Raw genomic sequence first — 57057 nt, forward strand, 5'->3', positions numbered from 1 at the left:
GGCCGCCGTTCAACCCCCCTCTGCCGCTCCGGCCGCCGGGGTCACTTCGTGCGGTAGGCGTCGAGGACCGTCTGGGCGAACGCGTTGCCCTGACGGTCCTGCACCTCGGCGCGCAGCGAGACCGAACCGCCCGCGGGCGGGTTGTCCACGGTGACCGCGCCGTGCCGGACGCCCACCGGCCGCCAGGTCCGGCCGCCGTCGTAGGACACGGACACCTTCAGCGACGCCAGGTTCCGGTCGGCCGCCGAACCCTGCACGGTGACCGGTACCGACTGCCGGACGCCGGCCGGGCCGGTGGAGTCCAGGTCGAGGCGCGGCGCGTAGCGGACCACACTGGCCGGGACGGAGGCGGCCGACGAGGTGTGGGCCGAGGTGAACTCGGCCTGCCAGGTCACCTCGGAGGTGACCGAGGAGACCCCGGCCGCGGCCCGGCCGACCGTGGTCACCAGCCGGTAGCGGGCCTTGCCCGGCGGTAGTTCGAACCGCGCGGCGTCGAGCACACCGCTCGCGGTGGCGTAGCTCCTGCCGTTGCGGTACAGCGTGGTGGAGGCCGACGCCGCGTCGTACAGGCTGCCGCCGGGATGTCCCGCACCGTCCGTGAACGGGGCGATCGTCCCGGTGAGCGTGTCGCCGTCCCGGACGAGTCCGCCGCCGTCGCCGAGGGCCGGTCCGAACACGCCGGTGCCGACCGTCTCGGTGCGGCTCGTACCGGCGGGGTAGGTGCGGGCCGGGACCTCGTACTCGGTCTGGACGTCGCCGTTGCCCGGGTCGACCTGCTGGGAGAGCGCCGCCCAGGCGTAGTCGCCCTGCACGTACACCGTCCGGGTGTTCGGCAGGTCGTCGTAGAAGCCGACGGCCGAGCCCCCGGCACCCGGAAGGATGGTCCAGTTCACCCCCAGCGCGTTCGGGACCGACGCCCCCTGACGGAGGGTCAGCTCTGCCAGGTCGTCGGCGGTGACGTGCTGGACGTGACCGGTGTAGAAGCCGTCCTGGAGGGTGTCGGCGATGTGGTACTCGCTCGCGCCGTCGGACCAGTGCGAGGCGAAGTACGACGTGACCTCGCCCGGCGCCGGCGCCTCGCCGATCATTGCGGTGCGGGCGCCCTTCAGGCCGGCGCTCAGGCCGATGCCGATGGACGCCTCGGCGCCGCCGGAGCGCACCACCGTCGAGATGAGCGTGGCGTAGCCGGTGGCCTGCGGGTCCGGCAGGGTCACCTCGACGGGCCGGGCGTCGCGCGCGTCGAAGGCGATGGTCATGTCGTGGTCGACCGTCACCTTCGGGGCGACGAGATTGTCGATGCCGTCGGCGGCGAAGTTGCGCCCGACGAAGGCGTAGTCGCCGGCCGGCAACTCCACGGTGGCGGTCCCGTCCTCACCCCTGACCAGCTCGAACACACCGTTGCCGATGCCGGTGAACCAGGCGGCCCAGTTGAAGTAGCCGGGCGGCAGGCCGTCGCGTCCGGTGGCCTTGACGGTGACCTGGTAGGTGTTCGCCGCGCGGTCGAGTCCGCCCACGCTGCGGACGGTCCGGCCGCCGCCGGTGGCGACGAGCGTCACGCTGTACGCGCCGTCGGCCTCGCCACCGACCCGGGTGTCCGCGGTCACCTCGACACCGGCGGTGCCGCCGGCCGGGACGGTGACCCGGTCGGCGCCGAGAGTGAAGAGGCCCTCGGGAGCGGCCCCGCCGCCGGGACCGGTGGTGGTCGCGGTCAGGTCCAGGGTGACCGGCTGGTCCCCGAGGTTGCGGTAGGTGACCGTACGGGTCTGCGGCTCGTCGTCGGTGTGCGGCCACTCGGCGCGGCCGAAGTTCAGCGAGCCCGGCTCGGCCACGACGGTCTGCGCGCCGGCCCGGGTCAGGTCGATCCGTCCGGTGCCCTCCTGGTAGGCGCTGTAGCCGCCGGGCTTCGCGGATCCGGTCAGCAGCGCCTTGATCTGCGCGCCGCTGAAGTCCGGATGCTGCTGCATCAGCAGGGCCGCCGCGCCGGTCACGTGCGGGGTGGCCATGGAGGTGCCGCTGAGGGTGACGTACCCGGGCGCGGGGTGCGGGTCGCCCGGCCGGGTGCCCTCGGCCGCGGCCGCGGTGATGCCGACGCCGGGCGCGGTCACGTCGGGCTTGACGCCGCCGTCCATGCGCGGGCCGCGTGAGGAGAAGTCGGCGAGCTTGTCGAGCTTGTCCACGGCGCCCACGGTCAGGGCGTCCTCGGCCACGCCGGGGGAGCCGACCGTGCCCGCGGCGGACCCGGAGTTGCCCGCGGCGATCACGAACAGCGCCTGGTCGGAGAGGGCGTCGACGGCTTCTTCGAGGGGGTCGGAGCCCGGTTCGTCGGGGGCGCCGAGGGACATGTTGACGACGTCGGCGCCCTGCGCGACGGCCCACTCCATGCCCGCGACGATCTCGGACGTCAGACCGGAGCCGGCGGTGTTGAGGACCTTGCCGTTGATCAGCCGGGCGCCGGGCGCCACACCCTTGTACCTGCTGTCCGAGGCCGCCCCGGTGCCGGCGGCCGTCGAGGCGACGTGTGTGCCGTGCCCGTTGTGGTCCAGGACGTCGGTGTCGGACGAGAAGTTCTGCTCGGCGACGATCCGGCCGGCCAGGTCCTGGTGCCCCGGGTCGATGCCGGTGTCCAGCACGGCGATCTTCACGCCGGTCCCGTCGAAGCCGGCCTTCCACAACTCGGGCGCGCCGATCTGCGGCACGCTCACGTCAAGGGCGGCGGTCACCACCCGGTCGAGCTCGACGGAGGCCACGCCCGGGGCCAGTTCGCTCACGCCGTTCTCGGTGTCGGTGAGCGCGGACCAGGCCGCGGTGGCCTCCTCGGGGGACACCACCAGGGCCTCGGCGTCCACGGAGGTGAGTTCCCGTACCGGTGTGTCCGTGTCCGCGCGCAGCCGGCCGCGGGCCGCCGGGTCCGCCGCCGTGTACTCCACGAGCACCGGGGCGCCGCCGCGGGCCAGGTCCTGGTACTCGGGGCGGGCCAGCTCGGCCACGTCGAACAGCGCCCGGTCGACCTTGCCCTCGGCGATCAGCGCGTCGGCGTCGGCCGGGACGACATAGGTGTGGTCACCGGTGTGGCTGATCTGAAGGGGTATGCCGGCCCGGCCCTTGGCCGGCGTCACGCCGACGGCGTCACCGCCGCGGTCCAGCAGGACCCGGTCGCCGGTGATCAGCGTGACCGTGCGGTAGGAGGGCGCGGCGGGTGACGGCGCCGCCGCGGCCGGGGAACCCGCCGCGGCGGCCGGGGCGGTGGTGAGCCCCGTCGTCATGGCCACCGTCAGCAGCAGTGCGCCGGAGCAGGCGGAGGCATACGTGAGCCGTCTCGTTCTTCTTCGTGATCCCAGCACTGTCGTCCTGTCTGTTGGTGGGGCAGGCAGAGAAACGTGTGACGTGAGCGCAGTTCGGAAAGCAGCTCATTCTGTCAGGGACGCGCCAGGTTCACCATGGTCGAGATGCCGGGGGAGATGTAGGTGAGGACGGTCAACTACCTTGGAAAATAAGAGAGTTGGCGTTCGACGATGTCCGTCGTGCCGGATGCCTTTCCGGGTCGCCTTTAACCTTCATTTAGTGATCAAGGGGGGTGTCGATGTTCAGGCGTCGATGCGCGAGGGGCGTTGGGGCGTCGCCCGGTTCCGCCGGCCCCGACGGCGTGATCGGTGCCGAGGGGTGTGACTACGGACGGTGCTCCGGGCTCACCGTCCGTGTGGCGCGCGGGACGCCCGGGACGGCCCTGTTCCAGCGGCGGCGGGCGGACCTGTTGCCACCTTCGCCGTCTGTTTTACATATATTTGCCTTCTATGAGGAGATTGACCGGTGGGAGAAGGACACGCTGGCTGAGCCGAGTGCGCCGGGATCCGGTGCTGGTCTCGCCGGCGCTCCTCGCGGTGCTCCTCGCCATCCTTGAGGTGCTGATGCCGCCCGAGAAACCGGTCTACCGGCTCCTGCCGGCCGTGCCCGCGCTGGCGGCGGTGCTGTGGCCGGTCGTCCCCACGCTGCTCCTCGGGGTGGCCTGTCTGCTGGGGGTCGCGGTCTATGCCGTGCTGGCGTCGGACCACTCCGCCCTGTTCACCGTAGGGGCGATCGCCGCGGTCACCGTGGCGGCGGCCTACGCCAGTCATCTGCGGTTGCAGCGGGAGGACACGATCACCGAGGTCCGTACCGTGGCGGACGCCACGCAGAAGGTGCTGCTGCGGCCCATCCCGCGCCGGGTGGGACCCCTGGAGATCGGCAGTCTCTACCTGACCGCCACCCCGCACGCACGGGTCGGCGGCGACTTCTACGCCCTGGCCGACACCCCCGACGCGATCCGCCTGATCATCGGCGACGTCCGGGGCAAAGGACTGCCCGCCCTCGCCGCGGCCTCGGCGGTGCTCGGCTCGTTCCGGGAAGCGGCCTACGAGGCCACCGACCTCACCCAGATCGCCGGCTGCCTGGAGACCACCCTGTGCCGTGACGACGCGGCCGCGCTCGCCCAGGGCGACCCCGCCGAACTCTTCGCCACCGCCGTCCTCGCCGAGATCCCCCGCCACGCCACCCACGCCACCATCCTCAGCTGCGGACACCCCCCACCTCTGCTCGGCCGCCACGGCGAGGTCCACGTCCTCGACTCCGACGACCCCGGCGCCCCCCTCAACCTCGGCGGCCTGCTCACCCCCACCTTCCGCCCCCGCCGCTTCGCCTTCACCACCGGCGACCAACTGCTCCTCTACACCGACGGCGTCACCGAGACCCGCGACGCCCACGGAACCTTCTTCCCCCTCACCACCTGGGCCCGCGACCAACTGGACAAACCACCCTCGCAGGTCCTGAGAAGCCTGCATGACGCCCTGCTGGAACACAGCGGGGACAACCTGAGCGACGACATCGCCGCCGTCGCGGTCCGCAGGATCTGACCGGTACGGAGGCGGGCCGGGCCGCGGAGCACCGGCCGTGGGCCCGCGCGCGGAGGGCGGACGGAAACGGACGGACGGTGGGGGGAGGGGGGAAGGGGCGCGGCCCATGGAAAGGGGGGCGCTGCGGGCCGCTCGTGGTGGCTCGCAGCGCCCCCCTGGCTCGACCTGAGGGGCGCTCAGGAGTACTCGGCCGGGAGCGAGTGTCCGGCCCGGCTACGACCCGACCTGTGCGGCCACCAGGTTCGAGAAGGTGGTCAGCCGGGTGTAGACACCCGGGTAACCGGCCCGGGCGCAGCCCTCGCCCCAGGAAGTGATCCCTGCCAGGGCGCCCCCGATGAGCAGGGGACCGCCGCTGTCGCCCTGGCAGGTGTCCACGCCGCCGGAGGTGTATCCGGCGCACACCATGTCGGTCTGGACGAAGTCCGAACCGTAGGAAGTACGGCAGCTGGAGTCGGACACGATCGGCACGGTCGCGGTCCGCAGCTGGTTGGAGGAGCCCCCGTTCTCCGAGGTGGTGCCCCAGCCGAGGACGCGGGCCGTGGCACCGGCGGCGTACACACCCGTCTGGGAGGAGGAGACGTACGGCGCCGTGGTGTACGGCATCGACGTCGACAGGGTCAGCACGGCCACGTCGTCGCCGTTGGTGGCGTCCGTGTAGTCCGGGTTGATCCAGATCTTGCTGACCCGGCTGACCGTGCCGTTCGTCCCGTTGAGGTAGGTCCGGCCGCCGACCACGCGGATGCTGCCGGTGCTCTCGCCGACCATGCAGTGCGCGGCCGTGATCACCTTGGTGGCGGACACCAGGGTGCCGCCGCAGAACTGGTTCTGCGCGGCGTCCGTGATCTGCATGATGAACGGGTACGCCGTCGTCGTGGTCGTCGTCCCGCCGACGATGGGCTGCGGAGCGGCGAGCGCCGAGGGGGCTGCGATCAGCGCGGTGGCGGCGGCAGCGGTGGCCACGAAGGCGGCGGCGGTCTTTCTGGCACGGGTGAGCCCGAACATGAGTCTCCTCAGTGGGGGTGGCCGGTGGGGGACGCGCGGGGTGGGGGGCATGAGGGTCGCGGGACCGACCCCCATGTGCCCGGGCGAGCGGCACGCCCTTACGCTAGGACCCGGAACCCTCGACTCCCAATGAGGGAACCCCCTAAGGGAGTAGGGCAGGGAAAACCCTCGGTCGCGCCCAGTTAACCGGCAGCTCCCTCACTTCGCGCGGCGGCCCGCCGCCAAACGGACGATATCCACCCGCGAGCGGATCCCGAGCTTGCGGTAGACCCGGGTCAGGGTCGCCTCGACCGTCTTCACACTGATGAACAGGCGTGCGGCGATCTCCCGGTTGGTCGCCCCCTCCATGACCAGCGCGGCCACCTGACGCTCCGTCGGGGCGAGTCCCTCAAGGCCGTCGAGCGTGGCCGGGGCGGCTGCGGGCCGCGGTTCCGGCGCGCTCGCGGCCTCGTCCACCCGGCGCAGCCAGGGCAGCGCACGGCACCGCCGGAAGAGGCGGGTGGCCTCCTCGTACGACGCCGTCGGGCCGCGGCCGGCCCCCGGCGCGTCGGTGCCCGCCCGCCGGGCGTGCAGCGCGGCCAGGGAGAAGGCGGCCCGCGCCTCCTCCAGGCCGTAGCCCAGTTTGGTGAGGCGGTCCTGAGCGGCGGTCAGCTGGGCGACGGCGGCCTCCTGGTCGCCGTGGGCGGCGCGCACCAGCGCCTCGGACCGGTCCAGGACGGCGAGGACGCTCTCCCGGCCGAGCCGCAGCGCGTGCTCCCGGCTGACGTCGATGACGTCCTGCGCCTCGTCCGGTTCACCGACACGGACGAGCGCCTCGGCGAGATCGCCCTGCCAGCGGCCGCGCGCCGGGTCGGTGATGCCGAGCCCGTCCTCCAGTTCGCGCACCCGGCGCAGCGAGCGGACCGTGCCCGCCGGGTCCCCGGCCACCAGTTGGGCGTATCCGAGCGCGCCGAGCGCTCGCGACAGATACATCTGGTCGCCGTCCTCCTCGGCCTGGTCCGCCGCCTCCCGGGCGAGCACGAGCCCCCGGTCCACGTCGCCGCCAGAGGACTCGGCGAGCGAGGTGAGCATGGCGGAGGCGGTCTGTCCGATCCCGGAGTCCCGGGCCAGCCGGAGGCCCTCGCGGGCCAGGTCGAGGGCCCGGCCGCAGTGCCCGGAGCGCAATTCGGTCTCGGCCAGCCCGCGCAGGAAGTGCACCTCGCTCTCCACCGATCCGCGCCGGCGCACCTCGCGCAGCAGCGCGGTCACGGTCGCCCGCGCCTGGGCCAGTTGGTCGCCCATGACCAGCCAGCGGAACCGGGCGCTGCCCGCGCCGTTGTGGTGGCAGGCCACCGCGGGGTCCTGAGGCTCTTTCAGGGCGCGCTTGATGGTGGCGGGTGCGTCCGGGTGACCCATCAGGGTCTCGGTCTGGGCCTGGAAGGCCAGGGAGAGCAGCTCGGTGCGCCGGTCGCCGCCGCGGGCGGCCAGCTCCGCGGCGTGCGCGGCGGCCTCGCGGGCCTCGGTGAAGTCGCCCTGGAGGATCAGGCCCCGCCAGGCCAGCTGGTAGTGGACCAGGGCGAGCAGCCGTGGGTCGTCCCCGGCGTCGGCCAGGGCCTGCGGGAAGACCGAGTCGACCTCGGTCATGGTGTGGCCGGCCGTGTCGATCACGATGATCCAGGCCCGTACCCGGTCGGCGGGCACGGTGGCCCGGGTCAGCACCTCACGGGCGATGTCCCCGGCGAGATCCACCTCGCCCGCGGTGATGGCGTCCTCGGCGGCCTGCAACCGGTGCCCGTCCGGTCCCGGCGCGGTGCCGGCCGGGGTGTGCCGGCCGGCGAGCAGGCCGAGGTGCGCGGCCACCAAGGGGGCCCCGCGGTCCCGGGCCTGGGTGGCGGCCGCGGCGAGCCGGGCGGCGACCTCCGGGTCGGTGCCGGTGGTGGCCAGGGCGAGGTGGCGGGCCCGCTCGATCGGATCGCCGGCCGCGGTGGACAGCGCGGCGTGCGCGGCACGCCGCTCGTGCGCGGGCGCCTCCGCGTACAGCGCGGCCGAGATGAGCGGGTGCGCGAACCGGACCGCGGGGCCTGTAGGGCCGTCGAGGTCGGTGGCGAGCAGGCCGAGTTCGGCGGCCTGGGCGCACTCGGCCTCGGCGTTGTCGCGGCCGGCCGCGAGCAGCAGCGCGGGCGTCGGACGGGCGCCCGCGCTCGCCACCAGCAGGGTGCGGCGGGCCTCGACCGACAGCAGGTCGAGGCGGCTGAGCACGAGGGCGCGCAGCGAGGTGGGCACGGGCAGCGGTTCGCCGGGCCGGGGCGGGGTGGGGTTCTCGGCCAGGGCCCGGCCCAGTTCCAGGGCGAACAGCGGGTTGCCGCCGCTGGTGCGGTGGATCTCGCGGACCGTGGAGCGCGGCAGGCGGTGGCCGCGGTGGTCGAGCAGCGTGGCGACCTGGGCGCGGCTGAGCGGACCGAGCCGGATGGCCACGGTGTCCGGCGGGGACGCGCGTAGATGACGGTCGTACTCCTGTCCCTCCGTGCGTACCGCGCACAGGAGTTGCACCGGGGTGTCGCCCAGGCGGCGCGCGGCGAAGCCGAGGAGTTCGGCGCTGGCCGGATCCAGCCATTGCAGGTCGTCGGCGACGATCAGGACGGGGCCCTCGGCAGCGAGCGCGCGCAGCGCGGAGAGCACCGCGAGGCGCAGCGCCAGGCCGTCGCGTTGCAGGGTGGACTCGCCGCGGCCGGTGAGCGCCGACTCCAGAGCGGTGCGCTGGGCCGCGGGGAGATGGCCGGAGACCTCCTCCAGGACCAGGCCGAGGAGGTCGGCGAGGGCGAGGAAGGGCAGATGGGATTCGGACTCGGTGGCGGAGCAGCGCAACACCGTGCGGGCGGCTCCTGCGTATTCCGCTGCCAATGCCCGCAGGACGGTCGATTTCCCTATTCCGGCGGGGCCGTGCAGCAGCACGCTGCCGCCCGCGGCGAGCTGGTCACGCGCGGCGGCCACCGGTTCGTCCCGGCCGAAGACCAGGTCGGGGCGGTGTCTTGCAGGCTCCCGGAAGTCCCGTCGCACGGTCACCGCTCCCCTCGTGTGTCGTGTCCGGGCCAAATTCTAGGCAATGATTCCTGAAATTCGGATGGACCGCGTACCCGGGGAAATATCCGGGGGCGCGCAGCGAGAAATTCAAATCTTCGTCAAGTGAACGGACGGCCGGGCCGGGCCGGACGCGGCGCGGGCCCCCAGGCCGTCGGCACCACCACCTGAAGCCGCCGGGCCCGGGTCGGCCGCTGGACATGCTCTCAAGGCATTACATCGGATCTTGCAGCACAATGTTTTGATTCTGCAAAATTCTGTCTGATTGTTGCGCCTTGATATCGCGGATATTACGGTCCCCCATGCGTCGCTGCCACTCGTCCTCCCTCCGTCCTCACCCTCTGTGAACTGCTCTGCCGGCCACCGTTCATGAGGCCGGCGAGGTGTCCTGCCGTGCGCTGGAGTGCGTCGGTCGCCCGTGTTCTCCCTCCCTGCCCCTCCCTCTCTGCTGGTAACGACGGAATAAATCCGGCATTTCCCAATAAAAGGAGTGGTAAGTGTTCCCTTTCCTTCGATTCCTTCGATTCCTCCGAGATCCGAGACGAGCCCTGGCCTGGGCGGTCAGCACGGCGATGCTGGCCGCCGCAGGCGTCCTCACTCTGGTCGCCGCACCGGCTTCGGCGGCGACCGCCGCCACCGGCGGCAGCGGCGCGAGTCTGCCGTACGTCGAGGTCCAGGCGGAGAACTCCGCCACCAACGGCACGGTCATCGGCCCGAGTTACACCCAGGGCCAGTTGGCTGACGAGGCGTCGTACCGCAAGGCGACGACGCTGCAGGGCACCGGCAAGTACGTCACGTTCACCACGCCGGTGGCGACCAACTCGATCAACTTCCGCTACAGCATCCCCGACACCTCGGGCGGCTCGGTCTACACCGCCCCGCTGTCGCTCTACATCAACGGGGTCAAGCAGCCCGACTTCACTCTGACCAACGCCTACAGCTGGTACTACGGCAGCTACCCCTTCACGAACTCGCCGGGCAGCAACCCGCACCACTTCTACGACGAGGCCCACCGCCTGTTCCCCACGACCTATCCGGCGGGAACGACCTTCAAGCTACAGGTCGACGCGGCGGACACCGCCTCCTCGTACACGATCGACTTCGCCGACTTCGAGCAGGTCGGCGCCGCCCTGACCGCACCCTCGGGGTCGGTGTCGGTGACCAGCGAGGGCGCCGACGCGACCGGTGTGAACGATTCGACCAGCGCGTTCAACGCCGCGATCAGAGCGGCCGGTTCCGGCGGCACCGTGTGGATCCCGCCGGGCACCTACAACATCCCCGGCCACATCAGTGTCGACGACGTCACGATCGCCGGCGCCGGCATGTGGTACTCGACCGTCACCGGCACGGCCCCCGGCTTCTACGGCAACTCCGCGCCCTCGCCGAGCACCGGCGTTCACCTCCAGAACTTCGCGATATTCGGCAATGTGCAGGAACGCAACGACAGCGCCCAGGTCAACGGCATCGGCGGCGCCATGAGCAACTCGGCCGTCGCCAACCTGTGGATCGACCACATGAAGGTCGGCGCCTGGATGGACGGGCCGATGAACGGCCTGACCTTCAGCGGCATGCGCATCCGCGACACCACCGCGGACGGCATCAACTTCCACGGCGGCGTCACCAACTCGAAGGTGACCGACAGCGACATCCGCAACACCGGCGACGACGGCATCGCCACCTGGGCGGACTCCGGCATCGGCGCCGACGCGAACGACACGATCTCCGACAACACCGTGTCACTCCAGATCCTCGCCAACGGCATCGCGATCTACGGCGGCCACGACAACACCGTCAGCGGCAACCGGGTGGTGGACACCGGCCTCACCCAGGGCGGCGGCATCCACGTGGGGCAGCGCTTCTCGTCGACGCCCGTCGGCACCACCACGATTTCCGGCAACACCATGATCCGGGACGGCAGCCTCGACCCCAACTGGCAGTTCGGTGTGGGCGCCCTCTGGTTCGACGGCAGCCAGGGCGCGATCACCGGCCCGATCAACGTGACCGACGCGCTCATCCAGCAGAGCCCGTACGAGGCGGTCCAGTGGGTCGAGGGCACCATCAGCGGGGTCAACCTCGACAACGTGACCATCGCCGGAACCGGAACCTTCGCCCTCCAGGAACAGACGGGTGGCGCCGCCAAGTTCACCAACGTCACGGCCACCGGCGTCGGCTACTCCTCGCCGGTGTACAGCTGCTCGGTCGGGAGCTTCACGGTGACCGACGGCGGCGGCAACTCCGGCATCAGCGGGACGCCGTACTGCGGCGGGTGGCCGACTCCGGTCTACCCGCCCTACCCGTCCGAAGGCGTGACGGCCACCCCCGGCGCGCTCAACTTCGGTTCGGTCCCGACCGGTTCGACCAGCGACGCACAGACCGTGACCGTCTCCAACCCGACCAACGCCGCCGCGCCCGTCTCGTCGGTCTCCACCAGCGGCGACTACGCCCAGACCAACACCTGCGGCTCGTCGATCCCGGCGGGCGGCTCGTGCACCGTCAGCGTGAAGTTCGCGCCGACCGCGACCGGCAGCCGTGGCGGCGCCCTGACCGTCGGCGCGGGCGGGATCACCAACACCGTCACCCTCTCCGGGACCGGCACCGCGCCCGGCCCGGTCCTGAACACCGACCCGGCGAGCCTGACCTTCACCGGCACGGTGGTCGGCTCCTCCGCCACCGCGCAGACGGTGAAGGTGACGAACTCGGGCACCACGTCGGCGACCGTCTCGGGCGTCGCGGTGACCGGTGACTTCAGCCAGACCAACACCTGCTCCACCCTCGCGGTCGGCGCGTCCTGCACGGTGAACGTCGGCTTCAAACCCACCGCGGGCGGCGCACGCACCGGCAACCTGACCATCACCAGCAACGCCAACAACAGCCCGACCACCGTCTCCCTGGCCGGCAGCGGCATCGACAGCACCACGAACGTCGCCGCCGGGCGTCCGGCGTCGGCGAGTTCGAGCAGCAGCCCGTACGTCGCCTCGAACCTCACCGACGCGGACGCGTCGACGTACTGGGAAAGCGCGAACGGTTCGTTCCCGCAGTGGGCCCAGGTCGACCTCGGCCAGAACTTCAGCGTCGGCAAGGTCGTGCTCAAACTCCCGCCGGTGACGGCATGGTCGGCGCGCACCCAGACCCTGTCGGTGCAGGGATCAACGGACGGGTCGAACTTCTCCACGATCAAGGCATCGGCCGGGTACACCTTCGACCCGAACACCAACGCCAACACGGCGACCATCACGTTCAACGCCGCCACGGCGAGATACGTGCGGGTGGAGATCACCGCCAACACGGGGTGGAACGCCGCCCAGTTGTCGGACTTCCAGGTGTTCCCCAGCGGCGGCGGCTCCTCCGGGGCGACCCTGTCGGCCGGCCCGACGTCGCTGACGTTTCCCAGCCAGGCACTCGACACCACCAGCAGTGCGCAGACGGTCACGGTGACCAACACCGGCACCGCGGCCGCGACCGTCTCCGCCATCACCACCACGGGCGACTTCTCGCAGACCAACACCTGCGGGACGTCGATCGCGGCGAGCGCCTCCTGCACGGTGGACGTCACGTTCAGGCCCACCGCGTCCGGCACGCGCACCGGTGACCTCACCATCGCCGGAAACGCGTCCAACGGCACGACCACGGTCGCGCTGACCGGCACCGGCGCCGGCACGGTGAGCAAGAACCTGGCGGCCGGAAAGGCCACCACCGAGTCCAGCCACACCGACGTGTACCCGTCGTCGAACGTGACGGACGGCAACCAGGGCACCTATTGGGAGAGCGCCGACAACGCCCTTCCCCAGTGGGTACAGGTGGACCTGGGTTCCGCGCAGAGCGTCGGCCGTGTCGTCCTCCAGCTCCCCGCGACCTGGGGCGCCCGCAACCAGACGCTGTCCCTGTCCGGCAGCACCGACGGTGCCACGTTCACCACCGTCAAATCGTCGGCCACGTACACCTTCGACCCCACCACCGGCAACACGGTCACCCTCACGTTCGCGGCGACCACCCAGCGGTACCTCCGGGTGAACATCACCGCGAACACCGGCTGGCCGGCCGGTCAGCTCTCGGAGTTCCAGGTCTGGAACACCTGATCCGACCTGGCGGGCCGGATGCTGCGGCCGTCTACGCGTGAAGGCAGGGCCTCCTGGCGGCTCGGGGCGCGACCCCGTCCCGAGCGGTTCCCGGAGGCCCTGTGGCGCCGGCCTCGACCAACCCGCTCCTGACCGGCAGGACCAGCGAAACGCGTCCAGGGGGGTGCTAGGGCAGAAGCCCGGCCCGGCGTGCCGCCGCCACCGCCTCCCCGCGGGTGTGGGCGCCCAGCTTGCGCATGGCCGAACGGAGGTAGCCCTTGACCGTTTCGGGGCGCAGGCCCAGCCGCTCCGCCACCGCCGCGTTGGTCGCGCCCGCGGCCACCCAGGCGAGGACGTCCAGCTCGCGCGGTGCCAGATTCGTGCCCCGCGCCGACTCCGGTGCCGTCAACAGCCCGCAGGCGGCCAGGAGTTCGACCCGCAGCCCCGGGTCGGTGATCCTCGGGGCCAGGGCGCGCAGCGCCGCGTGGGCCTCGCGCACCTGCTCCCAGACGGGACCGCCGTCCCCGTCGGCCGGGCACTGAGGACGGGCCGCCGCCAGCAGCGCGCGTGCCTCCTCCTGCACCACGAGTGCCTGTTCCACGTCCCGGGCCGCCGCCATCGCCGCGCTCAGCGTGCGGTCGCCCAGCGGGTGCGCCGAGCGCAGTGCGCCGTACAGCACGCCCCGCACCCGCCGGCGCACCACCACCGGCACGGCGAGCACCGAGCGCAGGCCCTCGACGGCCACCGGGACGTCGTACTCGTGGCTGATCTGCCGCGAGGCCGAGTAGTCCGTCACGGCGCACGGCCTGGCCTGCTCCACCGCCTTGCCGCCGAGCCCGTTGCCCGAGGTCACCGCGAGCGCGCGCAGCGCCGCCGTGGACGTCCCGCTCAGCTCGCTGATCCGCACCCGCGGCCGGCCGGCCTCCACCAGGCCGCCGAAGGCGACCGGCAGCCCCGTGACACGTCGCAGCCGGGCCAGAGCACCGCTGATCTCCACCGCCCCCGCGACGTCTGCTGCCACCTGTCCGCCCCTTCACCGTGGCTCTGTGCGATCCACACCCCCGTTCGGGGGTAGTGAGATCTGCATCACGGATTACACGATGCCAGAGAGCCGCCCGGCAATGGTCCGGCACCGATGGGAGTGAGCCGTAGGGGTGAGCCGACGCCGGCAGCAGCCGACGCGCCCCGGTGGCGAGCGACCGAGCAACAGGGAGCACAGATGACGACGGCGACTGAGCTGTTCCGCAGGGCACGGGACTTCCTGCTGGAACACCGCGAGGACTACGCCACGGCCTACGAGGGGTTCGAGTGGCCGCGCCCGGACCGCTTCAACTGGGCCCTCGACTGGTTCGACGTCATCGCGGACGGCAACGACCGCACCGCCCTGCACATCGTCGAGGAGGACGGCACCGAGCGCCGGCTGTCCTTCGCCGAGCTGTCCGACCGCTCCGACCGGGTCGCGAACTGGCTGCGCTCGCGCGGCGTCCGCGCCGAGGACCGGGTCCTGGTCATGCTCGGCAACCAGGCCGAACTGTGGGAGACCGCGCTCGCCGCGATGAAGCTGCGCGCCGTGGTCATCCCGGCCACCCCGCTGCTGGGCCCGGCCGACCTGCGCGACCGCGTCGAGCGCGGCCGGGTCCGGCACGTGCTGGTGCGCGCGGCCGACACCGGCAAGTTCACCGACGTGCCCGGTCGCTACACGCGGGTCGCGGTCGGCGGCGCCCCCGCGGGCTGGCAGCGCTACGAGGACGCGTACGCCGCCTCCGCCGACTTCACCCCGGACGGACCGACGCTCGCCGACGACCCGCTGATGCTCTACTTCACCTCGGGCACGACCGCCCGCCCCAAGCTGGTCGAGCACACCCACACCTCGTACCCGATCGGGCACCTGGCCACCATGTACTGGATCGGCGTCAGGCCGGGCGACGTGCATCTGAACATCTCCTCGCCCGGCTGGGCCAAGCACGCCTGGTCCAATCTGTTCGCCCCGTGGAACGCCGAGGCGACCGTCTTCATCCACAACTACACGCGGTTCGACCCGGCCCGGCTGATGGCCGAAATGGAACGGGCCCGGGTGACCACCTTCTGCGCCCCGCCGACCGTGTGGCGCATGCTCATCCAGTCCGACCTGACGCAGCTGGGCACCCCGCCGCGGGAGGCCGCCGCCGCGGGCGAGCCGCTCAACCCCGAGGTCATCGAGCAGGTCAGGCGGTCCTGGGGTGTCACGATCCGCGACGGCTTCGGGCAGACCGAGACCGCCGTACAGGTCTCCAACAGCCCCGGCCAGCCGCTCAAGACCGGCTCCATGGGCCGGCCCAGTCCGGGCTACCGGGTCGTCCTGCTCGACCCGGTCTCCGGCGCCCCCGGAGTGGCGGAGGGCGAGATCTGCCTCGACCTGTCCGATCGGCCCGTGGGCCTGATGGCGGGCTACCACGGCGAGCCGGACCGTTCGGCCGAGGCGATGGCCGGCGGCTACTACCGCACCGGCGACATCGGCTCCCGCGACGAGGACGGCTACATCACCTACGTCGGCCGCACCGACGACGTGTTCAAGGCTTCGGACTACAAGATCTCCCCGTTCGAGCTGGAGAGCGCGCTGCTGGAGCACGAGGCGGTGGCCGAGGCGGCCGTCGTGCCCGCGCCGGACGCACTGCGGCTGGCCGTACCGAAGGCGTACATCGTGCTCGCCGAGGGCTGGGAGCCGGGACCGGACACCGCGAAGGCACTGTTCGAGCACTCCCATCAGGTTCTCGCCCCCTACAAGCGCATCCGCCGCCTGGAGTTCGGCGAGCTGCCCAAGACCGTCTCCGGCAAGATCCGCCGGATCGAACTGCGCGAGGCCACGGCAGCCGGTTCCGCGAACGAGTTCCGCGAGGAGGACATCAGGTGAGCGAGTGGTCCTACGCCCACGGGACGAGCGGCACCGCGCTGCTCGGCGACACCATCGGGGCCGACCTGGACCGGGCGGTCGCGGCCTGGCCGGGCCGTGAGGCACTGGTGGACGTGGCGTCCGGCCGCCGCTGGACGTACACCGAATTCGCCGCGGACGTGGACACGTTGGCCCGTGCGCTGCTGGCGAGCGGGGTCGCCAAGGCCGACCGGGTGGGCATCTGGGCGGTCAACTGCGCCGAGTGGGTGCTGGTCCAGTACGCCACTGCCAGGATCGGCGCGATCATGGTGAACATCAATCCGGCCTACCGTTCCCACGAGGTCGGCTTCGTCCTGCGCCAGGCCGGTGTCTCACTGCTGTTCGCGTCGGTGCGGCACCGGAGCAGCGACTACCGGGCGATGATCGGGGAAGTGCGCGGCGACTGCCCCGAGTTGCGGGAGACCGTCTACATCGACGACCCGAGCTGGGCGGAGTTCACCGCGCGTGCGGGGGACGGGCAGCGGGCCGAACTCGCCGCGCGGGAATCCGAGTTGTCCTGCGACGACCCCATCAACATCCAGTACACCTCGGGTACGACGGGCTTCCCGAAGGGCGCCACGCTCTCCCACCACAACATCCTCAACAACGGATATTTCGTGGGGGAGTTGATCGACTACAGCGAGCAGGACCGGATCTGCATCCCGGTCCCCTTCTACCACTGCTTCGGCATGGTGATGGGGAACCTGGCGGCCACCTCGCACGGCGCGTGCATGGTCGTCCCGGCACCCTCGTTCGACCCGGCGGCGACGCTGGAGGCGGTCCAGGGCGAGCGCTGCACCTCGCTGTACGGCGTACCGACCATGTTCATAGCGGAGCTGAACCTGCCCGGCTTCGCCGCCTACGACCTGTCCACGCTGCGCACCGGCATCATGGCGGGCTCGCCCTGCCCGGTCGAGGTGATGAAGCGGGTGGTCGCCGAGATGCACATGGCTCAGGTCGCCATCTGCTACGGCATGACCGAGACCTCCCCGGTCTCCCTCCAGACCCGGACGGACGACGATCTGGAGCACCGCACGGGCACGGTCGGCCGGGTGCTGCCGCACCTGGAGGTGAAGGTCGTCGACCCGGCGACCGGAGTGACCCGGCCACGCGGCGTGGCGGGGGAGCTGTGCACCCGCGGCTACAGCGTGATGCTCGGCTACTGGAACGAGCCCGAGCTGACCGCCGAGGCCGTCGACGCGGACCGCTGGATGCACACCGGGGACCTCGCGACGATGCGGGAGGACGGGTACGTCGAGATCGTCGGCCGGATCAAGGACATGATCATCCGGGGCGGTGAGAACGTGTATCCGCGCGAGGTCGAGGAGTTCCTGTACACCCATCCGGAGATCAGGGACGTGCAGGTCGTCGGGGTGCCGCACGAGCGGTACGGCGAGGAGGTGCTGGCCTGCGTCGTCCCGCACGACCCGGCCGACCCGCCGACCCTCGCGGAGCTGCGGGCCTTCTGCGCGGACCGGATCGCGCACTACAAGATCCCGAGCCGGCTGGAGATCGTCGACTCCTTCCCCATGACGGTGTCGGGGAAGGTGCGCAAGGTCGAACTGCGGGAGCGGTACGCGTAGGTGTTCCGCGGGGTCGGGGTGTCTGCGTGCTTCGTCAGGCGCGCGCCGGTCAGCGGTGGCCGCTTCGGGTCATCAGCGCCCGGGTCCCCGGCCGGCGCTGTACCTGGAGAGGGAGTCAGGTTGCGGGTCGTGGTGCGGCAGAGGGGGGAGACGGCGGGAGGGGGAGGTGTCGGACGGTGTGTGGGGGTGGGCGGAATTGGCCGCGGCGGCTGCCATGGCGGGGGAACCGAGGGCACCGGGTTGGCCCTGGGTGGCGGGAGGGACGGCGGTCGCGTTGCGTGATAGGGGCCGCTCCAGCGATGCCAGCACATCGGCCAAGGGGGGAAGCTGCCCATTGGGCAGCGTCAGCGTGTGCGGTTTCGGCTTTCTGTTTTCGATCAGCCGAGCTGCCAGTTTCTCCCGCTCGCCGGGCGTCAACCCGGCGAGACCCTCCGGGACCTTTTTGCCCGTGGCCCACTCTCTGACACGGGTGTAGGTTTTTTTCCGGAAATCGGCGTATTCCTGCAGCGATATGCGCTCGGTTCGCAAGTAGCTTCTGAGGAAATCCGTCACCTCCTCGGGCGTCGCCCGCGCTGCAATATGCGTCAAGCGACTTTCCAGGACCTGCTTCTGTGTATCCGTCAACCCGGCGAGACCTTTTGGCTGAAGTGTGCCCTTGGTCCACTTGTGGAAGCTGCTGCGGTCTATGCCGTACTGTTCTGTGTAATCTTTCAGAGACAGTTGGGAAGTCGAAAAACGGAGCAAATGCTCGGTTACCTGTGCGTCTGAGGGCATGCCGTGACCTCCGATTGTCTGCGGCCTGGAGTACGGCCGCTGGGGACTTTTCCCAGCTTGTAACGGGACGGCTCCGCTGATGGTTCATCCGGGTGTGGTGTCAGCGGGGGGAGTTGTTCAGGCGGGCGGCAGGGGTGTTGACCGGCTGTGGTGTGCCGGTGAGCTTCAGGACGAACAAGGGGATGCCCAGGGTGTCGGCGCGGTCGTGGGCGTCGTCGGTGTATCCGGACAGGGAGAAGTGGACGCGCTCCGCGGACTCCGGCATGACCGTCAGCCACAGGCACTCGACGTCCCGTGGTGAGGCCGGGCCGGCCGTCGGGTCGACCTGGGCCAGCAGGCCCCGGGCGGCCAGGCTGATGCCTGTCGTGGACCGCTGGTCGGCGCGGCGGATGTCCCGGTGGCCCAGCCGGCGCAGAGAGAGCGCGGCAGCGGTGACCGCGTCGCGCGCGGTGCGGATGGCGGCGGGCCGGAAGGCCGCCCGGGGCTCGGTGTCGCCGGCCGCCGCCGCGCGGCCCGCCACCGGGACCCGCAGTGCCGTCCCGCACGGGCGGCCCGGCTCCGGGTGCGGCCGGTCGTCCCGGCGGCCGCAGGCCGGGCAGTGCACGGTGGCCCAGTGGTCGTCCCGGGCCGGGTGGGCGATCACCGTCGGCTCGGCGCCGGGATCCGGTGCGGGGGCGATCGGGAGGCCGCAGGCGCAGGGGTGGGCGGGCGCGCTGTGGACGTGCTCGCGCCGGCAGGCCGGACAGCGCACCGGGAGGCTCTCGGGCCTGGCCCTCTCCCACCTTCTCCAGGGCGTCGTGTCGAGACAGCCGTCCCAGCGTGCTCCCGTCGGACCTCCGTTGTCCGTCTCTTGACGACGTTTGCCCCCCCGACCTACATTGATTCCAGATAGTAGAAGTTCAATTCCACAATACGGAAGTAATGTGGAAGTGTCAGTGCGGAAGCGGTGCCGCAGGCATCGCACGTCACCACAGGGCAGTGCTCACCGCAGGGCGCGACGGGAGTACGCATCCGACAGCCGAAGCAGGAGTACTCGATGGCTCGTATGACCGCTGCCCGCGCGGCAGTTGAGATCCTCAAGCGGGAAGGCGTCACCGACGCCTTCGGGGTGCCGGGCGCGGCGATCAACCCCTTCTACGCGGCGCTCAAGGCATCCGGCGGCATCACCCACACCCTCGCCCGCCATGTCGAGGGCGCCTCGCACATGGCCGAGGGGTACACCCGCACCCACGCGGGCAACATCGGTGTCTGCGTCGGCACCTCGGGCCCGGCCGGCACCGACATGATCACCGGTCTGTACTCGGCCACCGGCGACTCCGTCCCGATCCTGTGCATCACCGGCCAGGCGCCGACCGCGGTGATCCACAAGGAGGACTTCCAGGCCGTCGACATCGCCTCCATCGCCGGGCCCGTCACCAAGATGGCGGTGACCGTGCTGGAGGCCGCGCAGGTCCCGGGCGTCTTCCAGCAGGCGTTCCACCTGATGCGGTCCGGCCGCCCAGGACCGGTCCTGATCGATCTGCCGCTCGACGTCCAGCTCACCGAGATCGAGTTCGACCCGGAGACCTACGCACCGCTGGCCGTCTACAAGCCGGCCGCGACCCGCGCCCAGATCGAGAAGGCGCTCGCGCTGCTCAACGCGTCCGAGCGGCCCCTGATCATCGCGGGCGGCGGCGTGATCACCGCCGACGCCTGCCAACTCCTCGTCGAATTCGCCGAGTTGACCGGTACCCCGGTGGTGCCCACACTCATGGGCTGGGGTGCGCTCCCGGACGACCACGAGCTGAACGCCGGCATGGTCGGCCTGCAGACCTCGCACCGCTACGGCAACGCGACCTTCCTGGAATCGGACTTCGTCCTCGGCATCGGCAACCGGTGGGCCAACCGCCACACCGGCAAGCTCGACGTCTACACGGCCGGCCGGACGTTCGTCCACGTCGACGTGGAGCCGACCCAGCTCGGCAAGATCTTCGCGCCGGACTACGGCATCGCCTCCGACGCGAAGGCGGCCCTGGAGCTGTTCGTCGAGGTGGCCCGGGAGCTGAAGGCGGCCGGCCGACTGCCCGACCGCTCCGGCTGGGCCGCCGCCGCGCAGGAGAAGCGGGCCAGGCTCCAGCGCCGTACGCACTTCGACGACATCCCGATCAAGCCGCAGCGGGTCTACGAGGAGATGAACAAGGCGTTCGGACCGGAGACCCGGTACGTCACCACGATCGGCCTCTCGCAGATCGCCGGCGCCCAGATGCTGCACGTCTTCCGGCCGCGGCACTGGATCAACTGCGGTCAGGCGGGCCCGCTGGGCTGGACCGTCCCGGCGGCGCTCGGTGTCGCCAAGGCGGACCCGGAGGCGTCGGTCGTCGCCCTCTCCGGGGACTACGACTTCCAGTTCATGATCGAGGAACTGGCCGTCGGCGCCCAGCACAAGATCCCGTACGTGCACGTCCTGGTGAACAACTCCTACCTGGGCCTGATCCGGCAGGCGCAGCGCGCCTTCGACATCGACTTCCAGGTCAACCTGGAGTTCGAGAACATCAACTCGCCGGAACTCGGCGTCTACGGTGTCGACCACGTCAAGGTCGTCGAGGGCCTCGGCTGCAAGGCGATCCGGGTCACCGACCCGAACGAGCTGGGCGCCGCGTTCGAGCAGGCCAAGAAGCTCGCCGCCGAACACCGGGTGCCGGTGGTCGTCGAGGCGATCCTGGAGCGCGTCACCAACATCTCGATGTCGGGCACCAACGACATCGGCAACGTCGTCGAGTTCGAGGAGATCGCGACCGAGCCCGGTCACGCGCCGACGTCGATCCGGACGCTCAAGGTCTGACCCGGCCGGTGCGTGCGGGGGCGGCCCGGGGACGGGGCGCCCCCGCGGCGTGCCTCGATAAGCCCCGGCCCTCGGGTGCGCGGGCGCACGCGTCGGCCGTCGGCTGCGCGGGCGCTCAGCCGTACCCGCCGCCTCCGCAGCCGCCGCCGTAGTCGTGGCCGTGGGAGCCGCCGCCGTAGTCATGGCTGTGGGATCCGCCGCCGTGGTCGTGGCCGGGGTGCGCGGGGCCGCCCCCGTGGTCGCGGTCGTCCCCGTCGAAGTCGGCCAGGACGCCCTCGTCGACCCCGTGACGGAAGTAGCGGATGTCGTTGCCCCGCCCGAAGGGGAACCGGCCCTCGTCCGCGAGCGAGCCACGGCCGACGAGCCCGGCCTCGCGCGCGAAACGCGGCAGGACGGCCATCAGGGCGCGCTCGCCGTACAGCGCGACCGCGAACAGCACGGCGTCCTCAGAAAGGCCGTCGGGGCCGTCCGGGAGGGCATGGTGGTCCCGCAGCTCCGCCAGGTACCGGCGGGCGCCGCGGGTGCGGCCCGGTGGCAGCGCCCGCAGCAGTCCCTGCGCCGCAAGCTCCGCCCGCATCCTGGCCAGGGCCCGTCGCACCACCTCCCGGGCGGGCAGCTCCCGTGGTCCGGCCGGCCGGTAGAGACTGGTGCGTACCGCCTTCTCCAAGGGGTGGCGGAAGGACACGGTCCCCTTCGTCCCGGTCCGGCGCACCGTGCCCGGCCGCCCGGCCTCGACCACGCCGCGCAGATGCAGCCCGGCGAGGGCGACGGTCAGCGCGGCGCGGTCGCCGCCGCGGAGCAGGGCGACCGCGTACGGGTCCGGTGCGGTCGATGTCGTATGGCTCATGAGAAAACCCCCGTGCGGGGCCCGCCGCCCCGGTGCCGGAGGGCGCCGCGTGCCGGTGGTGTGCCCGCCGGCACGGGCCGTCGAAGCCTCCGCGTGCGATGCTCAGAGGTTGATTTGAGGGTTGCGTAGGCCGGGCTACGGCAGCGGCCGTACCCCGGCCCTCGTCGCGGTCCTGCCCGCGGGAAGCCGCTGGCCGCCCGGCGGCGCGTGACCGGGCGCGACAGGACATGCGCGCCGCCGGGCGGGATCGGGGGCCTCTTCGCTCAGCGGCGGGGCCGGGACCGCGGCCACCCAGGGAGGCGGCCGTGCTCCCGGCCCTGGGAGGTGGGGCCGGGACCGCGGCGGTCGCGACGGACCGGGGACGCCCTCCCCTCCGGTCGGGCAGGAGGTCCCCGAGTCCTTCACCACCGCACTGGTTCGCGTGTCCCCGGGCCTCGGCTTCGCCTGGCCCCGGGGACGTCCGCCGCGGTCCCCGCCTCGCCCGCGCCGCGTCCTCGGCGACCACGCCTGGACAGCGGCCCGGCCGTCCGTCGGGACGCGGCGCGGGGGCTCGCTCCACGCGTCGCGGAGCGCGGGCCGCGGGAAGCTGGTGTCGGCAGTCCGCCGAACTGGATTCCGGGCGGCGCCGGCGCCTGGGCGCGACACGACAGATGTCGGCACCGGCGCCGCCCGGAGGCAGGGGCCGGCTCAGACCTGGGAGCCGGACAGGCGTTCCACGGCCCGCAGCAGCGCCGAGTGGTCCAGGCCGCCGTCGCCCTGGGCGCGCAGGCTGGCGACCAGCTGGGCGACCACCGCACCCACCGGCAGGGGCGCGCCGACGGTGCGCGCGGCGTCCGTGACGATGCCCATGTCCTTGTGGTGCAGATCGATGCGGAAGCCCGGTTTGAAGTCCCGGTTCAGGAAGTTGTCCTTCTTGCGGGCCAGCACGGTCGAGCCGGCCAGGCCGCCGCCCAGGACGTCCAGGGCGGCCGCCAGGTCCACGCCGGACTTCTCCAGGAAGACCACGGCCTCGGCGCACGCCTGGATGTTCACGGCGACGATCAGCTGGTTGGCGGCCTTCACGGTCTGGCCGGAGCCGTGCGGACCGCACAGCACGATGGTCCTGCCCAGCGCCTCGAAGATCGGCTTCGCGGCCTCGAAGTCGGCCGGCTCACCGCCGACCATGATGGACAGCACGGCCTCGACCGCGCCCGCCTCGCCGCCGGAGACCGGGGCGTCCAGGACGCGGATGCCCTTCTCACGGGCGGCCGTGGCCAGGTCGACGGAGGTCTGCGGGGTGATCGAGGACATGTCGATCAGCAGCGTGCCCGGCCGTGCGTGCGCCAGGATGCCGTCCGGTCCGTAGGCGACCGCCTCGACCTGCGGGGAGGCCGGGACCATGGTGATGACCACGTCGGCGTCCCGTACCGCCTCGGCGATCGAGCCGGCCGCGGTGCCGCCGGCGGCGCCGAGCCGGTCCAGCTTCTCCTGCTCCAGGGTGTAGCCGGTGACGTCGTACCCCGCTTTGATCAGGTTCTCGGACATGGGCGAGCCCATGATGCCGAGGCCGATCCAGGCGATCGTCGGAAGGGTGGCGCGGGGGGAGTCGGCCTGGGTGCTCATGATGGGGTGCCTCTCTGACTGCTGTGCTCGGTCGGGGGTCGGCGTCGGGGTTCAGCGCGCTTCGCGCGGGAGCCACTCGAACGCCTCGGCGCTCGGGCGGTCGCCCGGCTTGTACTCCAGGCCGACCCAGCCCTCGTAACCGGCCTTGCGCACTTGGTCGAGGAGGTCCTCCAGGGGGAGCGAGCCGGTGCCCGGGGCCCCGCGGCCGGGGTTGTCGGCGATCTGCACATGGCCGGTCTTCGGTGTGTGGCGCTCGATGACCGCCGGCAGGTCCTCGCCGTTCATGGACAGGTGGTAGAGGTCCATGAGGAAGCGTGCGTTGCCGAGCCCCGTCGCCTCGTTCACCCGGTCGACGACCTCGACCGCGGCCGGTGCCGAGACCAGCGGATACAGCGGTGACTCGGGTTTGTTCAGCGCCTCGATCAGCAGGATCGCGCCGATCCGGTCGGCGGCGCGGGCCGCGAGCACCAGGTTCTCCAGGGCCAGGGTGTCCTGCTCGGCCGGACCCACGCCTTCGACACGGTTGCCGTACAGGGCGTTGAGCGCCGTGCAGCCGAGCGAGGCGGCGAAGTCCGCAGCCACGTCGATGTTGGCGCGGAACCGCTCGGACTCCTCGCCCGGCACGGACAGCGCCCCGCGGTCCGGTCCCGGGAGCCGGCCCGCGTAGAAGTTCAGGCCCGTGAGCCGGACGCCCGCGTCGTCGATCGCCTGTTTCAGGGCGGCGAGCCGGGACCGCTCGGGGGCAGGCTCGTCGACCCAGGGCCACCACAGCTCGACCGCGGCGAAGCCGGCCGCGGCGGCGGCCGCGGGACGCTCCAGGAGCGGGAGTTCCGTGAAGAGGATCGACAGGTTGACGTTGAAGCGCTGGTCTGCGAATCCCATCGGGGCCGCGCCCCCTTCCGGTCAAGAATTTCATATTGCGGAAGTTGATTTCTGCTTAATGGAAGACTGCAACCCTGGGCGGGTGGTTGTCAAGGCCAGGAGCTGTCGGCCCGGGTGTCCGTTAAGGTCGACCCACAGCGGCCGGGCGAGTGATGCCATGGGGGCACAGTGCGATTGCGAGTGGAGTTCACGACGGAGCCCTTCGATCTCGACGAGGCTCCGGCGCACGCGCTGGTGGCCCGCGAGGTCATCGAGGGAGCCGGGCTGGACGCGGTGGACGTCGGCCCGTTCGGCAATACGGCGGAGGGTTCGGCCGACGCCGTGCTGGCGGCCGTGGACGCCCTGCTGCGCCGCACGCTCGACGCCGGTGCCACCCGGATCTCGCTCCAGGTCAACGTGGCGGGGGAGGGGCGCAGTTGACCGGGGACGAGCCGTTCATCGCGGCGGTGAAACCGCTGGTCGACGCCATGGGCGGGCAGTTGCTGCCGCCGGACGAGGCCGGCCCCGACGACGTCGTGCTCGCCTGGGAGGGCGCCGACGTGGTGGCCGTACGCCTGCCGCAGCTCGCCGACTCGCTGGACCACATCCTGGCCGCCATGGAGCGCGGACGCGGCAAGCCGCTGGCCGACCTGGACCGCAAGGCCAAGCAGGAGGTCGTACGGGTCCTGGAGGCGCGCGGCGCCTTCACCGTGCGGCACGGGGTGGAGACCGTGGCGACCGCCCTCGGGGTCAGTCGCTTCACCGTCTACAACTACCTCAACCGCGAGAAAGAGACCTGATCGGAGCCATGGCCCGGGTGAGCCGGCGGGCGCCGTCCGGGGGCCGGGCGGCGGTGGTCCGAGCCCTCGAATTTTCAACAAAGTGTTGACGTCGGGTGGCGCAGGGCGTTAGCTGACCGCAGCCCGATCCGTACGAAGCCGCTCCCGGCAACGGAGGCTCCCGTGACTTCGACTCCCACGCCCCCGGGCCTGGCCCGGTTCAACGTCCTGGCGGAGCACACGGCCCGCGCCGCCCTCCAGGCCGCGTGCGCCGCTCCGGCGTGGGCGGACCGGCTGCTCGCCCACCGCCCGTACGCCACCGCCAACGACCTCTACGCCGCCAGCGACGCCGCCACGGCCGCCCTGACCCCCGCGGACCTCGCGGAGGCGATGGCCGCGCACCCGCCGATAGGCCGCCCGAGACCCGGCGACCCGGCCTCGGCCCGGGAGCAGCGTGGCATGGCCGGCGCCTCGGCGCGGCTGAAGGCCGAGATGCTGGAACTGAACCTGGCCTACCAGGACCGGTTCGGCCAGGTGTTCCTCGTCTGCGCCACCGGGAAGACCGCCGGGCAACTGCGCGACGCGGTCAGGGAACGGATCGGCAACACGCCGGAGCAGGAGCGGGAGATCGTCCGCGCCGAGCTGGCAAAGATCAACCGTGTCCGGCTGGCCCGACTCGTCGAAGAGGACCTTTCCCCATGAGCACGACCACCGCCGCCGAGCGGCAGAGTTCGGTGTCCACCCACATCCTGGACACCAGCGTCGGCCGCCCCGCCGCGGGCGTCGCCGTCCGGCTCGCCGCCCGCGCCGGGCGCGACGCGGACCTGCGGCCGCTCGGCGGCTCCGTGACCGACGCGGACGGCCGGTGCAAGGACCTGCCGGCCCTGCCGGAAGGGACCACCCACGTACGGCTCGGCTTCGAGGTCGAGGCGTACTTCGAGAACAGCGCGAAGAACCAAGCCGATGCGCAGCAGGACGCCCCCGCGAACCGGGACAGCGGCACGGTGTTCTTCCCCGAGGTGGCGGTCACCTTCGCGGTGACCGCCGGGGAGCACTACCACGTACCGCTGCTGCTCAACCCGTTCGGCTACTCCGTTTACCGAGGGAGCTAGCAGACACATGGCAGTCAATTCCCGCCCCGCCCACCCGTCCGACCCCCGACCCGCCCCCCGGGCGGTCCGGGGACAGCACGTGATCCTCGGACAGAACCAGTACGGCAAGGCCGAGAACCGGGTCGTCAGGATCACGCGGGACGGCGCCACCCACCACATCAAGGACCTCAGCGTCTCCGTGGCGCTGAGCGGCGACATGGCCGACGTCCACCACTCCGGATCCAACGCCAACGTCCTGCCGACCGACACCACCAAGAACACGGTGTTCGCGTTCGCCAAGGAGTACGGCATCGAGTCCGCCGAACAGTTCGGCATCCACCTCGCCCGCCACTTCGTGACGAGCCAGGAGCCGATCAGGACGGCCCGGATCCGCGTCGAGGAGTACGCCTGGGAGCGGATCCCGGCCGCAGGCGCCGACGGCCGGCCCGCCGGTGCGGGCGAGTCCGGGCACTCCTTCGTCCGCAAGGGACAGGAGACCCGGCTGGCCCAGATCACCTACGACGGCTCGTCGTGGGAGGTCGTCTCCGGCCTCAAGGACCTGGTCGTCATGAACTCCACCGACTCGGAGTTCTGGGGCTACGTCAAGGACAAGTACACGACCCTCCCGGAAACCCGCGACCGGATCCTGGCCACCGAGGTCTCCGGCCGCTGGCGGTTCGGCTGGAGCGACGACACGCAGCCCATGCCCGACTGGGAGACGTCCTACGAGGAGACCAGGAAGCACCTCCTCATGGCCTTCGCGGAGACGTACTCGCTCTCCTTGCAGCAGACGCTCTACCAGATGGGCACGCGCGTGATCACCCACCGCGGCGAGATCGACGAGATCCGTTTCTCGCTGCCGAACAAGCACCACTTCCTCGTCGACCTGGAGCCCTTCGGGCTGAAGAACGACAACGAGGTGTACTACGCCGCCGACCGCCCCTACGGCCTCATCGAGGCCACCGTCCTGCGGGAGGGCCGCGAGGCGCGGATCCCGGTGGACCTCAGCAACCTCTGACCGACCCGTCTTCGGCACCCGCGGCCGACAAGCAGCGCTCCTCGGCCGCGGCACTCACATCCCCGGGGTCCTGCCGTGCCCTCACCTCTTCGGTCCACAGAGCGCAAAGGACGAATCATGGCAGCAGCCCAGCGCATCGTCATCGAGAACTGTTCGATCGCGACGGTCGACGCCGACGACACCGAGTACGCGGACGGACACGTCGTCCTCGCCGGCAACCGCATCGAGGCGGTCGGCGCGGGCCGGGCCCCCGGGGGACTGACGGACGTCGTACGCCGTATCGACGCCACCGGCCACCTGGTGACCCCCGGCCTGGTCAACACCCACCACCACTTCTACCAGTGGATCACCCGGGGCCTGGCCACGGACCACAACCTCTTCGACTGGCTGGTCGCGCTGTACCCGACCTGGGCACGCATCGACGAACCGATGGTGTACGCGGCGGCGCAGGGCTCGCTCGCGATGATGGCCCGCGGCGGCGTGACCTGCGCCATGGACCACCACTACGTCTATCCGCGGGGCTCCGGCGACCTGTCCGGCGCGATCATCCGCGCCGCCCACGAGACCGGCGTCCGGTTCACCCTCGCCCGCGGCTCGATGGACCGCAGCCGCAAGGACGGCGGGCTGCCGCCGGACTTCGCCGTCGAGACCCTGGAGGGCGCCCTCGCCGCGACCGAGGAGACCGTCCGCCGGCACCACGACGCCTCCTTCGACGCCATGACCCAGATCGCCGTCGCGCCCTGCTCGCCCTTCTCCGTTTCCACCGAACTCCTGCGTGCGGGCGGCGAGTTGGCCCGTCGGCTCGGAGTACGACTGCACACCCACGGCTCGGAGACGGTCGAGGAGGAGAAGTTCTGCCACGAACTGTTCGGGATGGGCCCGACCGACTACTTCGAGTCCACGGGCTGGCTCGGCGAGGACGTGTGGATGGCGCACTGCGTCCACATGAACGACTCCGACATCGCCGCCTTCGCCCGCACCGGGACCGGCGTGGCCCACTGCCCCTCCTCCAACGCCCGGCTCGCCGCCGGTATCGCGCGCGTACCCGACCTGCTCGCGGCCGGCGTCCCGGTCGGCCTCGGCGTCGACGGCACGGCGTCCAACGAGTCCGGCGAACTCCACACCGAACTGCGCAACGCCCTGCTGATCAACCGTCTCGGCGCCTACCGCGAGGCCGCTCTGACCGCCCGCCAGGCGCTCAGACTCGGCACGTTCGGCGGCGCCCGGGTGCTGGGCCGGGCGGCCGAGATCGGCTCGCTGGAACCGGGCAAGCTGGCCGACCTGGTGCTGTGGAACCTCGGCACGCTGGCCCACGCGTCCATCGCGGACCCGGTGGCCGCGCTGGTGCTCGGGGCGGCGGCGCCGGTCACGGCGTCGTTCGTGAACGGTCGGCAGATCGTCGCGGACGGGCGGCTGCTGCACGTCGACGAGGACGCCGTCGCCCGGTCCACCAGGGCCGAGGCCCAGCGCCTGGCGCGGCTCGCCGCGCAGGACTGACCAGCTGAAGCTCCGGCCGGGAGGGACGGCTCCCGGTCGGCGGCCGTGGATCCCAGGGGGCTCCACGGCGGCCGTCACCGGGGCGCGCGGCCGACCCGCGCGCCCCGGAACGGTCACCGTTCCCCAAAACGGGCCCGTTCCGGGTACCCTCCCACCGTCCGGCCCGGCCGCGGCGCGAGGTACCCGCACAACCGCACACCCCACCTCCTTGACACCCACGTCAGAGCAGACGTGCAACCGACCGGAGGAGAGCCGCCGTGTCCGCGAACCCCGTTGCCGCACCCCACCCAGTCGACGCGAAACTCCCCGCCCTCAAGCTGGCGACCAGCGGCCTGCAACACGTGGCCGCCATGTACGCGGGGGTCGTCGCCCCGCCCCTGATCGTCGGCGCCGCCGCGGGCCTGTCCGGCACCGACCTCGCCTTCCTCACCGGCGCCTGCCTGTTCACCGCGGGCCTCGCCACTTTCCTGCAGACCATCGGGTTCTGGAAGATCGGCGCCCGGCTGCCCTTCGTCAACGGCGTCACCTTCGCCGGGGTCGCCCCCATGACCGCGATCGTCGCCGCGAGCCATGACAGGTCCGACGCCCTGCCGGTCATCTTCGGCGCCGTGATGGTCGCCGGAGTCCTCGGTTTCCTGGCCGCGCCCTTCTTCTGCAAGGCGGTCCGCTTCTTCCCGCCCGTCGTCACCGGGTCGGTCATCACGCTCATCGGCGTGTCACTGCTGCCCGTCGCCTTCGGCTGGGCGCAGGGTCCCGACCCGGCCGCCCACGACTACGGTTCGGTGAAGTACCTGGGCCTCGCGGCCGCGACCCTCGTGATCGTGCTGCTGCTGCGCCGCTTCACCCGTGGCTTCGTCAAACAGATCGCGGTCCTGCTCGGCCTGATCGCCGGGACGCTCGTCGCGATCCCGTTCGGTGTCACCGACTTCGCCCCGGTCGCCGACGCGGACGTGGTCGGCTTCCCGACCCCCTTCCACTTCGGGGCACCGCAGTTCCACCTCGCCGCGATCCTGTCCATGTGCGTGGTCATGGTGGTGTCGATGACGGAGTCGACCGCGGACATGCTGGCGCTCGGCGAGATCGTCGAACGGCCCGCGGACGAGCGGACCATCGCGGCCGGACTGCGCGCCGACACGCTCGGCACGGCGATCAGCCCGCTGTTCAACGGGTTCATGTGCAGCGCCTTCGCACAGAACATCGGGCTGGTCGCGATGACCCGTGTACGCAGCCGGTTCGTGGTCGCCGCGGGCGGTGGCTTCCTGGTCCTGATGGGCCTGTGCCCGATGGCCGCCTCGCTCATCGCCGTCGTACCGCCCCCGGTGCTCGGCGGCGCGGGCGTGGTGCTGTTCGGCTCGGTGGCCGCGAGCGGCATCCAGACGCTGGCCAGGGCCGGCCTGGACAGGGACAACAACGTACTGATCGTGGCCGTGTCCCTCGCCGTCGGCATCATCCCGATCACCGCTCCGGACTTCTACCACGCCTTCCCGCAGACCGTACGGATCGTCCTCGACTCGGGCATCTCCACGGGCTGCGTGGCCGCGGTACTGCTCAACCTGGTCTTCAACCACCTCGGCCGCGGCGGGCAGGCGCGGGACGTCACCCACCCCATGGAGGCGGGCGAGGAGATGGCGGCCGGCCACTGACCCCGATCTCCGCGCCCGTCGGCCGCCGCGCGGGTACCGGGTCGCTCGGAGCGGGCCGTCCCGCGGGCCGTCCCGCGGGGCGTCACAGCCCGAACGGGCCGAAGTCGGTCGCCAGTTCCTTGAAGACCTTCCGCGGGTCGGCGACCAGCTTGCGCAGCTTCAGGTCCAGCACACCGCTGACCCCGGTGATCTCCGCGGCCACGGTGCCGTCGGCCTTCCGAATCGTCTGCCGGATCCGGAAGGTCTTGCCCTCGCCCCACTCGAACTCGCAGGTCACGTCGACCTCCTCGCCCGCGACCAGTTCGCGCAGATAACGGATCGTCGTCTCCAGCACGACCGGGCCGACGCCCTGGCCGGAGAGCCGGCTCTGGCTGATTCCGGCGGCCTGGAGCGCCGACCAGCGGGCGTGCTCCGCGTAGCTGAGGTACACCGCCTGGTTGAGGTGGCCCTGGACATCCGTCTCGTATCCGCGGACGGTCACCCGGACGGAAAACGGCTCGCTCACAGTTGGCTCTCCCTCGTGTTCCGGTGTTCCTCGTGTGTATGAGGCACTGATGCCTCCGATCCTGGCATGCCCCCTCTCACACCCGGCGCGGGGAGGCCAGGAGATACCGCTCCCGTGTCCGCGGCCGGGTGTACTCCCCGGCTTGCCAGCCCGCGTTCTCCAGCGTGGCCGCGCAGGCCCGCAGCAGCTCGGCGTCGCGCGTGTACACCCCGACCGCCTCCGGCTGCGGGGTCGCGCGCACCCGGTACCCGTCGGTGTCCGGCTCCGGCCCGGCCGGCCGGTGTCCGGCCGCCTCCAGGGCGAGTGCGGCGGCCCGCACCAGATGCGCGCGCTCCCAGCCGCACGGACGGTCGGCGGACCCGTCCGGGTTGGTCATCCGGCGCAGTTCGAGCAGCCCCTGCCAGGCGGTGTGCACCTCGCGGGCCCGGTCCGGCCCGGAGGCCACCTCGGTGTCCTCCGGGCCGCCGACACGGGCCGCGAACACCCCGCTGTCGGCGGCCGGGACGGTGGGACGGTGGGCGTGCGCGACGGGAGCCGTGGCCGGTGCGGCAGGGGCGGCGGTCGGCGGGGTCGTCGCACGCAGCCGGTGTCCCGCCGGAGTGAGGAAGTGGTCGTGCGGCGGACGCGGATGCCGGAAGGCCAGCCCCCGCTTCACCAGCGCCGCGAGCTGCGGCTCCGTGCCCCGCAGCCGCCCGGTGACCGGGTCGGCGGCGTCGATCACCTGCCGCTGCGCGGCGGTCGGCGGTCGGGTCACGGTCTGGCTCCTCCCCGATGGTCGGCCCTTCGCGGAGCCGGTGGACGCTCACTGTGCTGAGCCGGTGGCCGGCTCTTGCGCGGGGCCGGTCGTACGCTCCCTTCGAAGCGTACGACCGGGGTCCGACAGCGGGCCTGACCCGACGATGGGCCCGGCTCGGCCCGGTCAGTCGGCCGGCCGGACGTTCCACTCCGCGACGACCGGCCGCTCGTGCTCGGTGCCCAGTCGGCACAGCGTGCCGGTCTCCAGCAGGAACAGGGCCCCGTGCGCGGGCGGCAGCCCCAGGCGGCGGGCGGTGAGGACGCGCAGGAAGTGCCCGTGTGCGACCAGCAGCACATCGGCGTCGGTGTCGATGTCGGCGAGCGCGGCGTCCACCTCGGCCAGGACCCGGTCGGCCCGCGCGCCGACCTGCTCGGGAGTCTCCCCAGGGTGCTCCGGCGGCCCCGGCTCCACTCCGTCCGTGAACAGGAACCAGCCGGGCCGGGTGCGGTGGATCTCGTCGGTGGTGATCCCCTCGTAGCCCCCGTAGTCCCACTCGTGCAGGTCGGCGTCGACGCGGGCGTCACCCGCCCCGATCAGTTCGGCCGTCTCCCTGGCCCGGTGCAGCGGGCTGACGAAGGCCGCGCCGATCTGCTGCGAGCGCACCAGCGGCGCCAGTCGGCGGGCCTCCTCCCGGCCGTGCTCGGTGAGGGGTACGTCCGTCCAGCCGGTGTGCTGTCCGGACAGCGACCACTCGGTCTCGCCGTGCCGGACCAGGAGAAGATCACCCATGTCTCAGAGGCTACGGGCCCAGCGCGCCAGCTCCGTGAATTCACGCTCCCGCAGGCCGTGGCGGGGGTCGACCGGAAGGAGCAGCGCGGGGCCGTCGTGGTGCGCGGCGACATGCCGTACGTCGAGATCCGTGATCATGTCGTCGACCCAGACGAAGGGCCGCCCGGCCGCCCACGCGACCACGTGCCGGGTCTTCCAGTACAGGCCCTCGGGATCCGTGGCGAACAACTCGGGCCATTCGATGACCGGCAGCGTGCCCGGCAGTCCGATCACCGGCGCGATCATCTCGTTGGCCTCGTGCATCCAGGTGGTCGCCCACGCCAGTTCGTACGGCAGCGCGAGCAACCGGGCGCCGTGACCGGGGTGCAGCCGCACCCGCAGCCCGCGGCGCAGCCGCCGCGAGCCCGGCTCCTGCCGCGCCGACCAGTCGGCGGGACGGAGCCGCCGGGTGACGTAGCCGTGGTGCCGCAGGAACCGGGCGCGGAAGGGATTGAGGGGGCCGTCGACGTCGAGGAGCAGCAGCGGGCGGCGGTCGGTCATGCCGGTTCCCGTCATTGGCGGCCCCCTTTCGGTTTGTCGTCCTCAGCGGCCGGTGGCGTACGAGACGAAGGCGGACCATTGCTCGGGGCCGATGGTGAGTTGGGGGCTCCGGTGGCGCTTCGAGTCCCGTATGTGGACGGTGCTGGGGGCGAAGGCGACCTCCACGCACTCCGGCCCGTCGTTCGTGCTGTAGCTGCTCTTGAACCACTTCAGCGCAGAGCCACGGTCCGTTGTGGGATGGGTCATCATCCCTGCTGCGGTACGTTCTCGACGAAGGCGGCCCATCCCCTCGGGCCGACAGTGAGCCGGGGGCCTTGGTAGTGCTTCGAGTCCCGTATGTGGACGGTGCTGGGGGCGAAGGCGACCTCCACACACTCCGGGCCGTCGGAGGTGCTGTAGCTGCTCTTGAACCACTCCAGCGCGGAACCGTTGTCCGCTGTGGGGTTGGTCATCTTGTCTCTCCCAGTACTTTCTCGATGAAGGCCAGCGATTCGCGGGGCGTGAGGGCTTGGGCTCGGATGATGCCATAGCGGACCTCGAAGACCTGGATCTCCTGAGGGTGCGAGATCAGGCGGCTGGTGAGTTGCACCTCGTTGTGTGCCACCGTGTCCCCCTTCCTCAGCCGCAGCAACTGGAGCGATCCGTCAAGACCCGCGTGGTCCTCGCGGTGCGTGGGCATCACCTGGATCTCGACGTTCCGTCGCTGGCCGACCTCCAACAGGCGTTCGAGCTGTCTCCGCATCACCATTCTGCCCCCGAGCGGACGACGCAGTGTCACCTCTTCCTGGACGAAACTGAAGACAGGAGCGGGCTGTTGATCGAAGATCTTCTGGCGAGCCATCCGAGCGGCGACCAGACGCTCCACCTCTTCCTCGGCGAAGGGAGGACGCCGCATTGAGTACAGCGCGCCCGCGTACTCCGGCGTCTGGAGCAAGCCGTGGACGACGGAATTGGCGTACGCGCAGATCTCAACCGCCTCCGCCTCCAGCTTCGCCAGATCCCGCACCTTCTTCGGATACCGCGCCTGCTCCACGTCCTTCGTCAGCCCGGCGATCATCCCGCCCGCTTCGAGCACCTGGTCCGCCGCTTCGAGGAGTTGCGCCTTCGGTGCCCGCCGTCCCCGTTCCACCGAGGAGACCTGCTCCTCGCTGTAGCCGATGGCCGTACCCAGTTCGGCCTGGGTGAGCTTCTTCCGCTCGCGGTACATCTTGACGACCTTGCCGACGGTCCGCAGGACGGCCGCCGACTCCTCGTCCTCGGCGTCCCCACCGGTCACGTCCACCATTCCGACACCTCCACCACGCGGCTCCCGTGAGCAACTTCCGGCCCGTCCGCCGCGTCACGCATCGCGGCCCGGACAGTCCCGGACAGCGACCGGACAGTGACGCTGCGTACTGACGGCGCTGCTGTTCAGGGTAGATACACGTGACCACGCTGGGTGAGGTGAACGCTGATATCGCCGACTCGACGGTCCGTCATTCCGCCCTCCTCCTCTCGGCCACTCCGAGAGGCGCCCGGCTCGCCCGGCACCTGGCGGCCGAGCAGGTCCACAGCTGGGGCTGGACGTACGACACCGAGGCCAACCGCACGGTGGCCCTGCTGGTGACCGAACTCGCCGCGAACGCGGCACTGCACGGCCGGGCGCGGGGCCACGGCTTCCGCCTCCGGCTCACCCTGTACCCCGCGGACGCCACGCTCCGTATCGAGGTGACGGATCCGCGGCCCGACCGCCGTCCGCCCGGCCCGGGAGACCTGGAACCGGCCTGTCTCGACGCCGAGTCCGGCCGGGGGCTGTTGCTGGTGGAGGCGCTGGCCACGCACTGGGGTACGACGTGTGCGGACCCGTACACCAAGACCGTCTGGTGCGAGGTCGCTCTCGCGTGACCCGCGTGACCCGCGTGACGGTGCCCCGGCCGGTGACTTCCTCAGGCGGTCGGGTGCGGCGTCCCGGTGCGCAGCGCGCGGGCGAGCAGGCCGATCAGGGCCGCGTTGACCAGACCGGACAACGCCACACCGGCGGAGAAGATCAATGGGCTCAGCCAGGAGAGCGAGGAGTCCCATTCCGGGGTCGGCACCAGGAAGGCGAGGATGCTGAGCGGGGCCGTGGTCATGTACGGCCAGATCGCGGCGAACCCCGGGTCCGGCGACAGGTACACGGCGTACAGGAAGACCGCCAGCGACGCGGCGACCACGGCGAGATAGCCGCGTGCGGGCCAGTTGTCCGTGGCGAGGGCGAGGAAGCGGCGCGTGCGGGAGGTGTTCGGCATGTCGGGCGTCCTTCGGGTCGGGTCGGCTGCTGCCCTCACAGGGTGGCCCGGGGGATGTTCCGCGGGGATGAGTACAGGTACTCATCCCCGCCTGGGGGCCACATCGCGCTCAGGCACCGGGCCCGGCGGATGTCACTGCCGGTATCCGCCGAGGAACCGCCCGATCCGTCCGATCGCCGCCTCCAGGTCGTCCGCGTGCGGCAGGGTGAGGATGCGGAAGTGGTCCGGGGACGGCCAGTTGAACCCGGTGCCCTGGACGACCTGGATCTTCTCGCGGAGCAGCAGGTCGAGGACGAACTTCTCGTCGTCGTGGATCTTGTGCACCTTGGGGTCGAGGCGCGGGAAGGCGTACAGCGCGCCCTTGGGCTTCACGCAGGACACGCCCGGGATCTCGTTGAGCTTCTCCCAGGCCACGTCCCGCTGTTCCCTGAGCCGTCCGCCGGGTGCGGTGAGTTCGCGGATGGACTGGCGGCCACCGAGCGCGGCCTGGATGGCGTACTGGGCGGGCGCGTTGGGGCACAGCCGCATGGAGGCCAGCATCGTCAGGCCCTCCAGGTAGTCCTTGGCGTGCTGCTTGGGGCCGGTGACCACCAGCCAGCCCGAGCGGAACCCGGCCACCCGGTACGTCTTCGACAGCCCGCAGAACGTGAGGACGACCAGGTCGGGGGCGAGCGCGGCGGTGGGGTGGTGGACGGTGTCGTCGTACAGGATCTGGTCGTAGATCTCGTCGGCGAAGACCATCAGGCCGTGGCGGCGGGCGAGGTCCAGGATGCCCTCGACGATCTCCTTCGGATAGACGGCGCCGGTCGGGTTGTTGGGGTTGATGATGACGACGGCCTTGGTGCGGTCGGTGATCTTCGACGCCATGTCGGCCAGGTCCGGGTACCAGTCGGCCTGTTCGTCGCACAGGTAGTGGACCGGTTTGCCGCCCGCCAGGGTGGTGACCGCCGTCCACAGCGGGAAGTCCGGCGCGGGGATGAGGATCTCGTCGCCGTCCTCCACCAGCGCCTGGACGGCCATCGACACCAGCTCCGAGACGCCGTTGCCGAGGAAGACGTCGTCGACGCCGACCGCCAGGCCCAGGTTCTGGTAGCGCTGGGCGACCGCCCGGCGGGCGGAGAGGATGCCGCGCGAGTCCGTGTAGCCGTGCGCCTGCGGCAGCATCCGGATCATGTCCTGGAGGATCTCCTCCGGCGCCTCGAAGCCGAACAGCGCGGGATTGCCGGTGTTCAGGCGCAGCACGCTGTGACCCGCCTCCTCCAGCGCGTCGGCGTGCTCGATCACCGGGCCGCGGATCTCGTAGCAGACCTCGCTGAGCTTGTTCGACTGCCGGAACTCCATGCGCCGCTTCCCCTCAGATAACTGGTGTTGCTTGGTTTTACCAAGTGGGAGCTTGGAAAGTCCAACAACATGTCTAGACTGCGTCGCATGTCACCTCGCCGAAGCTACGACCAGTACTGTTCCGCCGCCCGCGCGCTCGACCTCGTCGGCGACCGCTGGACTCTGCTGATCGTCCGGGAGCTGCTCGCCGGTCCGCGCCGCTACACGGACCTGCACGCGGACCTGCCGGGAGTGAGTACGGACGTACTCGCCTCGCGGCTGAAGGACATGGAGCGGGACGGACTCGCCACCCGCCGCCGGCTGCCCCCGCCGGGCGCCGCGTACGTCTACGAACTGACCAGACGCGGACGGGAGTTGCTGCCCGTCGTGCAGGCACTGGGCGCGTGGGGGCAGCCCGAGCTGGGGGAGCGCGGGCCGACCGACGCGGTGCGCGCGCACTGGTTCGCGCTGCCCCTGCTGCGGGCGCTTGCGGAGGAGGGGCTCGTCGACGTGCGCCCGGCCGACGTGCGCCCGGCCGACGTGCGCCCGGCCGACGTCCGCCTGACCGATGTCCCCCCGGCCGATGTGCGCCTGGTCGAAGTCCGTCTGGACGAGGGGGACTTCCACCTGTACGTCGGCGCCGAGGACGGGCCGGTGTACGGCGACGGGCAGGCGCCCGCGGAACCCGAGGCACGGCTCGCGATGGACACGTCCACCGGTACGGCCGTCGCCCGGGGCCTGCTGCGGGTGTCGGACGCGGTGCGGTCCGGGCGTATCACCGTCACCGGGGACAGCCCCCTCGCCAAGGCGCTGCGGGAGGCGTGAAAGGAGCGAGGGGAAGGAACGAGGGGAAAAGGAGCGAGGGGAAAGGAGCGAGGGGAAAGGAGTGAGGGCCCGCCGATCCGTCCGGCGGGCCCTCCTGCGCGCGCAGTCGTTCTCAGACGCCCGGCGGCACCCGGTTCGGCCGCCCCGAGCCACGGGTCAGCGCGTACCCGCCGATACCCGCGAGCGCGGCCAGCACGCCGCCCACCCCGGTCCACACCCAGCGGTCCGACCACCAGCCGGACGACCAGCCGTCGTCGGGCTTGATGCTGGAGAGCACCGCGGTCTTCACCGACCCGTCCTTCTCCGCGTCCCCGGCCGTGTCCTGCTTGACGGAGTTCCCGGGCACCAGCGGCTCGGCCAGCGAACCGTCCACCGCGGCCGAGCCGCCGATGTGCTTGGCGTCGGCGCGCACCTCGGCACGCACCGGCTGCCCCAGATCGGCCGGGGCGAGATCCACCACGGTCAGCCGGACGTAGTACGTACCCGGCAGCGGGTCGTTCGCCCACGGCTCCGACCAGGCCCGCACCGTGCGCAGCACGCAGTGCAGCTCGACCGTGCCGGTGCCCCCCGCGGCGGTGCGGGTCTGGGTGCCGTACTGGCAGGACTGGCGTCGGCGCAGACCGTCGTACACGTCCAGCTGCCAGGTCTGCGTGCCGTGCGTCCCGGGGAGCTTGACCGTCGCGCGGACGTCCGGGCGCTGCCCGGCGTCCGCCGGGAACGACCAGTACAGGTAGTCACCCGTGGAGCCGTCCGCGGTGGCCTGCTGGCCCTGGTCGATCTCGGTCGCCGTACGGAACGAAGTCCCCGCCTGCGTGGGCGCGTTGCCGCCGTCCGACGCGCTCGGCGACGGCGTGGAGTCGGCCGCCGCGGGCGCCGCGGCCAGCCCGAGCAGCAGCAGCGCACCGGTCACCATACGTGTGATTCGCATCAGTTGGTCCTCCAGACCGCGACCCGCCAGCGCGACACCCAGCCCCACAGCAGCCCCCCGACGAAACCGGTCACCACCAGCGCGCCGAGCAGCCACCAGCCGCGTCCGAGACCGAAGGCGGCCACGTCGTGCGCCTGGTCCGGGCCGCCCACGACGTCGACGGTCAGTTCGAGCGGCAGGCCCGGCTGCGTCTTCACCCCGGAGGCCACTGAGTAGGAGTTGGTGACCTGCAAGCAGATCGACTCCGCCGGGGCGTTGTCGTCGTCGCTCTCGGGCTTCGGGTAGCGCAGGCCCGTCGAGATGACGTCCGTACGGCCGTTGCCCGCCGCCTCGCCGCGCACGACCTCCCGGCCGTGCGTGGTGACGGCCCGCAGCAGCACCCCGTAGTCGGGGTTCACGGCCCGGTCCGCCGCGACGCTCACCGAGGCGCGCAGCTCCTGGCCGGGCTCGACGTCCACCTTGTACCAGCGCTGCTGCCCGAACTCCTCGCGGTCCGTGTACAGGCCGGGCTTCAGCGCGGGCGCCTCGGCGCACTCGCCGGACCCCTCGGTCGCCACCGGAGTGACCACCGGATCCGCCGCCCGGTCCACCAACTGGCCCACGCGGTCGCTGAGTTCCGCCTTGTGCTGCACGGAGGTGTAGGTGCCGCCGGTGGCGTCCGCGATGCAGCTGAGCTGGTCGCGGGTCTTGGCGTCGGGCACCAGACCGAGCGTGTCGATGGTCAGCCCGATGCCCTTGGCGGCGATCTCACGGGCCACCTCGCACGGGTCGAGCGGCTGGCAGGTGTCCTCGCCGTCGCTGATCAGGACGATACGGCGGGTGCCGGAACCGCCATCGAGGTCGGTGGCCGCCTTCAGCAGCGCCGGCCCGATCGGGGTCCAGCCGGTCGGCGCCAGCGTCGCCACCGCCGTCTTGGCGTCGGTCCGGTTCAACGGGCCGACCGGGTAGAGCTGCTCGGTGTCCTTGCAGCCCTCCTTGCGGTCGTTGCCGGGGTAGTTGGCCCCCAGCGTGCGGATGCCGAGCTGCACCTCCTCGGGGGTCGCGTCCAGCACCTCGTTGAACGCCTGCTTCGCCGCGGCCATCCGCGTTCCGCCGTCGATGTCCGCCGTACGCATGGAACCGCTGACGTCCAGCACCAGTTCCACCTTCGGAGCGGCCTGCTCCGTCTCGTCGGCGGCTGCTGAGGCGGGGAACGCCAGCGCGGCCGTCAGGGCGGCGAGCAGAGCGCAGACTCCCGCCGCCAGCCGTTGTGTTCTGATCATCGGCGGATCCTATTGATCAGAGGTGTCGGGCTCCAAAACGAACGGGTTGGGCAGCGCCGCCCACTGGTCACCGGGGGTTCGCGGGGACAGCCGCATCAGTGTCAGGGCCTTGGCGGGCAACGGCCCTTCGCACAGCGCGGCCAGGTCGGCGGTGCGCGGCAGATCCGGCAGGGCCGCCGCCAGCGCGGCCCGCAGCGCCTCCCCCGAACCCGCCACGGCGGCCAGCGCCCCCGCCACCAGGGAGCCGAACAGCTTGCGCCGCAGGGTCCGCACGTCGTCCGTGATCAGACGGCCCGTCAGCTCCGGCGGGACGATGCCGTGCCGGGCCAGCCGGGCGGGGCTGATCCGGATGTCGGCGAGGTCACGGTAGACCAGCCGCAGCGGATCGCCCGAGCCGGACAGCACCACCAGGAGGTTCTGGCCGTGCGCCTCCAGGGCCACCCCCAGGTCCAGCAGCCGCAGCCCGACGGTGAGCGCGAGCCGGACGAACGCCGCGAGCCGGGCCGGGGAGCGCGGCAGCCCGGTGGCGGCGAGGGCGGCGACCGGGAGCACGTACTCGCCCGGCGCCGCGAACCGCTGCGGCGACTCGCGCAGCACCGCCGCCAGATCGGGGGAGTGGGCGGTGGCCGCGCCCAGGGTGCGGGTGACGTGCAGCAGCCCGTCCGTGTGGGCCGCAAGGCCCTCCGCGAACGCCGACAGGGTCGCCGAGGCACCCACCGAGTACACCGAGATGTCCCGCACCGAGGACGTCAGCCGGGTGCTCAGGGCGGTCTTGACGTGCGGTCCGTCCGGCAGGGCGAGCGTGCGCAGCGACATCAGCGGGTGGGCGGACGGCCCGCCCCCGCCCGGGGACTTGAGGACATGGGCGGCCTGCCAGGGATGCACGGGGATCAGCAGCCGCCCCCCGTCCCGCAGCTCCGCGGGCCACTCGCCGCTCACCAGGCACTCCGCGGCGGCGACCGGCACTGTCCCCAGGTCCACCACCGGCCGGTGCTCCGGCGCGTACGCGAACTGCTCGGCCACCGAGAAACCGGGCCGGGACCGGCACCCGGGGTGGAACGGATGACCGTCGACCACCCGCTGCTCCCACTCCCAGTCCCGCGCGGGCCACACCGGGGAGGGCTCCGGCTGACCGGCCCGCGACAGCGCCAACGAGGCCACGCTGTGCGCGAGTTCAGCCGCGAAACCGGCCGCGTGCGGTACCGCGAGGGCGGTCAGCAGCCGGGCCGGATCGTCGTACGCCGTGCCGTCCAGGGAGACGGCCGTCACATACGCGTCGGTCGCGTACGGATCCGCGAGCGGCCCGTCCAGCGTCCGGCCGTCGGCGAGCCGCAGGGCGAGCCCGTCCGGACCGGCCGTCCGCCCGGCCAGCCACGGCAGCGGCTCGTGGGCCAGCGCCCGCCACAGGCGGGTCAGCACGGCCGCGCGGGCTCCGGGCAGCTCGGCCGCGTACCACGGCACGAGGCCGGGCCGTACGTCGGCCAGCTCGGCGGCGACCTGGGCCTCGGCGGTGGGGGGACGGTGCACGGGCTGGCTCCTCGGATCCGGGTGGGTGGCACGCATGCCCTGTTCGACAGACATACTGATCGGGATCGGACCGACCGGGTGCGCGACGCCATGTGGCCCGTGACACCATCTGGACCCTGGACGAGGAACGGGACCGCGTGGACCTCTTGCACCTCGGCGACGACGTCGGCGTACGTGCCGACGCGTACGCCGCCGCGCCCCTGCTCAACTGCCTGCTCAGGGAGGTCGCCGAACGATCGCCGCAACCGGGCGGGCCGCTGGTCCACCGGCTGCCCGCGAGCGGCCGGCTGCTGCGCGTGCGCGGCCTGCGGCGGCCCACCGCACCCGAGGTGTACACGGCCGGCGCCTGGCACCGCCTCGACCACACCGAGTTGGTCGGACTGGTCGCCGACGAACTGCGTCGGCACACCGGAGTGCCCAACGACGAGTTGCCCGGCGAGATGCTCGACAGCCGCGACACCATCGCCGCGCTGCTCACCGCCCGCGCTCGGGCGACACCGCCCGACGACCCGTACCTGCGCTCCGAGCAGTCCCTCCTCACCGGTCATCCCTGCCATCCGGCGCCCAAGGCCCGCGGCGGCGGCCCGGCCGACGGCTGGCTGCCGTACTCCCCCGAGGCCCACACCCGCTTCCCGCTCGTACTGCTGGGCGTACGCGCCGACGCCGTGGTCGAGGAGGGCGACACCGCGGCGCTGGATGCCCTCGGCACCGCCCCGCCCGGCTACCGGCTGCTGCCCGCCCACCCCTGGCAGCTCGACCTGGCCGCCCCCGCCCTCGCGCCCGCCTTCGCCGACGGACGCCTGCTCCGGCTGGGCACGACCGCCTCCACGGTGTGGCCCACGGCGGCGATCCGCACCCTGTACGAACCCGGGCTCGATCTGTTCCTGAAGTTCAGCCTCGACGTGCGCATCACCAACGACATCCGCCGCCTGTGGCGGCATGATCTGCTCAGGCTGCGCCGTACCGACTCCGCCGCGAGCCGTGCCTTCGCCGCCTTCGACGGCCCGGCGGCCTGGCTCGGGGACCGCGGCTACCGCACGGCCGCCTTCGCCTTCGAGGAACTGGCCGTCCTGGTCCGTGACGGGTTCGGCGCCCACCTGCTGCCGGGCGCGACGCCGCTGCTGGCCGCCGGACTGGTGGAGGGCTTCGACGGCGACCCGCTCGCCGCGACCGCCGACCCGGCCGCCTGGTGGGCGGCCTACCTGCGCCAGGTGGTCCCCCCGGCCCTGGCGGCCTTCGCCGACCACGGCGTGGTGGTCGAGGCGCATCTTCAGAACACGCTGATCGCCGTGGACGGCGCCGGTCTGCCCGTGCAGGCGCTGTTCCGGGACGCCGAGGGTGTCAAGCTCCTCTCCGACGTGTCCCGGGCGGCCGGCTGGGAACGGCTCGTCTACACCCTGGTGGTCAACAACGTCGTCGAGGTCGCCGCGGCCCTCGCCGAGCGCCATCCCGGCCTCGACCCCTGGCCCGCCGTCCGCGGCGAACTCGCCCGGCACGGCCTGCCCGAGGCCGGCGCCCTGCTCGCCTCGCCGACCCTGCCGGGCAAGACGAACCTGCTGCTGCGCTGGACCCGCGCGGACGGCGCCGACGCCCGCTATCTGCCGCTGCCGAACCCACTGGCGGGCGGGTAGCGCCGACGCCGCCAGTGGGCGGTGGGCGGTGACAGGGACCAGAGGCGCGGGTACGGGCGCCGGGCCGGTCGCACGTGTGGGGTGCGGGTGTGGTGTGGGCCGGTCCGCTCAGGCGGTGAAGACGTGCTGGCCCGGAGCGAGCAGTCGATGGGGGTCGTAACGGCGCTTGGCGGCGTCGAACTCCTCCCACAGCTTGCCGTACTGGCCGCGCCAGTCCGCCGCGGTCATCGGGACGGACCCCACGGGATACTGGGTGCCGCCGGCCGCGCGGACCGTCTCGTAGGCGACGCGGTTGGCGGCCGTCCGGGCGCTCACCGCCGCCTGGTCCGCCGGGTCCAGCGTCCACAGCACGGCCATCAGATACGGCACCGGATCGTCCGGGACCCGCAGCAGCGGGGTGTGCAGGCGCCGGTGGACCAGCGGGTAGAGCAGGACGACACCGCCGGGGCCGACGTCCTGCCCGGCGAACCCGTCCAGCAGGGTCCGGGACAGTTCGGCGACGCGGTCGCCGGGCAGCAGCAGATTCAGCCACGGGTGGCACCACGACCAGAATCCCTCCTGCTGGAGGGCGGCCACGCCGTCGGCCAGACGGTTCAGGAAGTCGAAGTATCCGAGCGTCTGCGCGGAGATCTGCCCGGCCCGGTCGTACCGCAGGCCACGCAGCAACGCGCCGTCGTCCCGCGCCGGCCCGGCGGGCGGCCCGTAGGCGACGGCCTCCAGCACGTACTTCGTGTACGCCCCCGACTCGTCCGGCTCGGCCGTGCCCTCGACATACGCGAACCGCTGGTCCCCGGCGAGCAGCCGCTGGTCGGCGAGGAACGTCTCCAGGTCCGCGTACGGCAGCAGGAAGTGCCGTACGGTCTCGGGCGCGGTCACCAGCCGCAGCGTCGCCGAGATGATCACCGCGCACTGGCCGAGCCCGGCGAGCACCGCGTGGAACAGGTCCGGCTGCCGGGTGGGCGAGCAGGTGACCACCTCCCCGGTACCGGTGACCACCTCCAGCGCGAGGACGTTGTCCACCTGGGCGCCGTACAGGTGAGCCTGGCCGCCGAGCCCGCCGGCCGAGAGGGTGCCGCCCACCGACAACTCCAGGTAGTCCGTGAACACCGGCGGCGTCAGCCCGTGCCGCAGCGTCTGACGCGCCACCGCGCTCCACACCGCCCCGGCGCCCACCGTGACCTGCCCGGCCGTCACCGGCCCGATCCCGTCCAGGGTGCTCGTCTCGATCACCAGGCCCTCGGCGACCTGCGCCTGGCCGTACGTCGCATGTCCCTGACCGCGGGCCGCAGCCGCGACGCGGTAGTCGTTGCAGAGCTTGATCATCTCCGCGACGTCGTCGGCGGACTCGGCCTGGAGCACGACCGCCGGGACCTCGTGCACGAGGTGACCGAAGTCGTCCGCGTCGTCGTCGAGCGTCCCCGCGTCCGCCCGCAGGCAACCCTCCAGCCGTGGCACGGGCACCAGACCGGGCCGCCCGGCCTCCGCCCCCGCCCGCGTCACCCACACCCGTGCCTCCGGATCGAAGGCCACCACGTCGATCCCCGCCGCCTGCGCGGCTAAGTCCGTCCGCCCTTCCGACCGCTCCACCATGCGTCCCCTCCTCGCCCGCGCCCGCGCCGAACGGGGCGCCTCGAAGTCCCTGTCGAAGTGCCTCTCGAAGTGCCTCTCGAAGTCCCTGTCAAAATCGCGATCGTACCGTCGCTTCCGGGCCCGCACGATGGCATCGACCTGGAATTTCCGGTACGGACACGCAGGGCGTGATCGCGGCCGACTCGCCGTCCGCCCCGGCCGGACACCAGCGCGTCGTGCACGGGCGCCGGCCGTCCGCCGGGCCGGGGCCCGGCGGACGGCGGGAGCCGGGCGGCCGGAATGTCCGTCAGCTCTTGAGGCGGTCCCGGTCGCCCATCACCATGACGGGGTGCTGGGCCGGGTCGAGGGTGCGCAGCAGGGTTTTCATCCCGGTCTCCGGGACCGTGACGCAGGCCGACGTGCCGTCACCGTGATCCAGGTGCAGCCAGATGCCGCCGCCCTTCTCCACGCCTTCGGGCCGGGACCAGTCATAGGGCGGGGAGCCCTTCAGCCGGTTGTAGTTGATGGCTATGACGTAGTCGAAGTCGTGGGCGTGGGCCTCTTCCTCGGGCAGTGTGGCGGCGAAGGCGTTGTCGTCGTACCAGTACCGCAGCCGGCTGCCCGGATCCCGCAGTGAGCCTCCCGCGTCCGTGAGGCCGTACACCCCGACGGGCGTGCGCTCGTCGTCCAGGCGGTGCTCCGTCGTCCAGCCCGACCTGCCGTTGTGCGCGGGCCAACTGCCCGTCCGCTGCCAGGCCGTACCGCGCTTCTCGTAGAGCACGAGGAGGCTGTCGGGGGAGTCCCGGCGCTCGCCGTAGACGACGACCACCTGACGGGTACTGGCCGGTATCTGCTTGCCCATCCGGTCTCCGACGCCCGGGAGGTGTATGCCCACCGCCGGGCGGGGGGAGCCGGATGACGCCGGGTTGTTGTTTCCTGGTGCGCCGCCGGGGCTCGACGAGCCGGTCGTGTCACCGCATGCCGTGGTCGTCGTCAGCAGGATGCCGAAGGCGAGGGCCGCGGATATGGCGTGGCGCGCACTGCCGCGTCGCATCGGCCGGAGAGACGGCCGGATAACAATTGATGTCCGCATGATCAGGATCTTGTGGCGGAACGCGGGGGACGCGCATCCGCACGCGGGCATCTGGCCTAAGCGGCGAACCGGAACCGTGAGCCGGACCGGGGGCCGGACCGGGAGCCCGCCGGGGAGGTGCCCGGCGGCCGCCCTCGGCCGCGGGCCAGTAGTCTCGACACGGACCGGTCACGAGCGCGTGAGCCACGAGCACGTGGGTCACGAGCACATGGACCTTGAGCACATGGACCTTGAGCGGCGAGCCCCGAGCAGACGGAGGACGGCATGGAGACGCGGGACCTCTACAACGTCCGGGTGCTGCCCGGCGAGGGCACGACCACACCGCTGACCGAGGAGGAGGAGCGGCGTTTCCGGGCCGTGCTGCTCAACGAACTGGGCAACGAGATCGCCGACCGGGGCTGGGCCGCTTTCCCGGCCCACACCCCGGAGGACCGCCGTCGGCTGGTCGACGTCGCGCACCGCCTGAGCGCCCACTGGGGGCGGCAGGTGTTCGCCGAGGCCGAGGACCAGTGCCGTATGCGGCTCTGCCTCGCCGGGTACGAGGCACACCCGACGCCGTTGCAGGCGGGGTCCGGGTCCTCGGTGCGGTAGGCCGGTCGAGGCCGGGCCGAGGGCGCGACTGATGGCCGGGTCGGAGGGCCGCACCGCCGTCGACGACTGCCGGGGAGACGGCGGAGACCGGGAGCCGAGCGGCCCGGCCGGGACTCCCGGCGTCTCCCCAGGGCCGATCAGGCAGAATTCCCTCGATCGCACCGCATTGGAGCCGGCAGTGGAACATGAGACAGACGACCCGTTGGGCCCAGGACGATGCTGAGAGAGGTCGCGGCAACCCGCTACGTCACCCCCCTCCGCTCGGGTGGCTCCGTGCCCGGCGTCGTCGAGGCCGACGACCTCGGGACGTACGTGGTGAAGTTCACCGGCTCGGCGCAGGGCCGCAAGGCGCTGGTCGCCGAGGTGATCGTGGGCGAGCTGGCACGCGCTCTCGGGCTGCGCTTCCCCGAACTGGTCCTGGTGCACTTCGACCCGGCGATCGCCGCGCACGAGGAACACCAGGAGGTGCGCGACCTGCACGGCGCCAGCGCCGGGATCAACCTCGGCATGGACTATCTCCCGGGCGCCCGCGACTTCACCCCCGAAGTGGCGCGCGGCTTCCCCGTGGACCCGCTGGAGGCGGGCCGGATCGTGTGGTTCGACGCGCTGACCGTCAACGTCGACCGCACGGTGCACAGCTCCAACCTGATGATCTGGCCGACCCTGGGCGTCGCACCGCCCCGGCTGTGGCTGATCGACCACGGCGCCGCCCTCGTCTTCCACCACCGCTGGGACACGGCGGACCCGGCGAAGCCCTACGACTTCCGGCACCACGCGCTCGGCCGGCTGCGTCCCCCGGGCCCGGCCGGCGCCGCGGGGACGCCCGCCGCGCCGGACGTCCGGGCGGCCGACGCCGAGCTGGCGCCCAGGGTGACGCGGGACCTGCTGCGCGAGGTCACGGCCGCCGTACCGGACGGGTGGCTGGCGGACGAGCCCGGCTTCCCGACGCCGGACGACGTCCGGCAGGCGTACGTGGACTACCTGCACGCGCGCGTGCGGGCGTCGTCGGCCTGGATACCCTCGGACTTCCCCACCGGCGAGGAACTGGCCGCCGAGGAGGCCCGCCGGGCGGCGCGCCGGCAGGAAGGACGCCCCAACTGGCTCAAGCAGGTCCCCGACCTGCACGGCAGACCGGGGGCCGAACAGGATTGGTCGGTGCACCTGGGATGAACCAGCGCGTCGAGATCGAGTACTGCACCCAGTGCCGCTGGCTGCCCCGCGCCGCCTGGCTGGCACAGGAACTGCTCACCACCTTCGAGGCCGAGCTGACGGAGCTGGCCCTGAGACCGGGCACCGGCGGCGTCTTCGTGGTCCGGGTGACGGCGAGGTCGTCTGGGACCGGCGAGACCAGGGTTTCCCCGAACCGACGGCCGTGAAGCGCGCCGTGCGCGACCGAGTGGCCCCGGAGAAATCCCTGGGCCACTCGGAGGGATGAGCACGGACGCCCGCGGGCGGCGGGCCCGGCGGGCAGGGCCGGCCGGTCCCTAGCCCGCCAGTTGCTCGTACGCCGGGAGCGTCAGGAAGTCCGCGTAGTCCTCGTCGAGGGAGACCCGGAGCAGCAGGTCGTGGGCCTGCTGCCAGTGACCGGCGGCGAAGGCTTCGTCGCCGATCTCCGCGCGGATGTTCGCCAGTTCCTCGGCGGCGACCTTGCGGGCCAGTTCCGGAGTGGCCTTCTCCCCGTTCTCGAACTCGACGCCCGCGTTGATCCACTGCCAGATCTGGGAGCGGGAGATCTCGGCGGTGGCCGCGTCCTCCATGAGGTTGAAGATGGCGACCGCGCCCAGGCCGCGCAGCCATGCCTCGATGTAGCGGATGCCGACCTGCACGGCGTTGACCAGGCCCGGATACGTCGGCCTGGCGTCGAGGGAGTCGACGGCGATCAGGTCGGCCGCCGCGACGTGCACGTCCTCGCGCAGCCGGTCCTTCTGGTTCGGCCGGTCGCCCAGCACCCTGTCGAAGGACTCCATGGCGATCGGCACCAGGTCGGGGTGGGCGACCCAGGAACCGTCGAAGCCGTCGTTCGCCTCGCGGTCCTTGTCCGCCCTGACCTTCTCGAAGGCGACCTTGTTGACCGCCTCGTCGCGCCGCGACGGGATGAACGCGGCCATGCCGCCGATCGCGTGGGCGCCGCGCCTGTGGCAGGTGCGGACGAGGAGTTCGGTGTACGCGCGCATGAACGGGGCGGTCATCGTCACGGCGTTGCGGTCCGGCAGGACGAACTTCGGACCGCCGTCCCGGAAGTTCTTGACGATCGAGAACAGGTAGTCCCAGCGGCCCGCGTTCAGCCCGGAGGCGTGGTCGCGGAGTTCGTAGAGGATCTCCTCCATCTCGTACGCGGCCGTGATCGTCTCGATCAGGACGGTGGCGCGGACGGTGCCCTGCGGGATGCCGAGGTGGTCCTGGGCGAAGACGAACACGTCGTTCCAGAGGCGGGCCTCCAGGTGCGACTCCGTCTTCGGGAGGTAGAAGTAGGGGCCCTTGCCGAGGTCCAGCAGGCGCCGGGCGTTGTGGAAGAAGTACAGGCCGAAGTCGACCAGCGCGCCGGGCACCCGGGTGCCGTCGGCGTCGGCCAGATGGCGCTCGTCCAGGTGCCAGCCGCGCGGGCGCATGACGACCGTCGCCAGCTCCGTGTCCGGCCGCAGGGCGTACGACTTGCCGCTCGCGGGGTCCGTGAAGTCGATGTTCCGGCGGTAGGCGTCGGTCAGGTTGAGCTGGCCGGTGACGACGTTCTCCCAGGTGGGCGCCGACGCGTCCTCGAAGTCCGCGAGCCAGATCCGCGCGCCGGAGTTGAGCGCGTTGATGGTCATCTTGCGGTCCGTGGGGCCGGTGATCTCGACCCGGCGGTCGTCCAGGGCCGCGGGGGCCGGGGCCACCCGCCAGGAGTCGTCCGCGCGGATCGCGGCGGTCTCCGGGAGGAAGTCGAGCGTGGAGGTGCGGGCGATCTCGGCGCGGCGCGCCGCACGGCGGGCGAGCAGCTCGTCACGGCGCGGCGTGAAACGCCGGTGCAGCTCGGCCACGAAGGCGAGTGCCGCGTCGGTGAGGACCTCCTCCTGCCGGGGCAGGGGCTCGGCGTCGACGATGGCCAGCGGGGACGGCGCTGGTGCGGACATGAGTGGTCACTTCCTTCAGCGTGGCACCGGGTGCCCATCGTTCCGTGAAGCCCGTGGAGCGGTCGGGCGCTTCTGACCAGTGGATACTAGTTTCCTCATTGTGGAACTTCAATGGTTTGTTGATGTCGAGATTCTCCGGGTCGAGGCAAGGTGGCGCGCGGTGCCACGCCCCTCACTCAAGGTGGACCAGGTCGGCCTCGGTGTCGATGTCGTACGGCCGCGCCACGTCCCCGCACTCGACGAGCGTGATCTCCCCTTCGTGGGCCTTCAGGTAGGCGCGGGCGCCCCGGTCCCCGGTCGCGGCGGCGGCGATGCCCGCCCAGTGGGCGGAGCCGAGGAGAACGGGGTGCCCGCGTACGCCCGCGTACACCGCCGAGACGAGTGACGTCTCGTCCCGGTACGCGGCACGGACCCGGCGCGTCGCCGCCGCGCCGATGCCCGGCTGGTCGACCAGTGAGACCAGGGCGGCCCGCACCCCCGTGCCGGCGAGCGAGTCCAGCCCGGCCCGCAGCGAGGACCCCATGCCCGCCGCCCAGTCCGGGTTGTCCACGAGGACGCAGCCGCCGAGGGCGGCCCGCTCCCGGACGATGTCCGCCGCGGCCCCGAGCACCACGTGGATCTGTTCGCAGCCTGCCGACCGCAGCGCTGCGACCGCGTGTTCCACCAGCGGTCTGCCCCGGTGTTCGAGCAGCGCCTTGGGCCGCCCGCCGAGCCGCCGCCCACTGCCCGCCGCGAGCACCAGCCCCGCGACCGGACCTCCGCCGTCGGCCGGACCCGGGCCGCTTCGGTCGTCTCTCATGCGTCCTCCCTCATACCTCCTGCATACCTGACATCAGGAGGATCGCCCGGTGTCCGAGGGCTGAATTTCGGTCCGTGGAGTGGCGCGGCACCGGCCGGGTGGCGTTTACTGGCCGTTCCCCGGCGTCCGACCAGCGTCGTGGGGCAGGGGGCGGGACCGCCGGGCGCGTGCGCCACGCGGAGTACGAGGGGGGAGGGCCGTGTTGCGGAGTTTGGGGCAGATGCCGGTGACCGGCAGCGACGAGGACCCGAGAGTGACGGAACTGCGGACCGCGGTGTCCCGGCTGCGGCGGGAACTCGCCGCGCACCCGGCCGAGTTCCGGGACCGGGTCATAGCCGAGGACGAACTGGCCGCACTGGCCGCGATGACCTCCGGCGGGGCCCCGGAGATCCCGCGGCTGCGCCGCTCGCTGCTCCTGATCGCGGGCGCGATCGGCTCGGTCAGCGCCCTGTCCCGCGGCCTGTCGGAGGTCCGCGCCGCGGTGGACCTGTTCGGAGAACCACCACGCCCCTGAACCCGAGCCCGAGCCCCACGACACTCCGACAACACCTGTAAGGGGCACGGGAAACCACCCGACCACCCACGACGCCGCGCCGCGCCCGAATGGTGGCGTGTGGTGCTTCGTACGCCGGGGTTCTATTTCTCCGCGCAGGGAGGCGCCCCGCCGGGGGCGCGGGGAACTGCGCGTCCGGCCACGACGGCGCCGCAGCGGGCTGATGACGTGTGGCGATTCGTGCGGGCCGGGGGTCTCCGGGCGGGTTGGCGCCCTGTCAGGGGCGCGGGGAACTGCGCGACCGGCCACGACGGCGCCGCAGCCGACTGATGGCGTGCGGCGACCCGTGCGGGGCGACGGCCCGCGGACCGAGCGACGCCCGCAGACGGCGCGAGGACCGCGACCGCACCCCGACCGCACCCCGACCGCACCCCACCCCGCCCCGCCCCAGCGGCCAGCGCCCCGTCAGGAACCAGAAGTCGCCAGAGACCGCGACAGATCCACCGCCACCTGTTGCAGTACCGGCACGATCTTCTCCGTGGCTGATTCCGTGACCCGGCCCGCCGGGCCGGAGATCGAGATGGCCGCGGCCGTGGGGGAGTCGGGCACCGAGACCGCGAGGCAGCGGACGCCGAGTTCCTGCTCGTTGTCGTCGATCGCATACCCGAGGCGGCGCACGTCCGCCAGGGCGGCCAGGAAGCGGTCCGGCGCGGTGATGGTCTTCTCGGTCGCGGCAGGCATCCCCGTGCGGGACAGCAGCGCGCGCACCTCGTCGTCGGGCACGCCCGCGAGCAGTGCCTTGCCCACCCCCGTGGAGTGCGGCAGCACCCGCCGGCCCACCTCGGTGAACATGCGCATCGAGTGCTTGGACGGCACCTGCGCCACGTAGACGATCTCGTCCCCGTCCAGCAGGGCCATGTTCGCCGTCTCGCCGGTCTCCTCGACCAGCCGGGCCAGATAGGGGCGGGCCCAGGTGCCGAGCAGTCGGGAGGCCGACTCGCCGAGCCGGATCAGGCGCGGTCCGAGGGCATACCGGCGGTTCGCCTGCTGACGGACGTATCCGCAGGCCACGAGCGTCCGCATGAGCCGGTGGATGGTCGGCAGAGGCAGCCCGCTGCTCACGGACAGCTCGCTGAGGCCGACCTCGCCGCCCGCGTCCGCCATCCGTTCGAGCAGGTCGAAGGCGCGCTCCAGGGACTGGACCCCACCGCCGGCGGACTTGGCGGAGTCGGTGGTGCTGGCGCTGGACGTCGGCACGGCGCGTTCCTTTCAGGACTGGCAGGAAGGGCAGAAGCCTACCCGGCGGCCGATCGACTCCCCGCTTTTCCGTCACTAAGTTCTGCTGGTCGGAAGCATAATTCCGCTTTGTGGAACTGTCCAGAGGGTCGCCGGAGGGTGTCCTGGTGGAAAGTGTGCCCCTTGACGTCGCGGGAGCGGGCGTGAAGACTCCTTCAACAGAACGTTGAAATCCGTTACGTGGTGGTAAATCCCGTTTCCTGGATGTGAACGACGGCAGAGAGGGGTCCCGGTGTCCGACGCTGAACTGGTGCTGCGCTCGACACGTGTCATCACTCCGGAGGGGACGCGGGCCGCCTCGGTCGCCGTCTCGGCCGGGAGGATCACGGCCGTACTGCCGTACGACGCTCCCGTGGCCGCGGGCACCGACCTGACGGACGTCGGCGACCACGTCCTGCTGCCGGGCCTGGTCGACACCCACGTGCACGTCAACGACCCGGGCCGCACCGAGTGGGAGGGCTTCTGGACCGCCACCCGCGCGGCGGCGGCCGGCGGCATCACCACCCTCGTGGACATGCCCCTCAACTCCCTCCCCCCGACCACCACGGTCGACCATCTCCGTACCAAGCAGGCTGTCGCCGTCGGCCAGGCCCACGTGGACGTCGGCTTCTGGGGCGGCGCCCTGCCCGACAACGTCAAGGACCTGCGCCCGCTGCACGACGCCGGGGTCCTCGGCTTCAAGGCGTTCCTGTCGCCGTCCGGCGTGGACGAGTTCCCGCCCCTCGACCAGGACGGGCTCGCCCGGTCCCTGGCCGAGATCGCCTCCTTCGACGGCCTGCTGATCGTGCACGCCGAGGACCCGCACCGACTGGCCGCCGCCCCGCAGCACGGCGGTCCCCGATACGCCGACTTCCTCGCCTCCCGTCCGCGCGACGCCGAGGACACGGCCATCGCGCACCTGCTCGCGCAGGCCGGGCGGCTCGACGCGCGGGTGCACGTGCTGCACCTGTCGTCGAGCGACGCACTGCCGCTGATCGCCGCCGCCCGGTCCGACGGCGTACGCGTCACCGCCGAGACCTGCCCGCACTACCTCACCCTGACCGCCGAGGAGATCCCCGACGGCGCCAGCGAGTTCAAGTGCTGTCCGCCCATCCGGGAGGCCGCCAACCGGGACCTGCTCTGGCAGGCGCTGGCGGACGGCACGATCGACTGCGTCGTCACCGACCACTCGCCCTCCACCACCGACCTCAAGACCGCCGACTTCGCCACCGCCTGGGGCGGCATCTCCGGCCTCCAGTTGAGCCTGGCCGCCGTCTGGACCGAGGCACGCCGGCGCGGTCACGACCTGGCCGACGTCGCGCGCTGGATGTCGACCCGCACGGCCGCACTGGTCGGCCTCGGCGCCCGCAAGGGCGCCATCGCCCCGGGCCATGACGCCGACTTCACCGTCCTCGCCCCGGACGAGACCTTCACCGTCGACCCGGCACACCTCCAGCACCGCAACCGGGTCACGGCGTACGCAGGCAAGACCCTGTACGGCGTGGTGAAGTCCACCTGGCTGCGCGGCGAACGCATCGCCGTCGACGGCGAGTTCACCGCCCCGAAGGGCCGACTGCTGAGCCGTACCTCCTGAGCCTCCCGCATTCCCCCGGCGGCCGAATCCCGAAAGGAACCATGATCACCGTGACGGCGATTCCCAGCTTCACCGGCGACGCGAACCCCTACGGAGGCGGCGACCCGTACGCGGACTACCGCACCGCCGACTTCCCCTTCACCCACCACGCCGACCTCGCCGACCGCCGGCTCGGTGCCTCGGTCGTCGCTGCGGCCGACGAGTTCTTCGCCCAGTGCGAGAACCTGCTGCTGCCCGGCCGGCCCGAGTTCGACCCCGAGCGCTTCGGACACAAGGGAAAGATCATGGACGGCTGGGAGACGCGCCGCCGCCGGGGCGTCTCGGCGGACCACCCGTGGCCGTCCGCCGAGGACCACGACTGGGCGCTGATCCGGCTCGGGGCACCCGGCGTCGTACGCGGCATCGTCGTCGACACCGCGCACTTCCGCGGCAATTACCCGCAGGCCGTCTCCGTCGAGGGCACCTCCGTGCCGGGTTCCCCGTCCCCCGGGGCGCTGCTGTCCGACGACACGAAGTGGACGACGCTCCTGCCGCGCACGTCCGTCGGCGGCCACGCGGCCAACGGCTTCGTGGTCACCGTCGAACAGCGCATCACCCACCTGCGGGTCAGCCAGCACCCCGACGGCGGCATCGCGCGCCTGCGGGCGTACGGCGAGGTGGTGCCCGATCCCGCGTGGCTGGCCGTGCTCGGCACCTTCGACGTGGTCGCCCTGGCGAACGGCGGTCAGGTCGAGGACGCCTCCGACCTCTTCTATTCGCCGGCCACCAACACCATCCGGCCGGGCCGCTCCCAGAGGATGGACGACGGCTGGGAGACGCGCCGCCGCCGTGACCAGGGGCATGACTGGATCCGCTACCGGCTGGCCGCCCAGTCCTCGATCCGCGCGATCGAGATCGACACCGCCTGCCTCAAGGGCAACAGCGCCGGCTGGGCCTCGGTGTCCGTCCGGGACGGGGAGGGCGGCGCGGGTGGGGCGGGCAATGGAGGTGGCGAGTGGACCGAGATCCTGCCGCGGACCCGTCTCCAGCCCGACACGAACCACCGGTTCGTCCTGCCGGAACCCGCCGTCGGCACGCACGCGCGCGTGGACGTCTTCCCGGACGGCGGCATCTCACGGCTGCGCCTGCACGGCTCACTCACCGAGCAGGGCGCGACCCGGCTGGCCGCCCGTCACCAGGAACTGGGTGGCTGAGCGGGAACTGGGTGGCTGAGCGGGAACTGGGTGGCTGAGCGGGAACTGGGTGGCTGAGCGGGATACGGGCGGCTGGGCGGGTGGCGGTGGCGGCGTGGGCGGCGCACGCCGCGCGGGTGCCCGTCCGGCCGCGTGGGAAGCTCATGCCGCGTGCCCGCCGTCCACCGCGAACTCCGCGCCCGTGACGTACGCGGCCTCCGGACCGGCGAGGTAGGACACCATCGACGCGACCTCCTCCGCCGTCCCGAAGCGACCGACGGCGGTCATCGCGGCCTGGGCGGCGGCCGTGGGCCCGGTGGCCGGGTTCATGTCGGTGTCGGTCGGCCCCGGGTGCACCACGTTCGCGGTGATGCCGCGCCCGCCCAACTCCCGGGCCAGTGCTTTCGTCAGACCGACCAGCGCCGACTTGCTCGTCGCGTAGAGCGTCCCGCCGGGACCCGGTACCCGCTGTGCCATGCACGTACCGATCGTGATGATCCGGCCGCCCGCGCCCATGCGTCCGGCCGCCGCCCGCGAGGTCACGAAGACGCCCCGCACGTTCACGGCGAGGACCCGGTCGACGTCCTCGTCGGTGAGTGTCTCCAGGGGGCCGAGGACACCCACGCCCGCGTTGTTCACCAGCACGTCCAGGCCGCCCAGCGCCTCGGCCGCCCGTGTCACCGCGCCCGCCGACTGCGTGGCGTCCGCGGCGTCCGCGCGCAGTGCCACCGCGCGCCGTCCCTGTGCCTCGACCGCTCGTACGACCTCCTCGGCCGCCTCCTCCCCGCGGACGTAGGTGAGCGCGACGTCCGCGCCGTCCCGGGCGAGCCGCAGTGCCGTCGCCGCGCCGATGCCCCGGCTGCCGCCGGTCACCAGGGCGGCCTTGCCGTGCAGGTTTCGCTGAATCGTCATGCGCCCATCCCAGCGGAGGCCGCGGTGGGGCACCGGCGGGAAACGGACGGTGATCTCGGGCGGCTGGAACTCTTCGCTCCCTGTTCCGCGTTCTCCCCCCGTGACCCTTCAGCAAGAAATCGTCGGCAACGCCATGCAGATGGCGGTCGTCAACCTGGAGCCCGGCCAGAGCGTGTACTGCGAGGCCGGAAAGTTCCTGTTCAAGACGGCGAACGTGACCATGGAGACCCGCCTGTCGGGCCCGTCGAACTCGAACGGCGGCGGACAGCAGGGCGGCGGAGGCGGCATGGGCGGCCTGCTGCGCCAGGCCATGGGCACGGCCATGCAGGTCGGCCAGCGGGCGCTCGCCGGTGAGTCACTGGCCTTCCAGCACTTCTCCGCTCAGGGCGGTGCGGGCACCGTCGGCTTCGCGGGCGTGCTGCCCGGCGAGATGCGCGCCCTCGAACTGGACGGCACGCGCGCGTGGTTCGCGGAGAAGGACGCCTTCGTGGCCGCCGAGTCGACGGTCGATTTCGGGATCGCCTTCCAGGGCGGCCGGACCGGCATGAGCGGCGGTGAGGGTTTCATCCTGGAGAAGTTCACCGGGCACGGCACGGTGATCATCGCCGGCGCGGGCAACTTCATCGACCTCGACCCGGCCGACTTCGGCGGCCGCATCGAGGTCGACACGGGCTGTGTCGTCGCCTTCGAGGAGGGCATCCGCTACGGCGTCCAGCGCATCGGCGGCCTCAACCGCCAGGGGATCATGAACGCGGTCTTCGGCGGCGAGGGGCTGTCGCTGGCCACCCTGGAGGGCAGCGGCCGCGTCATCCTCCAGTCCCTCACCATCGAGGGTCTTGCCAACGCCCTGAAGAAGGCCCAGGGCGGCGACAAGCAGGGACCGACGGGCGGACTGTTCTCGACGCATGCCGGGTGACCGGGCGGTTCCCGGCCCACGGCGGCGGCCCACGCGGGGCCGGACGCACCCGCGGCGCCGAGCAGAGCCACCCCCGGCCCCGCGGCGGACGCGTGGGGGCCGCGGAGCCAGGGGTGTCCGGGAGACGCGATCTTCCTCCCGGGCCGTGCGCCGGTGGATCAGTCGGTGACGCCGACGGCTCTCAGCAGCCGTAGTCGATGAGGTCGAACGAAACGTAGTGGTCGGCCGTGTAGTAGTCCTCCCGGTAGTCCTCACCGGTGACGATGCGGCGCGCGCCGCGCGTGGAGGAGCCCGGGGTCTTCACGGTGTACTCGTGGTAGTAGCCCTGCGACTGGCTCGGCAGCACGCCCTCGCGGTTCTGGAAGACGATGCCGTCCTGCGGGTAGGGGTAGGGGCCGCCCTGGTCGATCAGCCTGAGTGTGTCGTACGCCTGGGAGGGCAGGTCGCCGTAGCAGATGTCGCCGACCGCGGTGGCCGCGGCGTCGGCCGTGGTGGCGGTGACGGTGGCGCCCATGAGCAGCGCGGACAGGAGCGCCGCTGTGGCGCCGATACGGGTGCGGTGTGGGGGGAATCTCATGGCCCCATGATGACGCGCGTAGATGGTGGCATGTCAATGACAACTCAGGGATTTTTCCCTCGGGTTCGATGAGTTTTCGGAAAGTTGACCCGTTCTGTCCCACCCCGTCGGCCGCGGCTCAACCGGAGCCCGGTTCCCGCCGCGGCTCGACCGGATTCCGATACACCTCCACGACCGGACCAGCTCCCGGCCCTCCGCCCGG

48 protein-coding genes and 2 pseudogenes are annotated in these 57057 nt (G+C 72.1%); 22 read left to right on the forward strand and 28 right to left on the reverse strand.

What is annotated here, in order from left to right:
* Window positions 1–41 precede the first annotated feature (41 nt).
* The gene (locus tag ACFC09_RS27050; protein WP_376532928.1) at window positions 42–3263 is read right to left on the reverse strand and encodes a S8 family serine peptidase; all 3222 of its coding nucleotides are present in this window, start codon (window positions 3261–3263) and stop codon (window positions 42–44) included.
* Between the two features lie 528 nt (window positions 3264–3791).
* On the opposite strand from ACFC09_RS27050, the gene ACFC09_RS27055 reads away from it, so the two are divergent.
* Window positions 3792–4886 (forward strand): PP2C family protein-serine/threonine phosphatase, encoded by a 1095-nt coding sequence (locus ACFC09_RS27055; protein ID WP_376532929.1) that lies wholly within the window; start codon window positions 3792–3794, stop codon window positions 4884–4886.
* Between the two features lie 213 nt (window positions 4887–5099).
* Here ACFC09_RS27055 and ACFC09_RS27060 read toward each other — a convergent pair whose 3' ends face one another.
* Both ACFC09_RS27060 and ACFC09_RS27065 read right to left on the reverse strand, forming a co-directional pair.
* Complete coding sequence (locus tag ACFC09_RS27060; protein WP_376532930.1) at window positions 5100–5888, reverse strand: trypsin-like serine protease; 789 nt, start codon at window positions 5886–5888, stop codon at window positions 5100–5102.
* A gap of 198 nt (window positions 5889–6086) precedes the next feature.
* The gene (locus ACFC09_RS27065) at window positions 6087–8930 is read right to left on the reverse strand and encodes an AAA family ATPase (protein ID WP_376532931.1); all 2844 of its coding nucleotides are present in this window, start codon (window positions 8928–8930) and stop codon (window positions 6087–6089) included.
* Window positions 8931–9442: 512 nt separating this feature from the next.
* On the opposite strand from ACFC09_RS27065, the gene ACFC09_RS27070 reads away from it, so the two are divergent.
* Window positions 9443–13021 carry a choice-of-anchor D domain-containing protein gene (locus tag ACFC09_RS27070; RefSeq protein ID WP_376532932.1) on the forward strand — a complete coding sequence of 1193 codons (3579 nt, stop codon included), beginning with the start codon at window positions 9443–9445 and terminating at the stop codon, window positions 13019–13021.
* A 166-nt stretch (window positions 13022–13187) separates the two neighbouring features.
* On the opposite strand, the gene ACFC09_RS27075 is transcribed toward ACFC09_RS27070, so the two are convergent.
* Complete coding sequence (locus ACFC09_RS27075; RefSeq protein WP_376532933.1) at window positions 13188–14021, reverse strand: response regulator transcription factor; 834 nt, start codon at window positions 14019–14021, stop codon at window positions 13188–13190.
* A 198-nt stretch (window positions 14022–14219) separates the two neighbouring features.
* Here ACFC09_RS27075 and ACFC09_RS27080 point away from each other — a divergent pair, with 198 nt between their 5' ends.
* On the forward strand, window positions 14220–15890 hold the full coding sequence (locus ACFC09_RS27080; protein ID WP_376532934.1) for an AMP-binding protein: 1671 nt from the start codon (window positions 14220–14222) through the stop codon (window positions 15888–15890).
* Entirely contained in the window at window positions 15887–17491 is a 1605-nt protein-coding gene (locus ACFC09_RS27085; RefSeq protein WP_376532935.1) for an AMP-binding protein, read from the forward strand. The genes ACFC09_RS27080 and ACFC09_RS27085 overlap by 4 nt, the downstream gene beginning before the upstream one ends.
* A gap of 72 nt (window positions 17492–17563) precedes the next feature.
* Here ACFC09_RS27085 and ACFC09_RS27090 read toward each other — a convergent pair whose 3' ends face one another.
* Together ACFC09_RS27090 and ACFC09_RS27095 are read right to left on the reverse strand one after the other, a co-directional pair.
* A complete protein-coding gene (locus tag ACFC09_RS27090; RefSeq protein WP_376532936.1) occupies window positions 17564–18265 on the reverse strand; it encodes a hypothetical protein in 702 nt (233 codons plus the stop codon).
* A gap of 100 nt (window positions 18266–18365) precedes the next feature.
* Complete coding sequence (locus ACFC09_RS27095; RefSeq protein WP_376532937.1) at window positions 18366–19016, reverse strand: hypothetical protein; 651 nt, start codon at window positions 19014–19016, stop codon at window positions 18366–18368.
* Window positions 19017–19301: 285 nt separating this feature from the next.
* Between ACFC09_RS27095 and gcl the strand changes: the two genes are divergently transcribed.
* Window positions 19302–21086, forward strand: a complete 1785-nt coding sequence (gcl, locus tag ACFC09_RS27100) for a glyoxylate carboligase (RefSeq protein ID WP_376532938.1) — start codon at window positions 19302–19304, stop codon at window positions 21084–21086.
* 115 nt (window positions 21087–21201) lie between these two features.
* Here the strand turns inward: gcl and ACFC09_RS27105 are convergent.
* The 3 genes and pseudogenes from ACFC09_RS27105 to ACFC09_RS27115 all read right to left on the reverse strand — a co-directional run.
* Window positions 21202–21936: pseudogene (locus ACFC09_RS27105) on the reverse strand (TIGR04222 domain-containing membrane protein); the annotation flags it as partial.
* A 684-nt stretch (window positions 21937–22620) separates the two neighbouring features.
* Entirely contained in the window at window positions 22621–23535 is a 915-nt protein-coding gene (locus ACFC09_RS27110) for a 2-hydroxy-3-oxopropionate reductase (protein ID WP_376532939.1), read from the reverse strand.
* A gap of 51 nt (window positions 23536–23586) precedes the next feature.
* Window positions 23587–24417, reverse strand: a complete 831-nt coding sequence (locus ACFC09_RS27115) for a TIM barrel protein (protein WP_376532940.1) — start codon at window positions 24415–24417, stop codon at window positions 23587–23589.
* A 168-nt stretch (window positions 24418–24585) separates the two neighbouring features.
* Between ACFC09_RS27115 and ACFC09_RS27120 the strand changes: the two genes are divergently transcribed.
* From ACFC09_RS27120 to ACFC09_RS27150, 7 genes are all read left to right on the forward strand, one after another.
* Window positions 24586–24837, forward strand: a complete 252-nt coding sequence (locus tag ACFC09_RS27120) for a hypothetical protein (protein WP_376532941.1) — start codon at window positions 24586–24588, stop codon at window positions 24835–24837.
* A 47-nt stretch (window positions 24838–24884) separates the two neighbouring features.
* Entirely contained in the window at window positions 24885–25196 is a 312-nt protein-coding gene (locus ACFC09_RS27125) for a helix-turn-helix domain-containing protein (protein WP_376533011.1), read from the forward strand.
* 162 nt (window positions 25197–25358) lie between these two features.
* Entirely contained in the window at window positions 25359–25877 is a 519-nt protein-coding gene (uraD, locus tag ACFC09_RS27130) for a 2-oxo-4-hydroxy-4-carboxy-5-ureidoimidazoline decarboxylase (protein WP_376532942.1), read from the forward strand.
* Window positions 25874–26287 (forward strand): hydroxyisourate hydrolase, encoded by a 414-nt coding sequence (gene uraH, locus ACFC09_RS27135; RefSeq protein WP_376532943.1) that lies wholly within the window; start codon window positions 25874–25876, stop codon window positions 26285–26287. Before uraD ends, uraH begins: the two co-directional genes overlap by 4 nt.
* A 7-nt stretch (window positions 26288–26294) precedes the next feature.
* Window positions 26295–27284 (forward strand): factor-independent urate hydroxylase, encoded by a 990-nt coding sequence (gene pucL / locus ACFC09_RS27140; RefSeq protein ID WP_376532944.1) that lies wholly within the window; start codon window positions 26295–26297, stop codon window positions 27282–27284.
* A gap of 117 nt (window positions 27285–27401) precedes the next feature.
* On the forward strand, window positions 27402–28781 hold the full coding sequence (locus ACFC09_RS27145; protein WP_376532945.1) for an 8-oxoguanine deaminase: 1380 nt from the start codon (window positions 27402–27404) through the stop codon (window positions 28779–28781).
* Window positions 28782–29038: 257 nt separating this feature from the next.
* Entirely contained in the window at window positions 29039–30424 is a 1386-nt protein-coding gene (locus ACFC09_RS27150; RefSeq protein WP_376532946.1) for a nucleobase:cation symporter-2 family protein, read from the forward strand.
* Window positions 30425–30506: 82 nt separating this feature from the next.
* Here ACFC09_RS27150 and ACFC09_RS27155 read toward each other — a convergent pair whose 3' ends face one another.
* The 7 genes from ACFC09_RS27155 to ACFC09_RS27185 form a co-directional block, all read right to left on the reverse strand.
* On the reverse strand, window positions 30507–30929 hold the full coding sequence (locus ACFC09_RS27155; protein WP_376532947.1) for an acyl-CoA thioesterase: 423 nt from the start codon (window positions 30927–30929) through the stop codon (window positions 30507–30509).
* Window positions 30930–31005: 76 nt separating this feature from the next.
* Window positions 31006–31683, reverse strand: a complete 678-nt coding sequence (locus ACFC09_RS27160; RefSeq protein WP_376532948.1) for a hypothetical protein — start codon at window positions 31681–31683, stop codon at window positions 31006–31008.
* A 165-nt stretch (window positions 31684–31848) separates the two neighbouring features.
* Window positions 31849–32454 (reverse strand): histidine phosphatase family protein, encoded by a 606-nt coding sequence (locus ACFC09_RS27165; RefSeq protein WP_376532949.1) that lies wholly within the window; start codon window positions 32452–32454, stop codon window positions 31849–31851.
* A 3-nt stretch (window positions 32455–32457) separates the two neighbouring features.
* Window positions 32458–32994: a hypothetical protein gene (locus ACFC09_RS27170; protein WP_376532950.1), complete on the reverse strand. Its 537-nt coding sequence runs from the start codon at window positions 32992–32994 to the stop codon at window positions 32458–32460.
* A gap of 42 nt (window positions 32995–33036) precedes the next feature.
* Window positions 33037–33240 (reverse strand): DUF397 domain-containing protein, encoded by a 204-nt coding sequence (locus ACFC09_RS27175; RefSeq protein ID WP_376532951.1) that lies wholly within the window; start codon window positions 33238–33240, stop codon window positions 33037–33039.
* Complete coding sequence (locus tag ACFC09_RS27180) at window positions 33240–33446, reverse strand: DUF397 domain-containing protein (protein ID WP_376532952.1); 207 nt, start codon at window positions 33444–33446, stop codon at window positions 33240–33242. The genes ACFC09_RS27175 and ACFC09_RS27180 overlap by 1 nt, the downstream gene beginning before the upstream one ends.
* On the reverse strand, window positions 33443–34279 hold the full coding sequence (locus tag ACFC09_RS27185) for a helix-turn-helix domain-containing protein (RefSeq protein WP_376532953.1): 837 nt from the start codon (window positions 34277–34279) through the stop codon (window positions 33443–33445). The genes ACFC09_RS27180 and ACFC09_RS27185 overlap by 4 nt, the downstream gene beginning before the upstream one ends.
* A 149-nt stretch (window positions 34280–34428) precedes the next feature.
* Between ACFC09_RS27185 and ACFC09_RS27190 the strand changes: the two genes are divergently transcribed.
* Window positions 34429–34878: an ATP-binding protein gene (locus ACFC09_RS27190; RefSeq protein ID WP_376533012.1), complete on the forward strand. Its 450-nt coding sequence runs from the start codon at window positions 34429–34431 to the stop codon at window positions 34876–34878.
* A 41-nt stretch (window positions 34879–34919) separates the two neighbouring features.
* Here the strand turns inward: ACFC09_RS27190 and ACFC09_RS27195 are convergent, their stop codons facing one another.
* Together ACFC09_RS27195 and ACFC09_RS27200 are read right to left on the reverse strand one after the other, a co-directional pair.
* Window positions 34920–35261: an SCO4225 family membrane protein gene (locus tag ACFC09_RS27195; protein ID WP_376532954.1), complete on the reverse strand. Its 342-nt coding sequence runs from the start codon at window positions 35259–35261 to the stop codon at window positions 34920–34922.
* Window positions 35262–35393: 132 nt separating this feature from the next.
* Window positions 35394–36602: a pyridoxal phosphate-dependent aminotransferase gene (locus ACFC09_RS27200; RefSeq protein WP_376532955.1), complete on the reverse strand. Its 1209-nt coding sequence runs from the start codon at window positions 36600–36602 to the stop codon at window positions 35394–35396.
* An 87-nt stretch (window positions 36603–36689) separates the two neighbouring features.
* On the opposite strand from ACFC09_RS27200, the gene ACFC09_RS27205 reads away from it, so the two are divergent.
* Window positions 36690–37406, forward strand: coding sequence for a winged helix-turn-helix transcriptional regulator (locus ACFC09_RS27205; protein WP_376532956.1), 717 nt, complete (start codon window positions 36690–36692; stop codon window positions 37404–37406).
* A 112-nt stretch (window positions 37407–37518) separates the two neighbouring features.
* On the opposite strand, the gene ACFC09_RS27210 is transcribed toward ACFC09_RS27205, so the two are convergent.
* Genes ACFC09_RS27210 through ACFC09_RS27220 form a run of 3 tightly spaced genes read right to left on the reverse strand, consistent with a single transcriptional unit; the run spans window position 37519 to window position 41123 of the window.
* Window positions 37519–38334, reverse strand: a complete 816-nt coding sequence (locus ACFC09_RS27210) for a hypothetical protein (protein WP_376532957.1) — start codon at window positions 38332–38334, stop codon at window positions 37519–37521.
* Entirely contained in the window at window positions 38334–39596 is a 1263-nt protein-coding gene (locus ACFC09_RS27215) for a VWA domain-containing protein (RefSeq protein ID WP_376532958.1), read from the reverse strand. Before ACFC09_RS27215 ends, ACFC09_RS27210 begins: the two co-directional genes overlap by 1 nt.
* Before the next feature lie 9 nt (window positions 39597–39605).
* Entirely contained in the window at window positions 39606–41123 is a 1518-nt protein-coding gene (locus tag ACFC09_RS27220; protein ID WP_376532959.1) for an IucA/IucC family protein, read from the reverse strand.
* 116 nt (window positions 41124–41239) lie between these two features.
* Between ACFC09_RS27220 and ACFC09_RS27225 the strand changes: the two genes are divergently transcribed.
* A complete protein-coding gene (locus tag ACFC09_RS27225) occupies window positions 41240–42754 on the forward strand; it encodes an IucA/IucC family protein (protein WP_376533013.1) in 1515 nt (504 codons plus the stop codon).
* 108 nt (window positions 42755–42862) lie between these two features.
* Here the strand turns inward: ACFC09_RS27225 and ACFC09_RS27230 are convergent, their stop codons facing one another.
* Together ACFC09_RS27230 and ACFC09_RS27235 are read right to left on the reverse strand one after the other, a co-directional pair.
* Complete coding sequence (locus ACFC09_RS27230; RefSeq protein WP_376532960.1) at window positions 42863–44344, reverse strand: FAD-binding protein; 1482 nt, start codon at window positions 44342–44344, stop codon at window positions 42863–42865.
* A gap of 286 nt (window positions 44345–44630) precedes the next feature.
* Window positions 44631–45185 (reverse strand): hypothetical protein, encoded by a 555-nt coding sequence (locus tag ACFC09_RS27235; protein ID WP_376532961.1) that lies wholly within the window; start codon window positions 45183–45185, stop codon window positions 44631–44633.
* 495 nt (window positions 45186–45680) lie between these two features.
* On the opposite strand from ACFC09_RS27235, the gene ACFC09_RS27240 reads away from it, so the two are divergent.
* From ACFC09_RS27240 to ACFC09_RS27250, 3 genes and pseudogenes are all read left to right on the forward strand, one after another.
* Complete coding sequence (locus ACFC09_RS27240) at window positions 45681–46007, forward strand: hypothetical protein (RefSeq protein WP_376532962.1); 327 nt, start codon at window positions 45681–45683, stop codon at window positions 46005–46007.
* 216 nt (window positions 46008–46223) lie between these two features.
* Window positions 46224–47177: a HipA family kinase gene (locus ACFC09_RS27245; RefSeq protein WP_376532963.1), complete on the forward strand. Its 954-nt coding sequence runs from the start codon at window positions 46224–46226 to the stop codon at window positions 47175–47177.
* Window positions 47174–47442 (forward strand): annotated as a pseudogene (locus ACFC09_RS27250) (SelT/SelW/SelH family protein). The gene ACFC09_RS27245 and the pseudogene ACFC09_RS27250 overlap by 4 nt, the downstream one beginning before the upstream one ends.
* A gap of 49 nt (window positions 47443–47491) precedes the next feature.
* Here ACFC09_RS27250 and aceB read toward each other — a convergent pair.
* Together aceB and ACFC09_RS27260 are read right to left on the reverse strand one after the other, a co-directional pair.
* On the reverse strand, window positions 47492–49117 hold the full coding sequence (aceB, locus tag ACFC09_RS27255) for a malate synthase A (RefSeq protein WP_376532964.1): 1626 nt from the start codon (window positions 49115–49117) through the stop codon (window positions 47492–47494).
* A 172-nt stretch (window positions 49118–49289) separates the two neighbouring features.
* Complete coding sequence (locus ACFC09_RS27260) at window positions 49290–49916, reverse strand: NTP transferase domain-containing protein (RefSeq protein WP_376532965.1); 627 nt, start codon at window positions 49914–49916, stop codon at window positions 49290–49292.
* Between the two features lie 199 nt (window positions 49917–50115).
* On the opposite strand from ACFC09_RS27260, the gene ACFC09_RS27265 reads away from it, so the two are divergent.
* Window positions 50116–50430, forward strand: coding sequence for a DUF5955 family protein (locus ACFC09_RS27265; protein WP_376532966.1), 315 nt, complete (start codon window positions 50116–50118; stop codon window positions 50428–50430).
* Window positions 50431–50874: 444 nt separating this feature from the next.
* On the opposite strand, the gene ACFC09_RS27270 is transcribed toward ACFC09_RS27265, so the two are convergent.
* Window positions 50875–51666, reverse strand: a complete 792-nt coding sequence (locus tag ACFC09_RS27270; RefSeq protein WP_376532967.1) for an IclR family transcriptional regulator — start codon at window positions 51664–51666, stop codon at window positions 50875–50877.
* 271 nt (window positions 51667–51937) lie between these two features.
* Between ACFC09_RS27270 and allB the strand changes: the two genes are divergently transcribed.
* Together allB and alc are read left to right on the forward strand one after the other, a co-directional pair.
* Entirely contained in the window at window positions 51938–53278 is a 1341-nt protein-coding gene (gene allB / locus ACFC09_RS27275; RefSeq protein ID WP_376532968.1) for an allantoinase AllB, read from the forward strand.
* A 50-nt stretch (window positions 53279–53328) separates the two neighbouring features.
* Window positions 53329–54471, forward strand: coding sequence for an allantoicase (gene alc / locus ACFC09_RS27280; protein ID WP_376533014.1), 1143 nt, complete (start codon window positions 53329–53331; stop codon window positions 54469–54471).
* Between the two features lie 141 nt (window positions 54472–54612).
* Here alc and ACFC09_RS27285 read toward each other — a convergent pair whose 3' ends face one another.
* A complete protein-coding gene (locus tag ACFC09_RS27285) occupies window positions 54613–55362 on the reverse strand; it encodes an SDR family oxidoreductase (protein ID WP_376532969.1) in 750 nt (249 codons plus the stop codon).
* A 100-nt stretch (window positions 55363–55462) separates the two neighbouring features.
* On the opposite strand from ACFC09_RS27285, the gene ACFC09_RS27290 reads away from it, so the two are divergent.
* Window positions 55463–56278: an AIM24 family protein gene (locus tag ACFC09_RS27290; protein WP_376532970.1), complete on the forward strand. Its 816-nt coding sequence runs from the start codon at window positions 55463–55465 to the stop codon at window positions 56276–56278.
* A gap of 181 nt (window positions 56279–56459) precedes the next feature.
* Here the strand turns inward: ACFC09_RS27290 and ACFC09_RS27295 are convergent, their stop codons facing one another.
* Window positions 56460–56855, reverse strand: a complete 396-nt coding sequence (locus ACFC09_RS27295; RefSeq protein ID WP_376532971.1) for a ribonuclease domain-containing protein — start codon at window positions 56853–56855, stop codon at window positions 56460–56462.
* Between the last annotated feature and the right edge of the window lie 202 nt (window positions 56856–57057).

The organism is Streptomyces sp. NPDC056161, assembly GCF_042268025.1.
In the GTDB taxonomy this organism is placed as follows: Bacteria; Actinomycetota; Actinomycetes; order Streptomycetales; family Streptomycetaceae; genus Streptomyces.

Coding starts and splice junctions, on each gene's coding strand:
- ACFC09_RS27050 (WP_376532928.1), bottom strand. CDS start 3,263: ATGACGACGGGGCTCACCACCGCCCCGGCCGCCGCGGCGGGTTCCCCG.
- ACFC09_RS27055 (WP_376532929.1), top strand. CDS start 3,792: ATGAGGAGATTGACCGGTGGGAGAAGGACACGCTGGCTGAGCCGAGTG.
- ACFC09_RS27060 (WP_376532930.1), bottom strand. CDS start 5,888: ATGTTCGGGCTCACCCGTGCCAGAAAGACCGCCGCCGCCTTCGTGGCC.
- ACFC09_RS27080 (WP_376532934.1), top strand. CDS start 14,220: ATGACGACGGCGACTGAGCTGTTCCGCAGGGCACGGGACTTCCTGCTG.
- ACFC09_RS27090 (WP_376532936.1), bottom strand. CDS start 18,265: ATGCCCTCAGACGCACAGGTAACCGAGCATTTGCTCCGTTTTTCGACT.
- gcl (WP_376532938.1), top strand. CDS start 19,302: ATGGCTCGTATGACCGCTGCCCGCGCGGCAGTTGAGATCCTCAAGCGG.
- ACFC09_RS27110 (WP_376532939.1), bottom strand. CDS start 23,535: ATGAGCACCCAGGCCGACTCCCCCCGCGCCACCCTTCCGACGATCGCC.
- ACFC09_RS27115 (WP_376532940.1), bottom strand. CDS start 24,417: ATGGGATTCGCAGACCAGCGCTTCAACGTCAACCTGTCGATCCTCTTC.
- ACFC09_RS27125 (WP_376533011.1), top strand. CDS start 24,885: ATGGGCGGGCAGTTGCTGCCGCCGGACGAGGCCGGCCCCGACGACGTC.
- uraH (WP_376532943.1), top strand. CDS start 25,874: ATGAGCACGACCACCGCCGCCGAGCGGCAGAGTTCGGTGTCCACCCAC.
- pucL (WP_376532944.1), top strand. CDS start 26,295: ATGGCAGTCAATTCCCGCCCCGCCCACCCGTCCGACCCCCGACCCGCC.
- ACFC09_RS27145 (WP_376532945.1), top strand. CDS start 27,402: ATGGCAGCAGCCCAGCGCATCGTCATCGAGAACTGTTCGATCGCGACG.
- ACFC09_RS27165 (WP_376532949.1), bottom strand. CDS start 32,454: ATGGGTGATCTTCTCCTGGTCCGGCACGGCGAGACCGAGTGGTCGCTG.
- ACFC09_RS27170 (WP_376532950.1), bottom strand. CDS start 32,994: ATGACCGACCGCCGCCCGCTGCTGCTCCTCGACGTCGACGGCCCCCTC.
- ACFC09_RS27175 (WP_376532951.1), bottom strand. CDS start 33,240: ATGACCCATCCCACAACGGACCGTGGCTCTGCGCTGAAGTGGTTCAAG.
- ACFC09_RS27180 (WP_376532952.1), bottom strand. CDS start 33,446: ATGACCAACCCCACAGCGGACAACGGTTCCGCGCTGGAGTGGTTCAAG.
- ACFC09_RS27185 (WP_376532953.1), bottom strand. CDS start 34,279: ATGGTGGACGTGACCGGTGGGGACGCCGAGGACGAGGAGTCGGCGGCC.
- ACFC09_RS27195 (WP_376532954.1), bottom strand. CDS start 35,261: ATGCCGAACACCTCCCGCACGCGCCGCTTCCTCGCCCTCGCCACGGAC.
- ACFC09_RS27200 (WP_376532955.1), bottom strand. CDS start 36,602: ATGGAGTTCCGGCAGTCGAACAAGCTCAGCGAGGTCTGCTACGAGATC.
- ACFC09_RS27205 (WP_376532956.1), top strand. CDS start 36,690: ATGTCACCTCGCCGAAGCTACGACCAGTACTGTTCCGCCGCCCGCGCG.
- ACFC09_RS27210 (WP_376532957.1), bottom strand. CDS start 38,334: ATGCGAATCACACGTATGGTGACCGGTGCGCTGCTGCTGCTCGGGCTG.
- ACFC09_RS27215 (WP_376532958.1), bottom strand. CDS start 39,596: ATGATCAGAACACAACGGCTGGCGGCGGGAGTCTGCGCTCTGCTCGCC.
- ACFC09_RS27230 (WP_376532960.1), bottom strand. CDS start 44,344: ATGGTGGAGCGGTCGGAAGGGCGGACGGACTTAGCCGCGCAGGCGGCG.
- ACFC09_RS27235 (WP_376532961.1), bottom strand. CDS start 45,185: ATGGGCAAGCAGATACCGGCCAGTACCCGTCAGGTGGTCGTCGTCTAC.
- ACFC09_RS27240 (WP_376532962.1), top strand. CDS start 45,681: ATGGAGACGCGGGACCTCTACAACGTCCGGGTGCTGCCCGGCGAGGGC.
- ACFC09_RS27245 (WP_376532963.1), top strand. CDS start 46,224: ATGCTGAGAGAGGTCGCGGCAACCCGCTACGTCACCCCCCTCCGCTCG.
- aceB (WP_376532964.1), bottom strand. CDS start 49,117: ATGTCCGCACCAGCGCCGTCCCCGCTGGCCATCGTCGACGCCGAGCCC.
- ACFC09_RS27260 (WP_376532965.1), bottom strand. CDS start 49,916: ATGAGAGACGACCGAAGCGGCCCGGGTCCGGCCGACGGCGGAGGTCCG.
- ACFC09_RS27285 (WP_376532969.1), bottom strand. CDS start 55,362: ATGACGATTCAGCGAAACCTGCACGGCAAGGCCGCCCTGGTGACCGGC.
- ACFC09_RS27295 (WP_376532971.1), bottom strand. CDS start 56,855: ATGAGATTCCCCCCACACCGCACCCGTATCGGCGCCACAGCGGCGCTC.